Origin of the sequence: Pseudoalteromonas sp. L1 (genome assembly GCF_021728095.1) — a bacterium.
In the GTDB taxonomy this organism is placed as follows: domain Bacteria; phylum Pseudomonadota; class Gammaproteobacteria; order Enterobacterales; family Alteromonadaceae; genus Pseudoalteromonas.
On the sequence record NZ_JAKKCT010000003.1, the window covers coordinates 461,371 to 519,041 of the forward strand.

Annotated in this window: 44 protein-coding genes, 7 tRNA genes and 1 other RNA gene (2 of these 52 only partly in view); 14 read left to right on the plus strand and 38 right to left on the minus strand. The window is 40.8% G+C overall.

Features of this window, described 5'->3' with window-relative positions:
* The 6 genes from L3V38_RS12155 to L3V38_RS12180 form a co-directional block, all read right to left on the minus strand.
* Positions 1-319, minus strand: the 5' end (the start) of a protein-coding gene (locus L3V38_RS12155; RefSeq protein ID WP_237119574.1) for an MFS transporter. It extends 986 nt beyond the left edge of the window; 319 of the gene's 1,305 nt are visible here — the first part of the coding sequence; it begins with the start codon at positions 317-319; the stop codon falls past the left edge of the window.
* Positions 320-515: 196 nt separating this feature from the next.
* Positions 516-3,059 (minus strand): family 20 glycosylhydrolase, encoded by a 2,544-nt coding sequence (locus L3V38_RS12160; RefSeq protein WP_237119575.1) that lies wholly within the window; start codon positions 3,057-3,059, stop codon positions 516-518.
* Positions 3,056-3,931 carry an ROK family protein gene (locus L3V38_RS12165; protein ID WP_237119576.1) on the minus strand — a complete coding sequence of 292 codons (876 nt, stop codon included), beginning with the start codon at positions 3,929-3,931 and terminating at the stop codon, positions 3,056-3,058. The genes L3V38_RS12160 and L3V38_RS12165 overlap by 4 nt, the downstream gene beginning before the upstream one ends.
* 23 nt (positions 3,932-3,954) lie before the next feature.
* The gene (locus tag L3V38_RS12170) at positions 3,955-5,202 is read right to left on the minus strand and encodes an MFS transporter (RefSeq protein ID WP_237119577.1); all 1,248 of its coding nucleotides are present in this window, start codon (positions 5,200-5,202) and stop codon (positions 3,955-3,957) included.
* Between the two features lie 149 nt (positions 5,203-5,351).
* The gene (locus L3V38_RS12175; RefSeq protein WP_237119578.1) at positions 5,352-6,872 is read right to left on the minus strand and encodes a tryptophan halogenase family protein; all 1,521 of its coding nucleotides are present in this window, start codon (positions 6,870-6,872) and stop codon (positions 5,352-5,354) included.
* A 35-nt stretch (positions 6,873-6,907) separates the two neighbouring features.
* The gene (locus tag L3V38_RS12180) at positions 6,908-9,544 is read right to left on the minus strand and encodes a TonB-dependent receptor (RefSeq protein ID WP_237119579.1); all 2,637 of its coding nucleotides are present in this window, start codon (positions 9,542-9,544) and stop codon (positions 6,908-6,910) included.
* Between the two features lie 251 nt (positions 9,545-9,795).
* Between L3V38_RS12180 and L3V38_RS12185 the strand changes: the two genes are divergently transcribed.
* A complete protein-coding gene (locus tag L3V38_RS12185) occupies positions 9,796-10,665 on the plus strand; it encodes an AraC family transcriptional regulator (RefSeq protein ID WP_237119580.1) in 870 nt (289 codons plus the stop codon).
* On the opposite strand, the gene L3V38_RS12190 is transcribed toward L3V38_RS12185, so the two are convergent.
* From L3V38_RS12190 to L3V38_RS12205, 4 genes are read right to left on the minus strand one after another with little or no spacing between them, the layout of a single operon-like run.
* Positions 10,666-11,832, minus strand: coding sequence for an FAD-dependent monooxygenase (locus L3V38_RS12190; RefSeq protein ID WP_237119581.1), 1,167 nt, complete (start codon positions 11,830-11,832; stop codon positions 10,666-10,668).
* A complete protein-coding gene (ubiH, locus tag L3V38_RS12195) occupies positions 11,829-13,010 on the minus strand; it encodes a 2-octaprenyl-6-methoxyphenyl hydroxylase (protein WP_237119582.1) in 1,182 nt (393 codons plus the stop codon). The genes L3V38_RS12190 and ubiH overlap by 4 nt, the downstream gene beginning before the upstream one ends.
* 8 nt (positions 13,011-13,018) lie before the next feature.
* Positions 13,019-14,344 (minus strand): Xaa-Pro aminopeptidase, encoded by a 1,326-nt coding sequence (pepP, locus tag L3V38_RS12200; RefSeq protein ID WP_237119583.1) that lies wholly within the window; start codon positions 14,342-14,344, stop codon positions 13,019-13,021.
* A gap of 20 nt (positions 14,345-14,364) precedes the next feature.
* Positions 14,365-14,928 (minus strand): UPF0149 family protein, encoded by a 564-nt coding sequence (locus L3V38_RS12205; RefSeq protein WP_237119584.1) that lies wholly within the window; start codon positions 14,926-14,928, stop codon positions 14,365-14,367.
* 194 nt (positions 14,929-15,122) lie between these two features.
* Here L3V38_RS12205 and ssrS point away from each other — a divergent pair.
* A non-coding RNA gene (gene ssrS / locus L3V38_RS12210) (6S RNA) lies at positions 15,123-15,306 on the plus strand.
* 274 nt (positions 15,307-15,580) lie between these two features.
* On the opposite strand, the gene L3V38_RS12215 is transcribed toward ssrS, so the two are convergent.
* The 12 genes from L3V38_RS12215 to L3V38_RS12270 form a co-directional block, all read right to left on the minus strand.
* A complete protein-coding gene (locus L3V38_RS12215) occupies positions 15,581-18,661 on the minus strand; it encodes an efflux RND transporter permease subunit (protein ID WP_105181204.1) in 3,081 nt (1,026 codons plus the stop codon).
* Entirely contained in the window at positions 18,661-19,959 is a 1,299-nt protein-coding gene (locus L3V38_RS12220) for an efflux RND transporter periplasmic adaptor subunit (RefSeq protein WP_237119585.1), read from the minus strand. The genes L3V38_RS12215 and L3V38_RS12220 overlap by 1 nt, the downstream gene beginning before the upstream one ends.
* 2 nt (positions 19,960-19,961) lie before the next feature.
* Positions 19,962-21,368, minus strand: a complete 1,407-nt coding sequence (locus L3V38_RS12225) for a TolC family protein (protein WP_237119586.1) — start codon at positions 21,366-21,368, stop codon at positions 19,962-19,964.
* A 147-nt stretch (positions 21,369-21,515) separates the two neighbouring features.
* Positions 21,516-21,803, minus strand: a complete 288-nt coding sequence (locus L3V38_RS12230) for a hypothetical protein (RefSeq protein WP_237119587.1) — start codon at positions 21,801-21,803, stop codon at positions 21,516-21,518.
* A 19-nt stretch (positions 21,804-21,822) separates the two neighbouring features.
* Positions 21,823-24,645: a hypothetical protein gene (locus tag L3V38_RS12235; RefSeq protein ID WP_237119588.1), complete on the minus strand. Its 2,823-nt coding sequence runs from the start codon at positions 24,643-24,645 to the stop codon at positions 21,823-21,825.
* Positions 24,646-25,084: 439 nt separating this feature from the next.
* Positions 25,085-25,160, minus strand: a tRNA-Phe gene (locus tag L3V38_RS12240).
* A gap of 197 nt (positions 25,161-25,357) precedes the next feature.
* Positions 25,358-25,433 (minus strand) — tRNA-Thr (locus L3V38_RS12245).
* A 57-nt stretch (positions 25,434-25,490) separates the two neighbouring features.
* A tRNA-Phe gene (locus L3V38_RS12250) sits at positions 25,491-25,566 on the minus strand.
* A gap of 38 nt (positions 25,567-25,604) precedes the next feature.
* A tRNA-Thr gene (locus L3V38_RS12255) sits at positions 25,605-25,680 on the minus strand.
* A gap of 57 nt (positions 25,681-25,737) precedes the next feature.
* A tRNA-Phe gene (locus L3V38_RS12260) sits at positions 25,738-25,813 on the minus strand.
* A gap of 104 nt (positions 25,814-25,917) precedes the next feature.
* Positions 25,918-25,993: transfer RNA gene (locus L3V38_RS12265), tRNA-Thr, on the minus strand.
* A gap of 71 nt (positions 25,994-26,064) precedes the next feature.
* Positions 26,065-26,140, minus strand: a tRNA-Phe gene (locus L3V38_RS12270).
* 386 nt (positions 26,141-26,526) lie between these two features.
* On the opposite strand from L3V38_RS12270, the gene L3V38_RS12275 reads away from it, so the two are divergent.
* Complete coding sequence (locus L3V38_RS12275) at positions 26,527-29,295, plus strand: ATP-binding protein (RefSeq protein ID WP_237119589.1); 2,769 nt, start codon at positions 26,527-26,529, stop codon at positions 29,293-29,295.
* Between the two features lie 33 nt (positions 29,296-29,328).
* Here L3V38_RS12275 and L3V38_RS12280 read toward each other — a convergent pair whose 3' ends face one another.
* Both L3V38_RS12280 and mutY read right to left on the minus strand, forming a co-directional pair.
* On the minus strand, positions 29,329-29,601 hold the full coding sequence (locus tag L3V38_RS12280) for an oxidative damage protection protein (RefSeq protein WP_237119590.1): 273 nt from the start codon (positions 29,599-29,601) through the stop codon (positions 29,329-29,331).
* 15 nt (positions 29,602-29,616) lie between these two features.
* Positions 29,617-30,696: an A/G-specific adenine glycosylase gene (gene mutY, locus L3V38_RS12285; protein WP_130151085.1), complete on the minus strand. Its 1,080-nt coding sequence runs from the start codon at positions 30,694-30,696 to the stop codon at positions 29,617-29,619.
* A gap of 145 nt (positions 30,697-30,841) precedes the next feature.
* Here mutY and trmB point away from each other — a divergent pair, with 145 nt between their 5' ends.
* The 5 genes from trmB to arcA all read left to right on the plus strand — a co-directional run bounded on the left by trmB (position 30,842) and on the right by arcA (position 35,698).
* The gene (gene trmB, locus L3V38_RS12290; RefSeq protein ID WP_237119591.1) at positions 30,842-31,567 is read left to right on the plus strand and encodes a tRNA (guanosine(46)-N7)-methyltransferase TrmB; all 726 of its coding nucleotides are present in this window, start codon (positions 30,842-30,844) and stop codon (positions 31,565-31,567) included.
* 17 nt (positions 31,568-31,584) lie between these two features.
* Entirely contained in the window at positions 31,585-32,613 is a 1,029-nt protein-coding gene (locus tag L3V38_RS12295; RefSeq protein WP_130151083.1) for a methyltransferase, read from the plus strand.
* A gap of 122 nt (positions 32,614-32,735) precedes the next feature.
* On the plus strand, positions 32,736-34,361 hold the full coding sequence (locus tag L3V38_RS12300) for an ATP-binding protein (RefSeq protein WP_237119592.1): 1,626 nt from the start codon (positions 32,736-32,738) through the stop codon (positions 34,359-34,361).
* The gene (locus L3V38_RS12305; RefSeq protein WP_130151081.1) at positions 34,358-34,876 is read left to right on the plus strand and encodes a YfiR family protein; all 519 of its coding nucleotides are present in this window, start codon (positions 34,358-34,360) and stop codon (positions 34,874-34,876) included. Before L3V38_RS12300 ends, L3V38_RS12305 begins: the two co-directional genes overlap by 4 nt.
* Before the next feature lie 105 nt (positions 34,877-34,981).
* Complete coding sequence (gene arcA / locus L3V38_RS12310; RefSeq protein ID WP_062570337.1) at positions 34,982-35,698, plus strand: two-component system response regulator ArcA; 717 nt, start codon at positions 34,982-34,984, stop codon at positions 35,696-35,698.
* Positions 35,699-35,704: 6 nt separating this feature from the next.
* Here arcA and arcB read toward each other — a convergent pair whose 3' ends face one another.
* Positions 35,705-38,032, minus strand: a complete 2,328-nt coding sequence (arcB, locus tag L3V38_RS12315; protein ID WP_130151080.1) for an aerobic respiration two-component sensor histidine kinase ArcB — start codon at positions 38,030-38,032, stop codon at positions 35,705-35,707.
* A 174-nt stretch (positions 38,033-38,206) separates the two neighbouring features.
* Between arcB and folE2 the strand changes: the two genes are divergently transcribed.
* The 4 genes from folE2 (at position 38,207) to ampE (ending at position 41,585) form a co-directional block, all read left to right on the plus strand.
* Positions 38,207-39,127: a GTP cyclohydrolase FolE2 gene (gene folE2, locus L3V38_RS12320; protein ID WP_237119593.1), complete on the plus strand. Its 921-nt coding sequence runs from the start codon at positions 38,207-38,209 to the stop codon at positions 39,125-39,127.
* Between the two features lie 77 nt (positions 39,128-39,204).
* Positions 39,205-39,798 carry a DUF2726 domain-containing protein gene (locus L3V38_RS12325; RefSeq protein WP_130151078.1) on the plus strand — a complete coding sequence of 198 codons (594 nt, stop codon included), beginning with the start codon at positions 39,205-39,207 and terminating at the stop codon, positions 39,796-39,798.
* A gap of 124 nt (positions 39,799-39,922) precedes the next feature.
* Positions 39,923-40,630 (plus strand): 5'-methylthioadenosine/S-adenosylhomocysteine nucleosidase, encoded by a 708-nt coding sequence (mtnN, locus tag L3V38_RS12330; protein ID WP_237119594.1) that lies wholly within the window; start codon positions 39,923-39,925, stop codon positions 40,628-40,630.
* A 1-nt stretch (position 40,631) separates the two neighbouring features.
* Complete coding sequence (gene ampE, locus L3V38_RS12335; RefSeq protein ID WP_237119595.1) at positions 40,632-41,585, plus strand: regulatory signaling modulator protein AmpE; 954 nt, start codon at positions 40,632-40,634, stop codon at positions 41,583-41,585.
* Between the two features lie 53 nt (positions 41,586-41,638).
* On the opposite strand, the gene tyrS is transcribed toward ampE, so the two are convergent.
* Positions 41,639-42,838, minus strand: coding sequence for a tyrosine--tRNA ligase (gene tyrS, locus L3V38_RS12340; protein WP_237119596.1), 1,200 nt, complete (start codon positions 42,836-42,838; stop codon positions 41,639-41,641).
* 398 nt (positions 42,839-43,236) lie between these two features.
* Between tyrS and L3V38_RS12345 the strand changes: the two genes are divergently transcribed.
* Positions 43,237-44,553, plus strand: coding sequence for a peptidoglycan DD-metalloendopeptidase family protein (locus L3V38_RS12345; protein ID WP_237119597.1), 1,317 nt, complete (start codon positions 43,237-43,239; stop codon positions 44,551-44,553).
* A 100-nt stretch (positions 44,554-44,653) separates the two neighbouring features.
* Here L3V38_RS12345 and hrpB read toward each other — a convergent pair whose 3' ends face one another.
* Complete coding sequence (gene hrpB / locus L3V38_RS12350) at positions 44,654-47,074, minus strand: ATP-dependent helicase HrpB (RefSeq protein WP_237119665.1); 2,421 nt, start codon at positions 47,072-47,074, stop codon at positions 44,654-44,656.
* Between the two features lie 241 nt (positions 47,075-47,315).
* Here hrpB and L3V38_RS12355 point away from each other — a divergent pair, with 241 nt between their 5' ends.
* Positions 47,316-47,513, plus strand: coding sequence for a CsbD family protein (locus L3V38_RS12355; RefSeq protein WP_062570328.1), 198 nt, complete (start codon positions 47,316-47,318; stop codon positions 47,511-47,513).
* Between the two features lie 41 nt (positions 47,514-47,554).
* Here L3V38_RS12355 and L3V38_RS12360 read toward each other — a convergent pair whose 3' ends face one another.
* From L3V38_RS12360 to L3V38_RS12410, 11 genes are all read right to left on the minus strand, one after another.
* The gene (locus L3V38_RS12360; protein ID WP_237119598.1) at positions 47,555-48,697 is read right to left on the minus strand and encodes a lipase family protein; all 1,143 of its coding nucleotides are present in this window, start codon (positions 48,695-48,697) and stop codon (positions 47,555-47,557) included.
* 21 nt (positions 48,698-48,718) lie between these two features.
* On the minus strand, positions 48,719-49,255 hold the full coding sequence (locus L3V38_RS12365; RefSeq protein WP_237119599.1) for a DUF6795 domain-containing protein: 537 nt from the start codon (positions 49,253-49,255) through the stop codon (positions 48,719-48,721).
* A gap of 275 nt (positions 49,256-49,530) precedes the next feature.
* Complete coding sequence (locus L3V38_RS12370) at positions 49,531-50,073, minus strand: DUF6795 domain-containing protein (RefSeq protein WP_237119600.1); 543 nt, start codon at positions 50,071-50,073, stop codon at positions 49,531-49,533.
* A gap of 163 nt (positions 50,074-50,236) precedes the next feature.
* Positions 50,237-51,277 carry a GGDEF domain-containing protein gene (locus L3V38_RS20270; protein ID WP_237119601.1) on the minus strand — a complete coding sequence of 347 codons (1,041 nt, stop codon included), beginning with the start codon at positions 51,275-51,277 and terminating at the stop codon, positions 50,237-50,239.
* A gap of 264 nt (positions 51,278-51,541) precedes the next feature.
* The gene (locus tag L3V38_RS12380; protein ID WP_130151070.1) at positions 51,542-51,952 is read right to left on the minus strand and encodes a hypothetical protein; all 411 of its coding nucleotides are present in this window, start codon (positions 51,950-51,952) and stop codon (positions 51,542-51,544) included.
* Positions 51,942-53,297 carry a FliI/YscN family ATPase gene (locus L3V38_RS12385; protein ID WP_237119602.1) on the minus strand — a complete coding sequence of 452 codons (1,356 nt, stop codon included), beginning with the start codon at positions 53,295-53,297 and terminating at the stop codon, positions 51,942-51,944. The genes L3V38_RS12380 and L3V38_RS12385 overlap by 11 nt, the downstream gene beginning before the upstream one ends.
* Complete coding sequence (locus L3V38_RS12390) at positions 53,290-53,922, minus strand: FliH/SctL family protein (RefSeq protein ID WP_237119603.1); 633 nt, start codon at positions 53,920-53,922, stop codon at positions 53,290-53,292. The genes L3V38_RS12385 and L3V38_RS12390 overlap by 8 nt, the downstream gene beginning before the upstream one ends.
* 5 nt (positions 53,923-53,927) lie before the next feature.
* Positions 53,928-54,959: a FliG C-terminal domain-containing protein gene (locus L3V38_RS12395; protein ID WP_237119604.1), complete on the minus strand. Its 1,032-nt coding sequence runs from the start codon at positions 54,957-54,959 to the stop codon at positions 53,928-53,930.
* Positions 54,937-56,664, minus strand: a complete 1,728-nt coding sequence (fliF, locus tag L3V38_RS12400; RefSeq protein ID WP_130151067.1) for a flagellar basal-body MS-ring/collar protein FliF — start codon at positions 56,662-56,664, stop codon at positions 54,937-54,939. The genes L3V38_RS12395 and fliF overlap by 23 nt, the downstream gene beginning before the upstream one ends.
* Positions 56,665-56,672: 8 nt before the next feature.
* On the minus strand, positions 56,673-56,996 hold the full coding sequence (locus L3V38_RS12405; protein ID WP_237119605.1) for a flagellar hook-basal body complex protein FliE: 324 nt from the start codon (positions 56,994-56,996) through the stop codon (positions 56,673-56,675).
* 16 nt (positions 56,997-57,012) lie between these two features.
* Positions 57,013-57,671, minus strand: the 3' portion of a protein-coding gene (locus L3V38_RS12410; protein WP_237119606.1) for a sigma-54 dependent transcriptional regulator. Its footprint extends 652 nt past the window's final position; the window shows 659 of its 1,311 coding nt (coding positions 653-1,311); its start codon lies beyond the right edge, outside the window; the stop codon is at positions 57,013-57,015.

Here is a 57,671-nt window from a genome sequence, read left to right on the forward strand (position 1 = left end):
TTTGCAGTTTAGCAGCCGGAATATACATTAACGCCGACAAGGCCATAATAGCGCAACCAATCGCCATACCGTTTTTATAGCCAACTCGTTTTATAAGCATTGCAGATGGAATACCGGCAACGGTTACAGCAATATAAAATGAGGAGATAATAAACGAAGCTTGTAACGGCGATAGCTCAAGCATTTGTTGTAAAAATGGTGTAATTGCGCCATTAAGCCAGGTTATACACCCTAGAATAAAAAACATCGAGCCGGCCAATACCATTGGCAGCCAGATGCTTTGTTTTGTGTTGTTGTCACACTCAACCGTTGCTTCCATAATTGTTCTCTTGGTTAATTATTTTTATTTGGCGGGTCATAATAGCAGCTTTCTGCCGTTTAATTTCCATACCAATCACAAAAATTTAATCATACACTAACAAAAATGACAGCGCTATCATTTTGCTGTATACACAACATGAAAAAGCCGCAATCAGCAGGCTAATTGCGGCTTTAAAAATCGACAGTACTTTGATTTAATTAGTTAGTTTTAAAGCACGGCCAGCCCTGTCATTATTGATACTCTTCGCTCTTACTTTGACAGCTTGCAAAGGTTTATTATGGCTATCGTAACGATGCCAATTTCCTAACTTATCTTGATACTCGATAGCAATATTTGGATAGGGAACAAACGCATCAATGCCACTGTCCGTCTTTTTGGCTGCGACTGTGGGAATACGATAAAAGCGCCCTGCTTGCTCAAGCTTGGCAAGCTCTTTAAACCCAACAAGGGCTGCAAAGTGTTGCCAGTCTTGCTCTTTTTGTTGCTGCATGGCTAGAGTGAACTGTTGAGTTTTATGACTATAAATAGCGCCTTCCTTTTTATAATCAAGTTCCCACTCAGCTTTGTGCCATGCTCGCTCGGCAAGAGCAAACAAACGAGGGTACATCATGTACTCAGCTTGTTGATCGCTTCGTAATAGTTCAGACCATAAATGTCCTTGAATGCCGTATGCATCCGCCGTTCTTGCTGATTGGCTATCATCGGCGACGTAGGTTTGATGCTTCACAGAGCGCCAAATTTGCGCGTGTGCGGGTAAGTTATCCGGCATAAAAGAGAAGACTTTTTTACTGTCTATAGCACGACTTGCCCAATGATTTCCTCTTTCTTGTGGGTGTGACTGATAAGGAAAGTCAAAATAGGTAACATCAGGGCTGGTCACAACGACTTTCCAACCATTGTTTATGTGGTTATGCGCGACCTTGTGACCTTCGTCACTTAATGTTGCCCACGCGTAGGAATGCACATTACTGGGCATATTGTTTACATTCACATCACTTAAACCATCGCTCCACCCCGCCACATTTAAGCCTTTATCAGCAACGAGCTTAGCGATTCTTTCAATAAAGTAACCATTAAACGAGTGTATCTTGGTTTTTTGCTGTAATGCGATACAACTTGGGGATTGTAGCCAAGCTCCCGCTGTTTCATCGGCACCAATATGGTATGTATTTAAAGGCACACCCGCCTCTTTATGAAGTGTAATAACCTCGTCTAATATTTTATCGATAAAGTCATAAGTGGTATCAAGGCATACATTCAGCGTGTTGTCTTTGTAATGTTGGATAGAGCTATATACGGTAGTGTCTTCAGGCTCGGTAAGTCGATATTGCTTTGCAAGGGCTGGTTTATTTAATGCCATAAAATGATTAAAACGTGCCTCCATTGCAACAACTGCTGCTCGAGAGTGCCCAGGCATATCAAATGAGGGGATCACTTCAACAAAATGTTTTTTAGCGTGCTGTAAAATTTCAATATAGTCAGCGCGACTATAGTAGCCATTTATTCCAGAGTTAGCATTTATGCCAGCACCAAGCTGAGGTAGCAGGCAAGTTTGCTCTGTTAAATCAAAACACCTATTTGCTCCTACAGAGGTTAGTTCAGGAAGATCCGCAATCTGCAAACGCCAGCCTTCGTCATCAGCTAGATGTAAATGAAGCTTATTTAATTTATACGCAGCCATTTGCTCTATCGTATTTAAAATAAAAGCCTTTGATCTAAAATTACGGGCCACATCGATATGCATGCCTCTGTACTCATACCTAGCGCCGTCTGTAATTCTCAACTCAGGTAAGGTTAAATCATCTAAGCTTATTAAGGCTGCAAGACTTTGTAAGGCATAAAAAGCACCACTTGTATTGTTTGCATTTATAGTTATAGCGTTATTACGTAAGGTAAGTTCATACGCATCAGGTAACTGAGACGTTAATTGCTGCGATACATTAATCACAACCCCCTCTTTCGATTGTGGTACTCCTAACTTGGCTAATCGCTTTAATGCCGGTATGAGAGCAATATAATGCGACTTTTTAGCTACGACCTTTATGCCTTTGCTCAAATCAATACGCGAGCTTGAAAGCTGCTCAAGTTTTATAGGTGAAGGGATTAACCCTAACGGAGCTGTTTTAAATGTCGGTTTTGTGTAGCTATCATAAAGATAATTTGCGCCCATCCAAGGCGTTTCATCGTCATCGCTCACTTGTAGTTGTGCATCAGTGATGAAAGGTTGCAAGTACGGCTGTAGCTCAAGCTGTGTTTCATTATCGACAGATGTTTTAGTACTGGCAATAACCTTACTATCAAGCCCTGGTGCAGCGAGTATAAAGTTAGGTAAAAATTCTGAACGAGTAATTTGCGACTCTTGGCTATAAAACTGTACTGCAAATGCGGTATTTGCCGGCATATCTTTAAATGCTTGTTTAGCCGAAATACGATGAATATCACCATTGATATGTTCAATATCAAACCACTTCGAATCGACCTTATAAACAGGCATTAATTGGCTAAAGTAAATGTGCCACTGTTGTGGGTCAATATCAGTGCTAGAGGTAAATGTAAGCGCTGACAAATAACACTGCTTTTCATGTGGAGCTGGGCAGTTTACGGGGTTTGCATCTATCAACTGATAATTTACTTGTAGACTCTCTGCTAAATGATTTAACTCTGCTTGAGTCGCACTTTGGGCTGAATGAGTCAACAATAGCAACCCTGCTATAACCGATAAAATAACCTTGTTCATGATGCTTGTTCCAATAAATTCGTTTCAGATGCAGCAAGTTGAAATAACTCATAACCACCGAGTAATGGCGCATTGTCGCCAAGCTCACTAATGGTAATTTGCAGCGACTGCATAATAATGGGCTGCACCAGTAAGGCGAGTTCCGATTTAAGCGCAGGCATAAATAGCGCGTGGGATTGAGCAACAGACCCACCCAACACAACTTTATCTGGGTTAAAGGCAAGTATTACCTGATTAATGGCATGCGCAAGGTGCTGCCCTAGCTGCGTAAATAAACGCAATGATTGAGTGTCACCGTTAAGTGCGTTGTTATAAGCTGCCCGACCTGTGGTTTGTTGATTTTTAAAAAACTGCCCAGATGTGTAGTCTTCGATAATGCCATCTAAATAGGGAAAACTACCAAACTCGCCTGCCGCAGAATGCTTACCTGTGTATAGTTGCTCATTTAAAATAAGCCCTGCCCCCAGCCCTGTGCCAATGCAGACACCAACAAGATTATCGTCTGGGTTTACCTGAGAATATTTATACTCCCCCATCGCAAAGCAATTTGCATCGTTATGGATCAGAACTGGTAAGTTAAAACGATTCTCTAATAATGTTTTTAAAGGAACATCATACCAATGGGGAATATTGATCGTTTCAATAACCACACCTGTCGGCTGTAACACCATACTTGGCACGCCGACAACGATGCCTTTGCAATATTTATCTATCACGTGATCAATTATGCGATACAAAAATTGATTCATCTGCTGCTTCGTTAAGTGGCTATCAACGTCAAAGTAATGTTTTTCCTTGATCCCTTGCTCATCAACTTGAGCAACCAGTGCTTTAGTTCCACCTAAATCTACGCATAAAATGGTGTCTGACATCTCAGCCTCTACTCTAAATTTATTTAAATCGACGTTTGCGCGTTACGCTTAAAAATATTAATGGTGTGATTATTAACAAGTGGCTTGGCCCATATTCCCACACTGAATAAGTAAACCAGTGGAATAAGTACAACCAATAGAGCCAACTGCAAGCTATTAGTCAGGTCGCTAATCAAACCGATGGTTGGCGATGCAAGCGCTCCACCGATAATCCCTGTACATAAAACACCTGATACAGCTCCATGCCCATATGACACTGAGTTCAGGGCAAGAGAAAATATTACGGACCACATAATAGATAAGAAAAATCCAACCGCAGGAAAAGCCATCACTGCAACCTCTTTACTACCGAATATTGCAGCAATAAAGCAGGCACTGGCAGCAACACTAAAACCTTGTAATACACGCTTAGCGTTGAACAGTTTCAATAATACAATCCCCAATAAACAGCCTAATGTGAGTGCTAACCAAAAATGGCTGACGACTTGTGCGCCTTGAGTTTGTGGATCGATTTGATGATATCTTTCTAGAAAAACTGAAATTGAATTCGCAACGCCTTGTTCAATAGCCACATAAGCAGCAATAGCAAAAAAGAACTTAATCACAGTGCGGTCTTTTAAAAGCGCTAAGCTGTCTTTGAGATGTAACGTTTCGCTGTTGTCGTCGGCCTTTTTCGCCATAGGTACAAGTGATACAGCAACCAACATCACGGCACAAACCAATGCAAAGATTAAATACATACTGAGCCAACTCATATTCTCTGGTACCCACTGTAGTAACCAACTCTTCTCACCTCTGTTGGCAGAGCCCGCTATGTGGCTATACACTAATGGAGAAATGCTCGCAGCGAGGCCAAACATTAGTTGAGCGGCAACCGATAACACCGCAAAGTTATGTGCACCGCCACTGGCTCTGAGTAACGGGTTAATAGCAACTTGCAGCATCGCCATTGCACAACCAATCAAAAATAGCGCGAGCATAGCAACAAAAAAGGTCGGCATAGTTACAAAAATAACACTGCCAATCAGCGCTAATAAAAACGCTAGCTGCATGATTTTCTTTTCACCAAATTGCTGCACCAATAAGCCCGCGGGAATTGACATCACGCCGTACGCAATAAAAAAAGCAAATGCAAAGAAACCAGCTAGTGCCAAGCCTATGTCATAGCTTTCTATTAATGCCGGAAACAAAGGTGCCAGCAAGTTAGTGATAAAAGAGATAGTAAAAAATGTAAAAAGTAACAAAGTTACTAATAAGTAATTAATTTTCATTGTTATATACCTAAATTAAGCAGAGTGGTGATTGCATTTGCTTGTGGGCGGACAAACAAAATGATCCAAGGGGTGGTAATCACCACTCTTAATTCTTAGTGTGCTTAAAAAATTAAAGCCATGTGACATTTATCAAGCGATTACTAATACTATTCAAAGTTGTTTTGCTGCATTGCCTTAAGCTGCATTATGTGCGGTTCGAAGTGCTTGCTACATAACGACTCTAAATAGGCATGAGCGGCTAAATCGATCTCTTGTTGAGCGCTTTCAGTGGGGGCATTTAACGCGCTATCTCTATAGTCCATACCTGCCAGTAAGCTGTACCAACTCGGCCTTGAGTAAACGCTTTCTGGGTATTGATGATATAAATAAGCATCAAAATCATCGCCGTTTCGCCATGCTGCTAACAATGGCTCTAACCTAGTTGGTATCTCAGTAGCCTGTGTTACAGCACGCCAGTAAGCGCTATCACGACGCTTGGATGTCGCATAATGCGCACAAATATAATCTTTAATCCCATTCACTAAATAATGGAGTTGCTGATTGGTATGTAGTCTTAGCTTTTCAGTTTGTGTAGGACTTGTTTGAATTTTTGATATAGCCTTACTAAGCCACAAAATAGATTGCTGGGTGACCATCAGTGATGTCGCCTCGAGAGGTTCGATAAAGCTCTGTGCTAAGCCTATTGCCATGACATTTTTTTGCCATGCGGACGAGCGAGCCCCTACTTTCATGGACACATGTCTGAACTCAACGTCATTCACTGAAATATTAAGCGTTGCTGCAAGCTCTTGCTCTGCCTGTTGTTTTGAGAGAAAAGCCGAGCTATAAACATAGCCTGTGCCAACTCGTGAGGTTAAAGGTATTTGCCAAAGCCAACCTGCACTCAACGCAGTTGAATGTGTCGCAGCTTGTAGCGGCTGATTCATATTTTGTGGGCACGCTACAGTTACAGCGCTGTCATTTAATAGCTGATCTGTAAAAGGTTGAAACCTACAGCCGAGTGTTTCACCAATTAAGCGCGCGTTAAAACCACTTGCATCAATATAAAAATCAGCATTAACCGGTGCTGAGTGTTTTAGTTTCAGCTCGCTTATTTCACCTTGAGCATTTGTTATTGCTGCAACAAATTCATCATCAATATGTGTAACACCACGCTCGATTGCATAGCCCTTTAGAATATGAGCTAACTTTTTGGCATCAAAGTGATAACCATAGTGCTGCTCACGCACCATTGGGCTTTTGGCTTTCGGGCTTAACGCGTTTTTTGCAAGATGTCCTGTTAAAAAATAACTATCGGGGCCACACCACTGCTCATGACCGCGACGTCTTGCATTGGCATTTACAAAAAATACCTCCGCGGTGTTGATATCCATCTCACTATAAAAGGGATGAAAATAAGCACGGTGATCACCATTCCAATTTTTAAAGTAAATACCCGCTTTAAATGTCGCATCGCAATAAGGCATCCACTGCTGCTCAGCAATCCCCAACTGTTGCATAAACTGTTTTAAATGAGGTGTAGATCCTTCTCCTACACCGATAGCGCCGATTTTACTCGACTCAATCAGGGTAATATCCAGATCAGTGTGGAATTTGCTTAGGTAAGCAGCACACATCCAACCGGCTGTACCACCCCCTAAAATTGCTAACTTTTTAATTTCTTTCATAGGGTGTTTAGGCCGTATTACACGGCCTAACTCCATTAAAATTTATAGCTAACACTTAGATAGTAACGAGAACCAAATTCAATGGTATTTTGTGTAAGACCATAGTTGGTATCGTATGATTGGATAACCTCGTTGGTAAGGTTTACACCTTCAAGGCTGACATCAAGATTTTCCATCGCATGCCAAATGATTGAAGCATCAATTTGCTGATAATCATCGTTTTTCACAGCTTGGGCCGCACCAACACCAATCCACTCGCTGCGCCAGTTGTACGCAAGTCGAGTGCTGATGTAAGCATTTTCATAAAACAATGACGCATTGAAGCTATTTTCCGACACCCCTGGCACCATTTCTTTGGTGTTATCAGGGGTATTGGTTTCGCTATCAACGTAAGTGTAATTGGTTATAAAGCCAATCCCATTATCAAAGCTATGCTGAAGCTGTAGCTCTAAACCTGTTACTTCACCGTCACCATTACTACGCGGTCTGGTCACACGGCATTGATCATAAAGATCTGGGCTCGCACCACAGCCATCAACGGTTTCAACCGCTTCTGTTGAGAAAACAACATTCTCAATCTGCTTAGTAAATAACGCTGCTGAAAACATTGATGCATCAGTAAAGTAATACTCTATACCTAAATCAGCTTGATCAGCCTCATACGGTTTTAAATCTGGATTACCACCTGTTGCATTACCAAAGTTTTCATTAATAGCTAAACCAGGTTTTAAATCACTGTAGTTGGTACGCGCCATTACCTGCGATGCTGCCGCACGAATAATAATGTTATCTGTTAAATCATAGGCAAAGTTAATGCTTGGTAAGAAGTTATCGTAATCGATGGTTTCTTCAAACTGTTGACCTGCTGCAAAACCTTGTGATGTTTGCTCTGTTTCAACATAGCGCACGCCCATATTACCGCGATAGTTTTCACCACCGAAATCGGCTTTTACGTACACAGCAATCATATCTTCATCAACCGAGAAGGTATTACCTAGATTTGCAACTTCAGTGAGCGCACCGGCTTTGTACTTATCTGAAATAAACCCCCACCATTTGTCGGTATCAAGATAGGCATATGAATCAAGTGTGTGGCCTGAAGATTGTGAGTGTAGGCCTGTAAAAACACCGCCACTCCAGTTTGCAAAATTACTGTCTGGCACAAAACCAATTATTTCATCGGGATTACGATTAAACGCGACCCGAGAAAACTCACTGCGATTAAATTTAATACCGGTTTCAAGCGCAGTAAAAAATTGGCCGTCTAGGATAAATTCAAGATCTAATTGCGCATAGCTCACTTCATGCTCTTGAACTGTGGTTTCATAGTTAGCTTCTTGTGCATGCTTAAGCTGCGAAGCATCTGTCGCATCAAGTGATGTTAACCATACTTGGTAGGGTCCTGTTGCATCATAGGTAAAACCTCCATCGGTACTATTTTGTCCATCAGGAAATGCCGGATCACCAATTTTATCGCCTTCATCTGTTGCGGGGATCCACCAAGAAGATGCACCAAACTGAGTACCGCCATCGGATGTCGACTGACCAATAACTCCTGATAAAGTAAAGCTATCGCCTACATATTTACCCGATAGGTTTAATACATCAGCCTTCATGTTAACGGCATTACGCACCACAGGGTTGTATATAATAGATGCATACCCAGGCTCGATTGTTGCCTGCTCTGTTCCCCCTAATGAATTATTAACAACATTAGATGAGCCCATACCACGTGCACTGACTGTTAAAAAGTTATGGTTTACATGCGGGTTATCGAATTCAAAACGAAAATAATCAACGACAAACTCTGTATTATCGGTTGGTGTAAACTGTGCCGTGAGTTGCGCACTTGTTCTCTCACGCTCTGCTTTAAATGCTTGCGAGCCAATACTCCACGCACCTACCGTTGATTGTTGATTTGCACTTTGATCTTCTGCGAAGTACTCGTAGTAGCCACCTATGGACTCTAATACATGACGACCAGATGTTAACTGTTCATATGAATAGGCTGCTAGCACACCAAATTTTTCGTTATCGTCTTTCCAACTGAATAGCACAGAACCGCCAGGATCCGTTTCATCGTACAGCGAGCTTCTTGCCAGCTCAGCCGACACCATGAGCGTATTTGTATCAAGGTCTAAAGGCTTACGCGTTGTTAAGTTAACCGTGCCGCCTAGAGCACCTTCTTCAATATTTGCTTCCGGCGTTTTGAACACTTCAACAGCAGATACTTGCTCAGCCGATAATAGCTCCATATTGAAAGTACGTGTGGCAGGGCCTAAGTCATACCAAGATGTACTTGCCACTGTTTGTCCATTTAATAACACTCGTGACTGCTCTGGTGCTGTACCACGGATTGTCACGCCACTTACTTCGCCGTATTGACGGTCAACAGTTACCCCTGAAATACGTTGCAGTGCATCACCAATATTTTTATCAGGAAACTTACCAATATCTTCTGCGGTAATAGCATCGACAACACCGTCGGCAAATCGTTTGGTATTCATAGACGCTTCTAATGAGCGGCGAATGCCTCTTACTTCGATGGTTTCGATGTCGTCTTTAGCATCAATCTCTTGAGCATAACTTGTTGTTGGTGCGCTAAATAATGTTGAAGTACATATTGCCAATATGCTTAGTCGAAATGGTGCTTTGGTGTGTTTAATCTTCATTCCTAGTCCCTATTTATTGTTATAAAAGCGGCACTAGGTTATCCCGTTAACCTTACGTTAAGAGGTACAATTCTTACCTGTTCTAGTATTTTTCTATCAATTAATGCCTATTTATGACGAAAATTTAAACCATGATAATTAATAAGAATAAGCTTGGAGTAGGTTAATACCAAAAGGTAATAGAATAGTATCACTATCAATCTTAACATTTGCTCAAATAAGGAAATTAAAAATAATAATAGGCTGATTCAATGCGTGCAATGTGCGAAAAAGTGATCCCCAATACAAACTCATCGTGGCGATACTGTAAATATCAGCTTGATTACATTCCATTTAATTGGCATTACCATCCAGAATTTGAAGTCTGTTTAACACTGAATAGCCAAGGTGTATGTCATATTGGTGATTATATTGCGCCTTACGACGAGTTAGATTTAGTTTTACTCGGCCCTGATTTGCCCCACACATGGCAATCAACACCCAATCAGGATCAGAGCAACCAAGTTGTTCATGTTGCACAAATCCCCAAGCAATGGTTATTTCAACTGATTGATAGCCACCCAGAGCTACACTCCCTAGAAGGGTTACTCCTAGACTCTTATCAAGGACTCAAATTTTCAAAAGCATGTGCTCGACATGCTAAATCATACTTTGAAGAAATTGAACACAGTGAACCGTTTGAGCAATATTTAGGACTATTAAAATTACTAAGACTTATGAGCCAAGATAACAGTGCCTTGTCGTTATCAAGCTCTGGGTTTCGATATACCGACAGAACAGATCCTAGCAAAGATAAGTTTGATAAAGTAATTGAATATATTTACCAATGCTACACAGAGCCGCTATACGCAGAGCAACTCGCTAAAATGGCACATATGAGTACAAACCATTTTCATCGTTTTTTTAAAAAACGAATGGAGCGAACGCTCACTGAGTTTATTAATCAGCTTAGAATTGGTAAGGCATGCAAGTTACTGATTAATACAAATCGTTCTATCACAGCAATTAGCGATCAGTGCGGATTTAAAAACGCATCAAACTTTAATCGACGTTTTTTAACGTTAAAAGGCTCGACACCGAGCCAATTTAGAAAACGTTTGAAACAAAAATCGCTAATATAGCTATTTACCAATGGCCTCTTTGGCAAATAAGTGCTTAATTGGCCCAAGGTTGTCTACAAGGCTTAAGCCAACGCCACGTACAAGCTTTTTCAGTGGGTTAGCACCTGCAAATAGCTCTTTTAAGCCTTGCATCATGGCAATGTGTTTTTGTGCATCAAGCTTACGGGTACGTTCATAATCACGCAGCGTACGTGCACTTGCAAACTCGCCTTGCTCATTACTTAATAGCTCAATTAAATAAGCAGCGTCTTTTAGGCCAAGGTTCATGCCTAAACCAGCTAATGGATGAATGGTATGCGCTGCATCGCCCATTAATACCACGTTGCCCGACACCCACTGCTGGGCATAACGCATCTTAAGTGGAAACGCCATGCGCTCACTTTGCACTTCACATAAACCACATTGGCCATCGAGGGCTGCCATAACCGCTTTATTAAAGTTGCTATCATCAAGCGCTAAAAGTGTGTCGCAATGCTCTGGACTTGTTGACCAGACAATTGAGTGCGTATGTTTATCTGGCAAGGGTAAAAACGCCAGCGGCCCAGTTGGCAAAAACACTTGGCGTGCGGTGTTGTTATGCTCTTCAGCAGTTTTCACCGTAGCAACAATGGCGTGATGGTCATAGTCTTTAAAGGTAATTGGCATGTTGAACTGTTTGCGAATAGCCGAGTTAGCACCATCAGCCGCTACTAAAAGTTTAGCAATCACAGGCTCACCACTTTCAAGAGTAATAAACACATCAGAGTCGGTTTGATGAATTTGCTGATAGCGGGTTTCGAACAGTAAAGTGGCATTACTTTGCTTTTCAAGTTCGCTAATTAAAGCGTAGCGAATAATGTCGTTTTCAACGATATGACCGAGCTGCGGTAAGTCGAGATCGTTATGATCAAAATGAATTTTACCAAAGCTGTCTTGATCGCGTACATCCATCGACGTATAAGGTGTAGCACGTTGTTTAATGATCTCTGGCCATACATTTAAAGACTCGAATAAGCCCTGACTAGCCAGGCTCAATGCGCTCACGCGCAGTGCGTAATCATCACCCGGTAAGGTTTGATTTTTACTCGCATCAATCACCACCACGCTGATATCTGCTTTTGCTAAACCTAGTGCTAGCGTAAGGCCAACACAGCCACCACCGACAATACAAACTTGTGCTTGTTTCATATCCGTTTACCTTGCTTAACCTGACCCATAAGCTGTTTTGCCAGCGGGGTTTTTAACGAGGAGAATAAATCCATTGAGAAAAGGCCAATGCTGCGACCAAGCGCGAGCAATCGTGATGAGTTAGAGAACAAACGCACAAGGCTGTCTGTGAGTGTCATCACGGTCGTAATATCTTTACTGCGAGTTTGACTGTAATAACGGGTAAAGGCGTAATCACCAAGGTCACTTCTATTTGCCATATCACACAATAATTGCACATCACGCAGGCCTAAATTAAAGCCCTGCCCTGCAATTGGGTGAATAGCATGCCCTGCATTACCAATTAATACTGTACGGTGGCTACTCAGTGACTCGGCTTTACCGTACACAAGCGGATAACTTGCACGCATACCCACTTTGCTAAATGCGCCGCCGCAGTAACCAAATGCTTTTTGTAACACAGCTAAAAAGGCATCGTCTTCAAGCGCCATAATGTGCTCAATTTGCTCAGGCTCCATGCACCACACCAGTGAGTATCGGTTATTACTCATTGGCAACAACGCCATTGGGCCGTGCTCAGTAAAACGCTCAAAGGCATGATGATGATGACCACCAGCCACTTCGATGTTAGCGATAATCGCCGCTTGCTGATAAGCGCGAGTATTAAACTCTATATTGGCTAGTTTACGGCTTTGCGAATGAGCACCATCGGCAATCACCACAAGCTTTGCGCTCAACAGCTCACCGGAGCTCAGCGTGATATTGGCACAATCGCTTTGATATTCAAGCTTGGCAACCGTATCAGGACAAAACAAACTAACATCAGTACGCGTAAGTTGCTGATGAAGGCTGCGCCCAAATGGGTTCACTTCGACCACATAACCAAGGGCATCATGACCGTATTCTTGGCAATCAATATGCGTTTTACCAAAATGACCACGGTCAGATACAGTTACTTTTTTAATCGCTGCCGCAAATGGCGCTTGGCAATCAAACGCATTGATTGATTTTAAGTACTGAACAGACTGCTGAGCCAGCGCAATACTTCTATCATCAAAGCTAGGATGATAGTCTGCGCTTACTTCATTTGCTTCAATTACAGCGATTGATAACTGCTTATTGCTCTGTTTTAGGCCCAGTGCACAACTTGCACCCGCCATTCCACCGCCGATAATGACAACATCAAACTGCTTTGCCACGCTTGCTCCTAGCCTTTGTTTGCTTGCATCACTGCTTCAATGTCACGAATGGTTTTAGGAACCGAAATAGTCAGGTTTTCATGGCCATCTTGAGTGACAAGTAAGTTATCTTCAATACGAATACCAATGCCTTTATATTGCTCTGGTACTTTTGCATCTTCGCTAATATATAAACCTGGCTCGATGGTGAGCACCATTGCTGGCTCAAATACGCGCTCTTTTTCATCAAGCTTATATTCGCCAACATCGTGCACATCTAACCCTAACCAATGGCCAAGGCCATGCATGTAAAACGCTTTGCACGCTTGGTTTGCCATTAGCTCATCAAGCTCACCAGTTAAAATGCCTAAATCAATCAGCCCTTGCGTCAGTACCGTTGAGGCTAATTCATTCGCTTTCGATAAACTACCGCCCGGCTTTACTTGGCTAAATGCTGCTTCTTGAGCTGCTAATACAATATTGTAAAGCGCCGCTTGTGGTTCGCTAAACTTGCCATTGATTGGGAAAGTACGTGTGATATCTGCCGCATACCCTTCAAGTTCACAGCCAGAATCAATTAATACTAAATCGCCATCTTTTAGCTCAGCATCATTTTGTGTGTAGTGCAAAATGTTAGCGTTGTCGCCACTGCCGACAATCGTGCCATAAGCAGGATGACGTGCACCATTCATTGCATAATGGTGGTGAAGCTCTGCTTCTAATTGGTATTCAGTTGCGCCAGGTTTGGCAAACTGCATAGCGCGAATATGGCCTTGTGCACTAATTTCGCACGCTGCGCGCATAATGTTTAATTCTGCATCAGATTTAAACAAACGCATTTCATGCACTAAACCACGAATATCTTTAATGGTATGTGGGGCTTTATAGCCTTTTTTAGGTGCGCCGCGAAGTGTGCTTAATAAATCCCAAATTTTTGCATCAAAGTTTGCGTAAGTGCCTTGTGCATAAAATAAAATCTGCTGGCCGTTCACCAAATCTAATAATTGTTCATCTAGTTCAGTAAGTGGGCAAGTTGCGTCGAATAAGTACTCAGATTTAGCTTTTTCGAAGCCAATTCTACGGCCATGCCAAATTTCAGCTAGCTTGTCTTTGTTACGGCAAATTAGGGTACTTGGTGTATCGCTCGACGGGCAAAGCACTAAAACCGCATCTGGTTCGTTAAACCCAGTTAGATAGAAAAAGTCACTGTCTTGGCGAAATGCATATTCAGTATCACGGCTGCGCGTTACTTCTCCTGCCGCAGGAATAATAGCAACGCTATTTTTATCCATCATCGCAAGCAAGTGCTCACGACGGGCTTTAAATTCAGCTTTATCGATTGCAATAGACGACATGCTAAACCTCTGTAATTTGATTAGTGAAGGGTCTTCTTAGGGTTTTTATCTGCTGGCTCTTTACCTAGCTCAGCAAAACATAGCAGCGCAGAAACACGCACATACTCAATCACTTCGTGCAGTGCTTGGCTGTCTTCTTCGGTCTCTTCAAATAGGGTGTCTAGGCGGGTAATTTCACTAAAATCGCTGATCACTTCTTTCACATCAGCAGATAACTTGCCGTAATCTTTTTGCTTTAAACCAAAACCAAGCATAAAACCCGATACCCAAGATACTAGGCCATTAGCTAAATCGATCAGTGTTTCGTCGTCGCTTGGTAGGAATAGGTCAAATTGAAACTCTTCATCGCTAAAGCTGGCAACAACCTGAGAATACACATCAGCAAAAAATGCTTTTAAATCTTTATTAAAGGCTAAGCCATCGTTGAATACATCACTTAATAAACCTAAGTATTCGTCGGCTTCGATATTGATGCCACAGGCTAATAAACCACTGATCACACCATGAGCTTCGGCTGGTGCGACAAAAATTTCACTCTTTTCTAATAACAATTGGGCTTGTTGGTAATCAGGTAACGTGCTCATAACTTTTTCTTTGTTCGGCTAAGTAACACCATGCTACCACTCGATAAATCGCAACTCCAATTAATTGTATGATTGAGGTCAAAAAGCAATCTGAAAAGTAAATAAGCAGTTAAAGGTGGGGAAAAACTACCCGAACGATCCGCTTTTTTTACTTCTATGGTTTAAGGATTGAAACTTGTCTTATATACTGAAGGTGTTCCCTAGGGTGCAGGAGCTTGGTTAAGTCCCTGAGCCGATAAATTTTATGTTAGGGTTTCTGTTCGTCTACTATTGTGCAAGCTCGGCATGTACCGAGAAGCCTACGGTAAACCGCAGATTCCCGCCCTGAAACCTCAAGGTTTCAGGACTGACACCGGGCACCGCATACTTGGGGAACACCTTTTCTTTTTATCTATCAGATATCGAAATCTTCTCTGTAGTTTTTCGTTTTTACAATAACTGACTTATTCGTGCGAAATAAATTTCACGCCTACGGGTGAGCATTTCACTTTAACTGTGTGCAGGCACAATCTAACTTCTGACGACTGATATCTAGTAACTCTTATATTTTGCGGTGGGATAAATCCGCCGCCACATCGTTACCTGTAGCTGCGGGTTTACCCCGCATCCTAGCACCTAGCCTCAACCAAGCGCCAATTTTTAACTTCGCGCCTTATTTAAACCATCCCTGAAAGCGCTCCATTAATAGGTAATTAACTGGCACTAATAGTAAGGTGATAAGCGTTGCGAAGATGATTCCAAAGCCAAGGCTTACCGCCATTGGAATAAGGAATTGTGCTTGCGTTGCTTTTTCAAATAACAGCGGCATTAAACCAATAAAGGTGGTTAAACTGGTTAGCATTACTGGGCGAAAACGTGCAGCCCCTGCAAGCTTAACGGTTTCAAGTAAATCACCGCCCTCTTCACGCTTCTTATTGATAAAATCAACCAATACCAAAGAGTCATTCACTACAACACCTATCAAGGCTAACATGCCAAGTAAGCTCATAATGGTTAACTCCATGCCCATTACCCAGTGACCCATTACCGCACCTATCATGCCAAACGGAATAACACTCATCACAATTAATGGCTGCATATATGATTTAAACGGTATCGCTAATAACGCATAAATAATAAAGAATACAAACACCAGACCCCAAGCGAGTGAACCAAATGATTCACGCTGCTCTTTGGCTTCACCTTCGAGCGAGTAATCAACACCTGGGTATTGCACCATTAGCTCATCTAAGTAAGTTTTTAAGTCTGCTTGCAGTACCGTCATATTGGTATTTGATTTTTCAACATCGGCTGTTACATTCAACGTACGATAGCGATCAATACGATAAATAGACGATGGACTTTGCCCCGGTACTAAGGTCGCCACATGCGACAATGGTACTGTGCCACCCGTTGGGGTTTTAATTAAAATATCAGTTAAATCAGCAACTGAACGACGTTCTTCAATTGGCAAACGCACCATTACACGCACATCATCACGACCACGTTGAATACGTTGAACTTGCGCACCAAAGAACGAATTACGCACTTGCTGCGATACATCAACACGATTTAAACCAAGCGCCAAACCTTGCTCTGTTAGCTCAATTTGCAGCTCGTCTTTACCATCTGACATGCTATCAGCAATTTCGTACACAGTTGGGTAAGTTGCTAAACGCTCTTTAACTTTTTCTGCCACAGCTTCAAGGGTGTCGATTGAGCTGCCACTTAGCTGCACGTCAATAGGATCTGAACTGCGACCAAATTCAGCACGGAAAGTCACACTCTCAGCCCCAGGTATAATACCGATAAGGTCACGCCATTCACTGGCAAGCTCTCGAGAGCCAATATCTGATTCACGTTTTTCGGCTGGTGTGATTTCAAAGCGCACACTACCTGTATTTGACGAACCACCTCGGCCACCCGTGGTTGCCAAAATATTTAAAATCACGCTTTGGCCATCTTCATCACGATACTTGTCTTGTAGCTCTTTGGCCTTATCTGACATATCGATGATGTACTTGTTGGTCACTTCAAACGGTGTTCCAGCAGGGAATGTTAGCTCTGCACGAACGGTTTCACTTGGAATACGCGGGAAGAATATAAACTTCGTCCAACCGCTGGTGATCAGGGTCAAAATGATAAAGAAAATACCGACGAACAAGCTGACCGTTGCTAATTTATTCTTTAGCGCAACATTTAGTAGCGGCTGATAGTACTTCATTATGGCGTGTTCAAAGCCATCGGCAAAACGCTGCTGAAACTGCTGCAGTTTTGACGGATTTGCTTTTTCACTACGTAGCTTTAAGTACTTTAAGTGAGCCGGCAGAACAAATTTAGACTCAATTAAAGAGAACAGCAATACCGGAATAACGACAACAGGAATTTGCGCAAATAAGGCACCACGGTTACCTTCGATAAAAGCTAATGGTAAAAATGCGGCAACCGTTGTTAGTACACCAAAGGTAACGGGTGTCGCAACTTCTTGCGTACCACGAATAGCAGCTTGTTCACCATTTTCGGCTGTTTTTAGGTGGGTGTAGACGTTTTCACCGGTCACAATGGCATCATCAACAACAATACCGAGTACCAAAATAAAGCCGAATAAACTCATTACATTAAGCGTAATACCAAAAATTGGCATGGCTAAAAACGCGCCCATGAACGACACAGGAATACCAATAAACACCCAAAAGGCAATAGCAGGACGCAAGAACAAGGTCAGTAACGCAAGAACTAAAATACCACCCTGAATAGCATTGGTTGTTAGCGTCGCAATACGGCTTTTCACGATTTCAGAGTCGTCATCCCAAAAGCTTAACTCAAACCCTTCAGGCAGCTGACTTTGATGCTCGGTAATGTAATTTTTTACCGCATCAGCAACTTCAATCGCACTTTGTGGACCAATGCGATACACATCAATAAACGCCGCTTGCTTACCATTAAAGCGAGTACGAACTGGGGTTTCTTCAAAGTCATCGGTAATACGGGCAATGTCGCCTAAGCGAATAATGGTACCATCAGCTTGGTACTTCACCACAACTTGGGCAAACTCATCTTTACGATAGGCTTGGCCTTTTGAGCGAATGAGTACATCACCCCCTTCGGTTTTTAAGTTACCCGCTGAAACATCGGTACTTGAATTACTAATTGCTGAAGAAATGTCCGATAAGCGTAAATCGTATTGGCGTAATGTATCTTGACTTACTTCAATGGCAATTTCGTAATCACGCACCCCACTTAGCTCTACCTGAGTGATTTCCGGCAAGCGTAATAAGTCATCACGTACATGCTCGGCATATTCTAGGGTTTCTTTTTCGCCATATTCACTCGACACAGTTACCGCTATTACTTCACGAGTGCGCTGCGCGAGTGCCACAACTGGTTTTTCTGCATCGACCGGAAACGTGTTAATGGCATCAACCCGACTTTTAATATCGGCTAATAGCTCCCTTGGGTCATAGCCAGTATCGACTTCAATTGATACCGAGGCAGACCCTTCTGATGAGCGGCTAGTAATACGCTTTATGCCTTCAAGATCTTGCACCGCTTCCTCAATACGGATAGCGACACCTTTTTCAACATCTTCAGGTGTTGAGCCACGTAGGGTCACGCTAACACTGATACGGTCTGCTTCAAATGAAGGGAACACTTCAAGTGGTATTTGCGTCGAAACGCTAAATAGCCCCGCTAATAAAATGCTGATCAGCAATAAGTTTGCTGCAACATGATTCTTTGTAAACCAAGCTATCATTATTGCGCTCCTTGCTCACGAGCAGCGCGGCGTTGTTCAATTAGTTTTTCAACTGTAATACCTTGCTCTTTTGCTTGCTTTTCAAGCTCTTCACGGCTTGGACGCTGTGCTTTACCACGTGTAGCTTGATACGCTTCGCTACCCATTACCGTCACTTGTGTACCTGAGCTTACTTGACCAAGCGGTGTAATCACTAAATGTTCTCCTGCCGATAAGCCTTCGGCAACCATAGCTTGAGTCGCGTTTTGCCAAGCTAGTGAGATGTTTTTGCGACGCAGTACACCTTGCTCTTCAACATATACATAAGTGCCTTGGTAAATTGCACTGTTTGGGATCACAATGGCATTTTCAACCGCCTTGCCGGTAATTTGTGCTTTGATGTACTGACCAATTTTAATTGGGTATTGATTCGCAGAAGTGGCTTTGTAAGGGTCATTAATTTGTGCAACCACGTAAAGCTGCTGCGCGCTTTCATCAATGGCCCCTTCGGTGCGAATAACTTGACCTTGCCATTGCTGCTTACCTACGAGATCTGAGCTGAAGTTAACGAGTGAACCGGCGCTATTTTTAGCACCATCACGAAATTGTTCTGGTAAATTAATGAACGGTAAGTCTTTATTTTTGATTGGTAAGCGAATTTCAACACGATCAATGGCATAAATGCTAGCAAGTTCCATGTTATTACTCACCACTTGACCTAAATCTACGCTGCGGCTTAAAACTCGCCCTGCGTATGGAGCAGTGATTTTTGTACGCTCTAAATCAAGCTTCGCTTTTTCAAGCGTCGCTTGGGCAGACAATACACTTGCTTCGGCTGCTGCAAGTTGTGGCTTACGCAGTACCAGGCTACTTGCTTGTTCGCCCTTGCCTAAGCGCTCCCAATCGGTAACTGCTTGGCGACCACGCGCTTGCTCTTCGAGTAGGCTTTGCTCAGCGGTTAATAAAGCCGCTTGTGCTGATTTTACTTCGGCGCGGTGATCTCTATCATCTAGTTGCAACAACACATCGCCTTTTTCAAAAAAGCCACCTTCACGAAATTGCTCACTAATTTCAATAATTTGTCCTGAAGCCTGCGCCACTAGCATACTTTGCGTACGTGGTTTTACGGTGCCAAAGCTATCAATCATCACTTGATAAGTTTCTGGTGTAAGGGTTTTAACAGCCACATTCACTTTTGCTTTTGGCGGTGAAGAAAAGCGGTTAGCCTTTGGCGGGTTGCCTTTTATAAACATGACAAGCAGCACCGTTACAACGATCACTACCAATGGAATTAAAATTTTACGTGTCTTGCTATTCATGATTATTGCTCTGCTACTTCGCTGTTTGCTTCACTAAAATCACCACCAAGGGCAATATGTAAGTTGATTCTGTTGATAATTAACTGGTTTTTAATTTCGATTACCGAACTTTGCGCATTGAACGAACGGTCTTGCGCATCAAGTACCGTGGTGTAGGTAACCAAACCACTTTGATATTGTTCAAAAGACAAACGCTCTGCAGCAATAGCGTTTTCCTGCGCTTCTAAGGTTTTTTCGTAGCGTACTTTAAGCGCTTGTTCTTGGCTAATCGCTGTTTCAACATCGTTAAAGGCATCATAAAGTGTGGCAAGATAAGCCTGTTCTTGGCGCTTAACGTTTAACCTTGCTTGTTCTTCATTGGCTTTTAAGCGGCCACCTTCAAAAAGCGGCATCGAAATACTACCAATCAACGACCACGCTAAGCTTGAAGGCGAAAATAAGTCGCTCACTCTATCTGTGCTATCACTGATTGATGCAGAAAGGTTTAAGCTCGGAAAACGCTGTTTATGCGCATAAGCAAGCCCAGCATCGGTACTAAGTAATTGATACCAGCTTGCCATTAACTCAGGTTTGCGAGTAATAAGCTCTGAAGGTAAACCAAGTGGAATGGCACTATCGAGTAGTGGTAAATCTGCGCTAACGCTTAACGCGCCAGTTGGGTATTGGCCTGTTAAACGCTCTAAATCACGGATCGATTTAATTAAAGTTGCTTGCTGCGCGGCAATGTTCGAGCGCTCAGTATTTAGCTCATTACGAGCAAGATAGACGTCGAGCGCTTCATTTAAACCTTGGCGATAACCCGACTCAATGATCGATAGATTCTGTTCGGCATTTTGTTCGCGCTGTTTATAAAGTTCGAGCAGTTTTTGATTTGTGATTACATCAAACCAACCTGATACTACATCAGCCACTAATTGTTGTTTGCTTTGCGCAAAGGTGGCTTTTGCAGCTAGGTATTCAAGGTTTGCTTGTCGTTCTGAAGCCGATAATTTACCCCATAAATCAACTTCGTAGCTTAACTCTAATGATGCTGAGCTGGCGTTGTTGTAGCTAACAGGACGATTATCTTTACTTCGGCTTGCACGTGTTGATAAATCAAGGCTGGGCCATAAATCAGCCCCAGCAGCAATAAGCTGCTGCTCTTTAATCGCGACATCGTACCCCGCTTGTAAAATCGCTTGGTTATGGGCTAATGCTTGCTCAACTAAAGTAAAAACTTGAGGGTCGTGTAATTGCTGCAACCAGTTATCTTCAACTGCAAGCACCTTGCCGCCAGAAGGAAGTTGCTGCCATGCACTTGGCACAGTCTCAAGCTCAGCAACTCGCTCATTGTGAGTCGGCTGGCTCGCACATGCACTTAGCAAAATTACACTTAAAGCCAATAAACTCGGCTTATATTGCCAATTCATTCTAAAAACCTGAAAAACATCAATTTATGAATGTTATTCAAGCACCACGTTAAGTTTTGCTCAACTGACTTTACATAAAATTACACTGCCTGACATAGGCATACGATAAGAGGCTAAACTCTAGAGATAAAAAACGAAAACATTAAACTATAAAATCTGATAACCAGACGTATCTGCTAACTCAAGAAGCTCTGTATCGCCAGAGCTATCGCCATAAGCATAAATATGTTCAAATTCAGAGAGAGTATAAGCAGTTTTAATTCTCGAAACTTTTTCAGGTCCAAAGCAATTTTTTGTTGCACACTCTCCTGAAACTATCACTACACGGTGACCTTGCTCCTTATGCCAAGTGAGCGCTAAAGCTTTAGTGGTAATGTTTAAAAAGGATAACCTAATACTTGAAGCACTCTCCCTAGTTACAGGGAGAGTACGCATTTTAACATCTAGTAAAAACTCAATCTAAAATTAACATGTCTTCATATGAATTAAAAAAGCTGGTATTACCTATTAATATCGAAATTTGATATTCACCTTTACTAATAGGAGTGTTCCACAAGACTTTAGCACTGTTATTTTGTGTATCGAGAGCCACTTCACATTCCCCTCCACTCACAATACAATCCAGCTTTATTTTACCGTCAAAATCCCAAGTTACATCATAAGTTAAATTCGAATCTGCAGTTGCTCTTGCTTTACCACCAGTCACGTTGAGTAACTTATCAAAATCAAAAACAGAGTATCCATTCTTAGGCAAAGAGTAGTTGTAATAATAAGCAGTCGGATCCCTACTCCACTCCATATTAAAGATCTTATCTCCTTGAATCGCTATATCTGTAACATAATCACTTGTTATGTAACTACTTAACAATTTTGGACTGCTGGGTGCTTTTATAGAGTACTTTGAAATGCCAGTTTCTGGATCAACCACATACAGCTCATTACCAATTAACTTTAAACTCGTTCCAGAAATATTCAGTAGGCGTGCTTCTTCAATAATGTTTTCGGGTTCTGAAATGTTCAGTATCCTTAGTCCATAATATTTACTCAACAAATATACGTAATCTTTATAGGAAACAATTGAGACATAGTGCCAGCTATCATCTCCAAACCAATCTTTAAAAAAATACCCTTGTTTGTTGAGCTCATTATTTTCATTAATATTGATAATCGCAGCTTCATTTTCAGCAGCAACGTGAACTGTATTTCCAGAGATGGATATATCAGAAATTGCCCCACCTCTAGATGCTAAACCATGTAATACTGACTTATCTACTGGTTCACTAGGTTCACTTATATCATATAAAACTAGGTTTGAATTAGCTGTATTAATTAGAAGTTTATCACCCTTCACAGCCAAAGCATTTACTGGGTTAGCCGATGGGATATTACCCACTGAAAAAGGAGCTCTCTTATCACTAACATTAAGGATATGTAAACCTTCGCTCTGGGTACCAACAAACAATAAATCTTCACTAATTAGAAGTTTATTCGCTTTAGAAACTGTAACTTCACTTAATACTTCTGGCTGTTCATAATTAGAGGCATCTTTAATAATTAATCTATTATCTTTGCTAGATAAGTATAAAACCTCATCTTCAACGACCAGTGAATTTAACTGAAAATTTTGATCAACTTGATATTCTTTTGTTAGAGGAGCTGAAAGAGAAGAAATGTCAAAACTTTCTAGGCTTGAACTAAAATAGTCTACTAAAAGCAAAGTGTCTTCATGAAAAGTTAGCCATTTTGAGGCTATAGTGTTTGGTAACTTACCTATCCATTTAGGAAAATTAGGATCAGATATATCTAAAAAACGGACACTTTCGGAGCTATCACCAACCGCAATAACGTTTTTAGCAAAAGCCATAGCAATATTCTGGGATGATACGCTTGTTTCTGAAATGACGCTCAATTGTGTAGGTAATGAAATATCAACGAGCAGCAAGCTTTGTTTTGAACCAGTTAATGCTGCTATATTCTCATTTATTTCGATTTGTTTGAAAGAGCAATCACAAGGTAACTCAGCCACTAAAATAGACTCAAGTGGCGTTGATACATTAAATACCTTCAACCCCTCACTTTCAGTTGCAACATATAAAAAATCTCCTTTAATTTTTAAGTCATTTACTCCAGAAAGACTCTCATTTAAGGTATTACTATCTATATAGCGAGGCGATGTTAAATTAGAAATATCAATCGCTTCAATCCCAAATTCGCTTGAAGATACATAAACTATATTTTTATACTTAGCAAATTTTTTGTTTTGGAAAGCATTTTCAATAGAACTTACAAGATTTATATTTGAAATGTCGCTTATATCATAGAACCAAAGTCCAGTTCTTCCCTCAGCAATCAATAGATCATCAAAAATGACACTCGCCTGATAACCATTTTGAGCACTCTCCCAACCGAACGCTCGAATATTGTAAGGGTCAGATATATCTAAAGCTTTTAATCGACTGTTATCCGAGGTAAAAGCGATGCCTTTTTCTACACTTGCAGAAAAAGAGTAGGTTGAGTCACTAGAGTACTCATCACGAAAAATTAAACTTTCTTTATTAAAGCTATTTACTGTACCCGAATACTCCTTACCAACAATGCTCACTAAGTCAGAAGAGGTGGTTTTATCCTCATCTTCTACTGTTAACTTAAAACTTAGCTGACTTGCCCCTTGAGGCAATTCAAATGAGGGGTTACAGGTATCTGCACTAAGTACTTTAACCTGAGGTCCCTCTACTTGTTCCCAGCTATAGCTTATAGCAGAACCATCTGGATCGTAGCTTTCATCACAACTTAAGCTTACTAATTCATTTTCTAGGAAAGTCTTGTTATCTCCAGCTTCAGCAACAGGAACGTTGTTACTAGGGATAACTTTAACATTCACTTCTGCTTCAGCGGATGCAGCTTGATCATCCGTAACAACTAACTTAAAAGTAAACGACTTTTCAACTTCATAAGCTAAGACTTTTGGTGATGTGAACGAAAGTATCAACTTATCAGTATCACTTAAAGAGACTGGCTCTCCTGAAATTTGTTCCCACTTTATTGAAGTAATTGTTCCATCGGAATCTGTTGCCTCTGCATTAATTATAACCTCAGTTAATTCATTAACTTCTACTTCGGGACTCAAACTTAAAGTGGGTAAAGTATTCGCCACTGGGTTATCAGTAGGCGCTTCTGGAATGCTTTGTGGAGGGTTGTCTTCACCACTACTACCACCACAACCGACTAAAAATAAAAAACTAAATGTGATAGATAGTGCGATATTTTTAATATCCATATTAAATATTCCTTTCCATTTAAATATGCTGACCATAACGTTTAACTATATGACTATTTAATTTAAAATCATATAACTAAACCAATATAAAATTTAGGCCTAACCTTCTTAGTTAAGTGCGTTGTTTTGAAAACAACCTTTGTTATTTAGGCACTTTCGACAATTTTGCTATATCTTTTCTTTTCGCATAATTTGATCATGGCAATAACTCTTTTGATAAGTAGCACCTAATCAAGTTCCTAAAAATAACAAAATACTATCACATGTTGCCATAACTCAACTAAAAAGCATAATCTTTGAGCAATTATTTATTGAATAAAACTCTAAGACTTTGAATTGGGAAAACAAACACTTAAAAAACTGGTAGTTATTATTTAAAACTAAATTAATTAGGAATTTTTAATATAAATATAGGGAAATAGTTTGAAGTAACAAAGGATGGTGCCCAGAGGCGGAATCGAACCACCGACACGAGGATTTTCAATCCTCTGCTCTACCGACTGAGCTATCTGGGCAATATTCGGTTTTTGTGCTGAATATCCACAAGGATTTTCAATGCAATTCCCGATGGCTCTACCGACTGAGCTATCTGGGCAATATTTAGTTTTATGCAGAATATCCAGAAGGATTTTCAATGCAACTCCCAATGGCTCTACTAACTGAGCTATCTGGGCTAAATTCCTGACTGCAATTTGCTGCCTAGGATAATAAATGGTGCCGACTATCCGAGTTGAACGGATGACCTACTGATTACAAGTCAGTTGCTCTACCAACTGAGCTAAGTCGGCACACTAAATTTGTGTGCGCTGTGCACTATAATCACTTTAAAAGAGATTATCAAATAATGGTGCCCAGAGGCGGAATCGAACCACCGACACGAGGATTTTCAATCCTCTGCTCTACCGACTGAGCTATCTGGGCTAAGTTCCTAACTGCAATTTGCTGCCTAGGATAATAAATGGTGCCGACTATCCGAGTTGAACGGATGACCTACTGATTACAAGTCAGTTGCTCTACCAACTGAGCTAAGTCGGCACACTAAATTTTTGTGCGCTGTGCACTATAATCACTTTAAAAGAGATTATCAAATAATGGTGCCCAGAGGCGGAATCGAACCACCGACACGAGGATTTTCAATCCTCTGCTCTACCGACTGAGCTATCTGGGCAATATTTAGTTTTATGCAGAATATCAACAAGGATTTTCAATGCAATTCCCGATGGCTCTACCGATTGAGCTACCTGGCATTCTAAACTTTCGTTTAAAAATAAATGGTGCCGACTATCCGAGTTGAACGGATGACCTACTGATTACAAGTCAGTTGCTCTACCAACTGAGCTAAGTCGGCACACTAAATTTGTGTGCTTTGCACAATACTGATGTTCTAACTATTAGATACAACACCAATATATTAAATAATGGTGCCCAGAGGCGGAATCGAACCACCGACACGAGGATTTTCAATCCTCTGCTCTACCGACTGAGCTATCTGGGCAATATTCGGCTTTATGTTGAACATCCAAAGAGGATTTTCAATGCAATTCCAAATGGCTCTACCGACTGAGCTATCTGGGCACTAACCTTTAGGCAACAAACCTAGTTGTCGCTGTCTGGGCGTGCGGCGTATTAAACGGGTTTTGCCCTCTCAAGTCAACTTTTTTTTAAGGATTCTGACTGTTTGAACAGTTTTCAATCAAGATTGCTGTTTTTCGTACTTTTACGGTTACTTATGCAGCAAAAATTCCTATTCTAATAGTTTCCTCCAACGATTATTACTTTGGTTAAGGAAAAACGTGGTGAATTTTTCTTCGTTGATGGTAGGATTGTGTTAATCAATCAAGTAACTACTTCTTACTGCTGTAAAATTGTTGGATAAAAGCCATGTCGAGTAAATCAACATCTCCTGTAAAAGGGCTATTACCGTTATTTATTATAACAAACCTTGTTATTACACTTTTTGCGGTTGTAGCTTACTCTTTTTACCCAACAAAGGATTCTAAAACTCAAGTTACATACCCAAGCCTAAATGCTGCGCAAGTAGTGGAACAATTATCACCCCCCTTAGTAAGTGCACTCACAATGCCGGGCCAAGATAAGGTCAAAGAAGTACTGGATCTTAGCCTTTTACTCAATGCTGGGTTTGATTACTACTTATATAGGTACGAGGTGAATGGTGATGTGTCTTTGGTATTTGCAAACAATAAAGAAGAACTCATCGCTGTAACGAAAGTAAATCAGCAATTAGAACAAGCCAGCATAATTCACAAAGTGCTTGAATTTAACGACCAACCCGTTGGCGAGTTAATCGTAAAGCAGCATTCACAAGAACAGCCAATTGTTGAATCAGCTATAATGTCATATGTATTAGCTGCTGTCGCTCTGATTGCACTTATTTTTCTGTCTGTATTATTAAATGTGTATATTAATAAACGTTTTATGAAAAGTAGTGAACTACTTAGCGATGAACTATTAGCTATTACAGAAAACCAAAATTACCACACTCATGTTACTGAAACCCTTGACTTTGGTTTAGATATTGTAGCTAAAAACATTAACCATTTACTTAGTAAAGTTCAGTCTGCAATTACTGAAAATAAAGCAGCACAACAAGATCTACAAAAACTACAAAGTAGCCTTGAAACTGAAGTACAAAACAGAACACTGGCACTTGAACAAGCAACATTAAAAGCAGAGCAAGCCAACGAAACTAAAACAACCTTCTTAGCAACAATGAGTCACGAAATAAGAACACCAATGAATGGGGTGATTGGGACTATTGATTTACTGCGTCAAACAGAGCTCGATGGTGCACAACATAGACTTAGTACAATAATTCGTGACTCTGCCTTTTCCTTGCTTGGCATTTTAGACGACATTCTCGACTTCTCTAAAATCGAAGCTGGAAAACTCAATATCGATAACATTCCTTTTTCGGTCTCAGATACTATCGAAGAAGTAGCCCGTGTGCTGTCTTCTGTCGCTAAAAAGCGTAACTTAGATCTTGAACTTGCCATAGCACCCGATATTCCGACCAACTTAATTGGCGATACAGTCCGCGTACGCCAAGTGCTTTATAACCTATGTAGTAACGCGATTAAATTTACAACCACAGACGATAACCGAAAAGGTCATGTAAAAATATCTGTCGAAGTCGCGCAAAACACAACCGATCATTACACCTTGCGTTTTAGCGTTTCCGACAACGGTAAAGGCATGACCAAGACACAGCTTCGTGAAATATTTAACCCATTTATTCAAGCCGAAAGCTCTATTACACGCGAGTATGGAGGCACAGGTCTTGGGCTTTCGATCTGTAAGAGCCTTACCGAGTTGATGCTAGGTACGATTACTGTAAACAGTGATTTGGGGATCGGTAGTGAATTTATCGTTGAGCTGCCGTTTAGCACGCAAGGAAAAGTTAACTTTGCTCACAAACAGGTGATGAAAAACCAGCGAGTGGTTGTTGTAACCCAGCACGAAAGCAGACAAAGCTTATTAACTCGTTATCTTTCATTTATGGGCGCTACGACAATCATTGCCAATAGCAATGAAAAAATAGAAGCAGAGCAAGATAAAAAAGACATAATTTGGATTCTCGATGGCATCGAAAGCATGGAGGATATTAACTACATACTACGCCGTTTGCTTTACACCTTAGAAGACAACCATCAACAAGTGATTGTATTAAGTAAGCTAGATGAAGCCGCAGTTAATCATAAAAATATTTTTTATTTAAATGCAGCACCACTATGTAAGTCTAACTTTATGGTGTCGTTATTAGTTGCTGCAGGCCTTCATCAGCCAAAACAAATTTCCTCTGCAAAAACACTCAATAACTATTTGAGCGTGGATCAAGCCCGTGAAGAAAATAAATTAATCCTTTTGGTTGAAGACAATGTTCTGAATCAGCAAGTGCTGACAGATCAATTACATTTATTAGGTTATGGTGTCGAGCTGGCCGAAAACGGTGAGCAAGGATTAGAAATGTGGCGTGAAAACCACTACTCGATCATTTTGACCGACTTACACATGCCAAAAATGTCAGGCTATGACATGGTTGAAAAAATTCGCAGCGAAGCCTCTTTGCTTCCTGACATCAACGCCCAACCCTATATTGTTGCTATTACCGCTAATGCACTGAAAGGGGAAAAAGAACGTTGTTTAAGTATTGGCATGAACGACTACATTACAAAACCTGTCGAACTCAACGTACTTGAGGCAACATTGCTAAAGTGGTCGCATAAAGTCGACCCAGAGCGTACTCCTCTTGAAATAAAACAACCTGCCATGCCAATTGATATGAGCATGCTTGGTAAATACATAAATAACGATGAAGCTAAAAAACTGCGTTTCTTTAAAATGTACCTTGAACAAAGTAATCAACTAACTAAAGAGGTAAATGCAGGGGTGATCGATCATGATTTAGAAACCATCATTTCGTCATGCCATCAATTAAAGTCAATTTCCAAAACAATTGGGGCAATGAAAATTGCCGAACTTGCAGCAGCATTTGAACAACGCTGTAAAGAAGAAGAGCTAACAAGTGACGATCTAATTGAGCTGCGCGACGAGTTCGAAATCGAATACTCTAAAGTAGCACAGTTCTTAAAAGAACAAATCAAAAAAGCCGACCAAGAAAGTGAAAATTAAAAAGGGCCAATCGGCCCTTTTTAATTTCTGTGCTTATTTTTCAGGTGGACGATAACCTTCAATTTCAACGTCTTTACCTTCAAATAAAAAGCCAACCATCTGCTCTTCTAAAAAAGTGCGATGTTCTGGGTTCATCATGTTTAGATGCTTTTCGTTGATCAACATCGTTTGTTTGTGTTGCCATTGGCCCCACGCTTCTTTACTGATGTTGTTGAAAATCTTTTCACCAAGCTCACCTGGATATAGTTGGAAGCCTAAGCCTTCAGCTTCTTTTTGTAACTTTTGACAAAATACTGTGCGTGCCATAATTGCTCTCTACTCTTATTGCGTGATGTTATTGTAATCTATTGCTCGTAATTGTTTAACCAGCTTTTTCGTAGGGGCTGCAAGGCCGACTTCAACAGACTCATCAAGCGGATACCAAACCAATTGACGCTCATTAATAAGATCTGGAATGCTTGGCAATGATAAAACATGTGGATTAATGGTCAGCTCAAAATGCGAAAACACATGAGTAAACGCTTCAAGTTCCTGTGTATTAGCCGTTAAACCATGCTGGGCTAAAAATGTTTCTAGCTCGCTTAACTCACTAAACTCGAAAAAGCCAAATAAGCCTCCCCAAATTCCTGAGTTAGGCCGTTTTTCCATAAGTACTTTATCGTCACAGGCTAAAATAAGCTGATGACATGACTTTTTCGGTACAGCCTTTTTAGGCTTTGAATGCGGAAACTCTTTAACTTTACCTTCATTAAAAGCAAGGCACTTACTGTTTAAAGGACAAGGCTCACAGTCAAACTTGCTACGTGAACACAGACTTGCCCCTAAATCCATCATTGCTTGATTAAACTCGGTAACCGACTCTTTAGGCGTTAATTGTGATGATAATGACCACAGTTGGTTTTCAACTTTTTTAACTCCATACCAGCCTTCGATCATAAAAAAGCGCGCGAGTACACGTTTAACGTTACCGTCCAAAATTGGGTGATGCTGACCAAGCGATAACGATAAGATAGCCCCCGCTGTTGAGCGACCAATACCAGGCAAATCCATTACTTCTTCAAGCGTGGTTGGAAACTCACCTTGGTATTTATCACGGACTATTTTTGCCGTTTTATGTAAGTTACGTGCGCGAGCATAATAACCAAGGCCAGTCCAGTGATGCAGCACTTGATCTTCATCGGCATCGGCCAGTGCAATAATATCAGGAAAGCTCTGCATGAACTTTTCAAAATACGGAATGACAGTGACGACCTGAGTTTGCTGAAGCATAACCTCAGAGATCCACACTTTATAAGGGGTTTTATTTAACTGCCATGGAAGAGTTTTACGGCCGTGAAGGTGATACCAGTCAACCACTTGGCTAGCGAACCAAGTTGACTCCTTATTGCTTAAATTCAAAATAACATCTTTACTTGCTGAAGCTCATTGCGGCTCAGTCTATTGCAGTTAGTTAGGCCAAGCAAGCTAAAAGCTTGTACTCAAGGCGCAGGTCAGGGATAATACGCAACCTTTTTCTATAGTCAGTGTTTTTATCAGGCCAAAATATATGAGTGACTCAAGTAACCCAAACCTCGAGCAAGCAAAGCAAGAGGGTAAATATATCCGCACAATTCGTAGTTTCGTTAAGCGCGAAGGTCGCCTAACAAAAGGCCAAGCAGCCGCCATCGAAAAGTGTTGGCCAACAATGGGCCTTGAGCACAAAAATGGCATGCTCGACTTTAAAGATGTCTTTGGTAACGATAATGACGTCGTACTAGAAATCGGCTTTGGTATGGGTAAGTCACTGGTTGAAATGGCTAAAAACGCTCCAGAGCTTAACTTCATCGGTATTGAAGTACACCGTCCAGGTGTTGGCGCTTGTTTAATGGATGCCGACGAAGCCGGAGTTACTAATTTACGCGTATTCGAGCACGATGCGGTTGAAGTATTGGCCGATTGTATCGCTGATGAAAGCTTAGCTAAGTTGCAGCTATTCTTCCCTGATCCATGGCACAAAAAACGTCACCACAAGCGTCGTATCGTACAGGCTGAATTTGCACAAAAATTACGTAGCAAATTAAAAATTGGTGGTGTTTTTCACATGGCAACTGACTGGGAAAACTATGCTGAACATATGCTTGAAGTAATGCAAGTTGCTGAAGGTTACAAAAACCAATCAGACACGAATGATTATGTTCCTCGCCCAGATTCTCGTCCATTGACGAAATTTGAGCAACGCGGTCACCGTTTAGGTCACGGCGTGTGGGATCTAATGTTTGAGCGTACAAAGTAATATAAGGTAAAAGCAGCATGAGCAAGTTAACCAACCCAAGTTTATTATTGCTTCGAAATGAAGACGAGCTTGTTGGAAAGTCCATTTTAGTGGTTAACTTCGAGCAAGATGGCTTTTTACGCGAACTTACAGCGCTAAACCCTGACGCCAAAATTACTGCGTTCAGTTATAATCACGCTAATGCCATGTATGCCAGCAAAATTGCCGGTGTACATGCCGTGGTTGATCACACTATTCCTAATGGTAACTATGATTTAGTTATCTACTATTATCCAAAGGCGAAGCCTGAAGCACTAATGTGCCTTGATAACATTCGTGCTGTATGTCACCAAGATGCCCAGTTGTTTGTGGTAGGTGAAAATAAAAGCGGCGTTAAATCAGCAGAAAAGCAATTAAAAGACTACTCTGGCTTTAGTAACAAAATCGACAGTGCCAAACACTGCATTTTGTATCTATTTTCTGAGCTTACGCTAAACAATAGCTTTGATATCAGCCGGTATCACAAACAATTTCAAGTCAAAACAAACGATCTAGAATTTACAGCTATTAGCGTGCCTGGGGTATTTAACCACGGTGCACTTGATGTGGGTACAGCAGTACTTCTTAATAATGCGCCTCATATTAACACGGGTAAAGTGCTCGACTTTGCGTGTGGTGCAGGTGTTATTGCTACTTACTTAGGACTCAAGCAGCCTGAACTTGAATTTGTGTGTAGCGATGTAAGTGCGCTGGCAACTTATGCCACTGAGCAAACGCTTGCGCTAAATAACCTCAAAGGTGAAGCTTTATTAAGTGATGGCCTTGAAAATATTAGTGGCAAATTTGATTTAATCATCAGCAACCCGCCATTCCATACAGGTATCGCCACAGATTACAGTATTGCCGAAGCATTTTTAGCTAATGCTAAACAACACCTAACCAAGCAAGGTTCATTAACGATTGTTGCTAATAGCTTTTTAAAATACCCGCCCATCCTCGAGGCGCAGTTTGCTAGTTTCAACACAGATTTTAAGAATACCAAATTTGCCGTTTACTCTGCTAAGTAGCAAAAATGCCTAATAGCCTATTCCGTGACTAAATATTTTTCCTAATATTTAGTTACTTTCTATTGTCTTTGCTAGACTAAACAGTTACTAATAATATAAAAAAGATTGGCTTAATAAGGCATATGTCAATATTCAAAAGACAAACAAGTATTCGTAAAGCATTGACTAATGCCGTTATGTTAGTCACAGCATTATGCTTGTCATTGTCGATCTCAATTTCGACTTACCTTGATGTTAAAGAACAAAAAAGCCTTATTATTGATAAAATAACGATCCTCTCGAAGATTGTCTCTTATAATGCCCAAGTGACTGTGTTATTTGACGATAATGACACAGAAACTGAACGCTTAAAGTCATTTGAGTCTGTTCCATTAATCAAAAATATTCATATTTACTCTATTGATGAGTTATCTAACGAGCCCGTCTTCTTTAGTAGCTTTAATGCCAGCAAAACGCCGCCAGTGCCCATTAAAGTCGGCAGCATAAATGAACTATTAGAGCCTCATATAAAAGATAAGGTCATTGAGCTTATCACCCCCATCGTTTACGAAGGCAACACCATAGGCTACGTGTATGTTCGAGGTGGGTTAGACAGATTAAACCAATACATCAACAGAAAAATCATTATTGATATTTTTCTGATACTTTTTGTCTTAGTGTTGGTGTACTTTGTCGCGCGCCAGATTCAAAGACGTATTGCTAACCCAATCGACGAGCTCAGTGTGTTACTGCAAGATGTGTCAAAGAACCATAATTACGAAACACGGGCGAAAAAGACAAATATCGATGAAATAAATCAACTTGCTGCTAGCTTAAATATCATGCTTGCGCGCACACAAAAGCAAATTGAACGTCATGAAAAAGATAAGCAAGAAATAAAGCAGCTCAACCAAAGCCTCGAAGAAAAAGTTAACCAACGAACAATAGCCCTACGCGAGGCAAATCAAGAGCTTCTTAATACCCTAGAAAGAATGCACCAGTATCAAAACCAAATTGTTGAAAATGAAAAAATGGCTTCGCTTGGGCAAATGGTTGCGGGTGTTGCCCATGAGGTAAATACCCCTATTGGACTAGGTATAACCGGTTCCACCCTATTACGCGATAAACTTGCAGAAATTTGTACACAGTTTGAACAAAAAACCTTAACCTCAACTCACTTAAAGCGTTTTATTGACGATGGCATTGAAAACCTCGATCTCATTTATCGAAACCTGAATCGAGCAGCAGAACTTGTTTCAAGCTTTAAAAAGGTCGCAGTGAATCAAGATAGTGAGAGTACCTCACAAGTTAATCTTAATAACTTATTAAGTGATGTGGTGCTTTCTATGCGTTCAGAAATACAGTACCGCAACCCTAACATAACAATAAACTGTGACAAAGACCTGAATATAGAAACCAAATCAGGGCCCTTACAGCAAGTTTTACAGCAACTCCTAAGTAACTCTGTGATTCACGCATTTAATGATGATAAAGACAACGAAATCACCTTTAACGTACAAAAGAATGAATCAAACTTCACTATTCATTATTTTGATAATGGTATCGGTGTTGAAAAGTCAGTAAAAAAACGTATTTTCGATCCATTTGTTACCACTAAGCGTGGTGAAGGTGGCAGTGGGTTAGGCATGCATTTAGTTTACAATTTAGTCACTCAAGCGCTTGGTGGCAGTATTGTGTATGACGAGTTAGCGCAAGATGGGGCACACTTCATTATCACCTTACCAATGAATGAAGGTGGAATACGATGAGAAGTATTGTTTTTATATTGCTGCTGTTTTCATCGTGGTCGGTTTTTGCTAAATCTCCAGATCAAGTTAAATCTGCTTTTTTGTTTCAGATTGCAAAGTTTGTCGAGTTTACCCACGATGACATAACCCGCCCTATTTCATTTTGTTTTTATGACTTAGAGTACGGACCAGGTGCGTTCCTAAAAGATAGAAATGAACTGCAAATTAACAAAAAACCAATCAAGGTTATTTTAGTGAAAAAAAGTCAGCAAATTTCTGAACTTTCTCAGGTTTGTGATATCACATACGTTGATGAAACATTAGAAAATGATATACTTCCACTTTGGACCGATACAATTTCATTGGATACTTTAACCATAGGTGAAAGTATCAGTTTTTTAGAAAACGGCGGTATAGCCTCTCTGGTTCAAGAAGGAAATAAAATCCGACTGTATATCAATAAGCAGCACGTATTGCAGCAAAACTTTAAAGTGCAATCTCGATTGTTAGCTATGGCTAAGTTTTATCCAAATTGATTTTACTTGTTAACAATTGGATCTAATCCTATAATCTCTAGTATTCGGTTTTGCTTGGTAATACCGAATTTTTGTAAATAAAATTTCCGAAAAGGTTAATATACAATGCAAACGCCAGTCATTCTGATCGTAGAGGATGAAGACGTAACTCGACTAAACCTCGTTAGTTTATTTGAAGCTGAAGGTTACAAAGTTATTGAAGCCATTGATGGCGATGATATGCATGACAAGCTTACAAATAATGATGATGTGAACCTTGTAGTTATGGACATCAATCTGCCAGGTAAAAACGGGCTAATTTTAGCACGTGAGCTACGCCAAAAACGCAACGTTGGTCTAATTTTCTTAACTGGTCGTGACAACGACGTTGACCGCATCTTAGGTCTTGAGATTGGTGCTGATGATTACATCACAAAACCATTCAACCCACGCGAATTAACAATTCGTGCGCGTAACCTTATTACACGTACAGCGCTTGGTGGTGAAGAAACAAACCTTGAAACAAATGGTGTGATTACATTTAACGGTTGGGAACTTGATGAAAACAGCCGTTGTTTAACATCGCCAAGTGGTGATGCTAAACGTTTACCTAAAGGTGAATACCGTGCACTGCGTCTAATGCTTGACTCTCCTGGTCGTATCTTCAGCCGTGAGCAACTTATTAAGCACATGACAGGTCGTGAGCTGCGTGCTAATGACCGTACTGTAGACGTTACTATTCGTCGTATCAGAAAACACTTTGAAAGCGATAACAGCACATCTGAGCTTATTAGCACCATCCATGGTGAAGGCTATCGCTTCATTGGTAAAATCGACAGCTAATTAGAATTAACTTTCTAACTGTTGTAAAAATGATTGGAGGGCGTCACGCCCTTCATTTATTTTAGCTGCTAAAACATCCAGCCACTGTTGTAACTCTTCACTACTTTGTTCAAGCGCGCCGTGCTCCATCTTCTTCGCGTGTAACTGCACATCATTTAAGCCCACAGAGCCAGCCGCACCTTTTAGTTTATGGGCAACAGACTTATACTCTTCTCTATCATCTGATGCCAAAGCATCTGCAAGCTCTGTTTGATACTGCGGGTTCAACTTATTGAATAACTCACAGCTACGATTAAAGATAACTAAACCCATTGAACCAACAAAGTCCTCAATGGTTTCTATATCGAGAAGCTCAACGCGAATACCCGATAAGTCTTTTTTAGTCACGGCTTTGATTGGCTCAGGCTGACAGTTTTGTTGCTGCTTAATATCAAATAGCTCACCGAGCATTTTATCAAGTTTAGTGGTGTTGATAGGCTTAGCGAGTGCCCCTTGAATGTTAATCCCTGCAAGCTCTTCTTCAGCACTACGAACGTTTGCAGTCAACGCGACTATAGGCAGGCCATCAAAATGTTCATCCTCACGGATTTGGCGAGCTACTTCGTCACCATTAATGTCTGGTAACTGCATATCAAGTAACACGAGATCTAAATCATCTTCGGTATAAACGAACGACAATGCATCTTCACCGGTTTCCGCCCAAATAACCTCATGCCCTCGTTGCTCAAGTAAGTTAGTGGCAATTTCAGCATTAAGAGGAACATCCTCAACCAATAAAATATTTAAACTACGCACAGCATAGCTTTTCTCTGTCGGTGCAATACAAAGCTTAAGCGGTATTTCCACAACAAATACACTTCCCTCGCCCTCTGTACTACTCACGTGAATTTCCCCTTTCATTGCAGTTACAAGTGCTTTCGTTACCGCTAGCCCAATGCCAGAGCCAATTGCATTGGTACCATTCACATCTGGTGCTTTATAATACATATCAAAAATACGATGTAGTTGCTCTCGTGGGATCCCTTGCCCAGTATCAGTGACTCGCATAACAAGCCAAGGACCATCAGGGCGGTTTTCACGGCGGCACTCAAGCTCAACATGACCTTGCTGAGTAAACTTCACAGCGTTATTAATTAAATTCCAAACAACCTGGCGTAAGCGAGTTGGGTCGAGCGACGCATAAACATCCAGCGTGCCTTTACGTTTAATATTAAACTCAAGCCCTTTTTGCTCAGCAATAAGGCCTGCAAAATTCACTACATCGTTGATAAAGTCAGCGACATTCACAGAGTCCGTGACAATATCTAATTGCTCACGATCAATTTTGTCTAAGTCAATAATATCATTAAAGATATTGCCAAGCGTTTCGGCACTAGAAAAAACTGTATTACACCAGCTACGCTGCTGCTTATCGAGCTCAGTATCAAGTAACATACGGGTTAAACCAACGATACCGTTTAAGGGAGTTCTTAGCTCATGACTTAAGGTGGCAATAAATTTCCCTTTATCTTTATATGCCGCTTCAAGTGCTTGAGCAGCCTCTTTACGGCTAGTAATATCACGGCCGAAAGCGAGCAAACCAATGTACTCCCCCTTTTCATTGATAAACGGTAACTTACGCATCTCAAACCAGCGTTTTTCACCATCCACAGGGTATTCAACATCCAAGGTAAGTGCTTGGTGAGTTTGTGCTACCTTTTTATCTGTACACAGCACTTCAGGAAGGTAATCACTAGGGTAGATTTCTTCAACGCTCTTCCCTATTAACTCTTCACTACTTTTACCCATCACTTGTTCAAACATTTTATTACAACCTGCAAAAACACCATTGTTGTCGCGGTAATAAAATAAATCGGGAGAGGAGTCGACGATTGAGCGTAGTAACATCCCTTGCTGTGCCAGCTCTTGCTGTGTTTTTTTACGTTCTGCGATTTCACGCCTTAGCTCTTCAATTGCTCTGTGCTTTGCATGAAAAGCCATTTTACGTTCATCAATCTCTTCATTTAAGCGACTGATATTGTCTTTTAGTGTTTGGTTTAACAGCTTTTCTTGCTTAGTTGCACTATCCAAATAACTGTAAGAGGCTTCTAACTGACGAATTGAGTTTAATAATACAGAAATTAAAAGTGGCGATACGACTGCGGTAAAAAACATCACCGCAAGAACATCAACCAAGGTAACTGTGCCCACAGCCACATAATAAAACATACATGACAGAATTAATGACATGACTAACAATAAGGCATAACAAACTGCGGCAGTTTTAAACTCACCATATTTGGAGATCAAGCTTGAGAGTGTGCGAGCCCACGGACTCAAAGACGAATCAATCATAGATAAAGCTTAGGCACATAATTGAAAAAAAACAGCATAGTTAATTTTACCACTATTCCTTTAGAAATATTCATATTGTGCGATAAACACAGAATTTTTTCATCAACGCCGATTTTTTATATTTTTTCATGTAAACTACCGCGCTTTAATAACTGCAAAGAAATGAGTATAACCATGCAAACCACAATGCCTGACATTGCTGATACAGCACCTGCTTTACAAACTGGTAAATTAGACTGGGTTGGCATGGGTGAAATTGAGCTCCCTTTTATTTTTGAATCTCACAATATTGCCCCTGTAAATGTGATTGCCAAGGCACGTGCTTTTGTAAACTTATACAAAGAAGATGCCAAAGGCATCCATATGTCGCGATTATTTTTGGCGCTTGATACCTTATCGACTGAGCAACACGTTAACCCGCAGACATTAGCACAAGCACTCGATGCTTTTATTACTAGCCATGATGATTTGAGCGACCGTGCACAAATTGAGTTTAAGTTTGAACTGCCGCTGCGTCGAAAATCACTGTTAAGTGGTAAAGTAGGCTGGAAAAACTACCCTATTCATCTTATAGCAAAAATAAACCAAGGCACCTTAAGCTTTGAATTAATGGTTGATGTTACTTACTCATCAACTTGCCCATGCTCTGCTGCACTTGCTCGTCAGTTAATTCAAAATGCCTTTGCTGAAAAATTTACTGACAGTCAACTTGATAAACAAGCTGTCCATGAGTGGCTTGGCAGCACAGAGGGAATAGTAGCAACACCACACTCACAACGTTCGATTGCCAATGTAAAGGTGAAGCTTGATAACAGCATTGAGAGCTTTGATGTTGTTGGTTTAATAGATGCCATTGAAAGCGAACTGAAAACCCCAGTACAAGCAGCCGTAAAACGTGAAGATGAGCAAGAATTTGCTCGCTTAAATGGTCAAAACCTGATGTTTTGTGAAGACGCTGCCCGCAAAATTAAAGCCCTGCTCGAGGCACAAAGCTACGCTGATTATTGGTTGCAAATTAATCACTATGAATCTTTGCATGCGCACGACGCCGTTGCCATTGCGGTAAAAGGTGTTGCTAACGGATATACCGCTTAATTCAGTAACTCCTCACAACTTAGGCACATAAATTGCTAATACAATTCAGTGTCAATTTGTTGTTGTGGAGTTACCAGATGGAATTCGCTTTATTATCAATTTTAGTTTTAGTCGTAGGGGCTTCTGTTGTTGCGTCAAAGTATACAGATGATGGCGGAAACCCATACCCTTTCACTCGTAAACAAAGTGTATTTACACAAGTAGAGAGTGCGTTTTTAAACCTTCTTGAACGTGCAGTAGGCGATCAATATAAGATTGTAAGTCGTGTTAAACTCATCGACTTAATTGACTGCAAACAAGGGCTTTCGCCTAAAGCTAAACGTGCTGCAATTACTAAAGCCAAAAACAAGCAATTAGACTATGTCTTAATTGATAAAGATAAGCTCACCATTGTTGCCGCAGTTGACCTTGTTAATAACACGAACAAGGATGGACACAAAGCGCAGCGTGATTGGTTTGTAAGTGGTGCACTTGAAGCAGCAGGTATTCCACATATCCGCATGAAAGTAAAAGCGGGCTACCAACCTAAAGAAGTGCGTGATGCGATTATGTTTAAACTCGGTAAACCTAGTGCAGCGCCACTAAGACCAACTCGCAACCGCGTAACAAAACCGGCCGTGTTGTCGCCTTCTCAGGCAAAAGCTCACTCAACAGCCTTGGCAGAAATATAGGGTGTCATAATTTTGGCAAAAGCAGACTTTAAGTCTGCTTTTTTGTTTTTACACTTGCTGAATTCTCGAAACTACTTAAGGTTGGGTATATAATCACCCTATTCAACCTAAGGAAACAAATATTATGCATGTTGGTATTATTGGCGCGATGGAGCCAGAAGTAAAAATTTTACGCGAAACCATGGTTAACCCAAGTGTAATGACAAAAGCTGGATTCACATTTTACACAGGTGAGTTAGCAGGTCATACTGTAACACTTGTTCAATCAGGCATTGGTAAGGTTGCTTCTGCAGTTGCTACTACGCTTTTAATTGACAACTTCACTCCAGATTGTGTGATTAACACAGGTTCAGCTGGCGGCTTTGAGGCTTCTCTTAACGTGGGTGATGTCGTTATTTCATCTGAAGTTCGTCACCACGATGTTGATGTAACAGCCTTTGGTTACGAAATTGGCCAAGTACCACAAATGCCAGCAGGTTTTGCTGCACATCCTAAATTAATTGAAGCTGCTGAACAAAGCGTAAGCCAAATCAGCGATGTAAAAACCATGATTGGTCTAATTTGCACAGGCGATTCATTTATGTGTGATCCGGTGCGAATCGATAAAGCACGTGCAGACTTCCCAACCATGCTTGCAGTAGAAATGGAAGGCGCAGCAATTGCTCAAGCCTGTCACTCACTAGACACTCCTTTTGTGGTTATCCGCTCTATGTCTGATATTGCTGGTAAAGAGTCTCCACAATCATTTGAAGAGTACATCGAAACAGCCTCTATTAATTCATCTAAAATGGTTGTTGCTCTACTAGAGAAACTGACGTCGGTGAGTTTATAAGGTGATTGCAAGTTTTGTTCAAACCCATTTGGACATTATTGTATTTTTTATAGCGCTCCTTGCTGAGCGCTTTTTCCCTTTAGTAAGCTGGTATCACCCCAATACACTACTGAGTGTTATTTTTTCTTCACTTGGCGATCGCCTTTACGATCAACATAATCCAAGAAGCTATCAGTATTTATCGTCAATACTTGCATTTACGCTTACAACTTTGCTGATTGTAGTACTGGTCATGTTATTTTTAGAGTTTGCCTTTTATCCTGAGCTGCTCAACGGGCTAATTCTTTACCTATTACTCAATAGCCGTGGACAAGAAAAGAAGACACTTCGAATTGCGCGCTTAGTTAAAAAAAATCAGAAAGCGGCTGCCAGAGAATTACTCGCGGGTTTAGTTGCACGAGATGTATCTCGTCTATCAGCCCCAGGGATTTGCAAAGCATGTATGGAGTCTTTACTGCTACAAAGCGCACGGCAGTATTTTGCCGTAATCTTTTTTTACTTGGTCGGCGGCGCAATAATATGCCTGACTTACCGTTTATTAACCCTTATTCACCAAGCATGGCGCGAAAAACAATTACCTAACAGCCCTTTTTTAATACCTATTGCTAAGCTGTTATTTGTACTTGAATGGATACCTATTCGACTCCTTGCCATTACACTTGCAGCAACAAACGCGAGTAAACAAAGCCTGCATTACATTAAACATTATGGACGCCATTTTTACCAAACCAATACTGGCTGGCTGCTTAGCGTAAGTGCGGCATCACTGGGTGTGCAACTAGGGGGGCCAGCTTTATACAAAGGTGTGCGCTTTAACAAAATGCGTGTGGGTACGGAGCGATTACCCTGTGCAGATGACATTCCTATTCTGATAAGCCGACTAAATCAGGCTAAAGCATTTTGGCTACTATTTATCATCTGTATTGAGATAATCACATTTCTGGCCTTTGCTTAACAAATACAAAAAAACCAGCCGAGGCTGGTTTTTATAATACGTCTAATTAACGCTTAAGCGACGGTGATTTTAGCAAACTTACGTTTACCTACTTGGTAAATTTCAGTACTGCCTTTAGCAACTTCAAGCTTAGTATCTGTTACTTTTTCTTCACCATTTATTTTTACAGCACCTTGTTTGATCATACGCATAGCCTCAGACGTACTTGCAACAAGATTAGCTTCTTTTAGTAAATTAGTGATAAATACAGTGTCTTCAGCAATCGTTACTGTTAATTCTGGGATCTCATCGGGTAAAGCATTTTTTTGGAAACGCTTAATAAAATCTTGATGAGCACCTTCTGCCGCTTCTTCACTGTGGAAACGTGCAATCATTTCTTTCGCAAGCTCAATCTTAATGTCGCGCGGGTTTGCACCGTCAGCAACACGCTGTTTAAGAGCTGCAATTTCTTCGATAGATAATGCACTTAATAAGTCATAGTAGCGCCACATTAGTTCATCGCTAATAGACATTACTTTACCAAACATATCATTAGGCTCATCAGTAATACCAATGTAGTTACCTAATGACTTAGACATTTTCTGAACGCCGTCAGTACCTTCAAGCAGTGGCATCATTAACACTGTTTGCGGTTTTTGACCTTCATCTTTTTGTAGCTCTCGGCCCATTAGTAGGTTGAAACGTTGATCTGTACCACCAAGCTCAACATCTGCTTCTAATGCAACTGAATCCCACCCTTGTACTAGTGGGTATAAAAATTCGTGGATAGCAATTGATTGACCACCGGCATAACGCTTTTTGAAGTCATCACGTTCTAGCATACGTGCTACTGTTTGACGCGCAGCCAGTTTGATCATACCTGCTGCACCTAAGTTTTCCATCCAAGTAGAATTAAATGCAACAGTTGTTTTTGCAGGATCTAGAATCTTAAATACTTGCTCTTTATATGTTTCTGCATTAGCAAGTACATCTTCACGAGTTAACGGCTTACGCGTCACATTTTTACCCGTTGGGTCGCCGATCATGCCGGTAAAGTCACCAATAAGGAAAATAACCTCATGACCTAAGTCTTGAAAGGTTTTCATTTTATTAATTAAAACCGTATGACCTAAATGCAGATCAGGCGCCGTTGGATCGAAACCCGCTTTAATTTTAAGCTTTTTACCAGACTTTAGTTTTTCAACTAATTCGTCTTCAATTAATATCTCTTCTGCACCGCGTTTTATCTCAGCTAGAGCGGTTTGTAAATCCACTGTGTATTACTCCAAAAATTCAGCTTACCGGGCGTGGTGGCCTATCAGGGTTAAAAATAGAGCTAAAAATGATTAAATTTAGCAAGTTAGCTCCAGAAAAACTGCACCAAGAGCAAGCCAACTTAAGTATTTTAAGCATCAGCCTAGTGGAGCAGCGCGCGTGATTGTTCTTTATACCGCGTTATTGCATTTTTATGAAGGTACTTTAGTTAACTAATGCATATTTAGCTTAACATCAGACATATGCTGCAAATTTAACCAAAAAAGATTAACACGCTGAGCAATTCTAGCGTAAAATAGCGCTAGTTTAAATCTACAAAACACTGGTATTTGCTCTATTTTAGGTATATCCTGCAATATTAGTAATTAATTTTCTTGACAGCAGAAAAAGGCACGTTATGGTTCACGTAGTGCATAAACTCCCCAAAAAACACAAACTGCTTATTCTCGGTTTGGTTTCTGCTATTATCGGCTTAGCATTATTACCGTCAGAAAAAGCCACCGCTTCAAAGGATAACAGTGCCGACGCACTTGAAATTGGCAAACGCTACGAATTACAAGTTAAAGTTGATGATAACGAAAAACTAACTGAACTAAATTCAGAGCAAGCAGCTGCTAAATTACCAGAATACGACCTTGTCGATCATCAAGTACGTAACGGCGATAATCTAGCACTTATTTTCAAACGCGCGGGCTTTTCGGCGCAAACATTACATAAACTAATCAACACAAATGCTGAAACGCGTAAATTAACCAAAATTCACCCTGGTGAAATTTTGAGTTTTGCTACAGCTGATGACGGTTCTCTTGCACAGCTTCGTTATGTAATTTCAAAAACCGATACTCTGTACGTTACTTTAAATGATGAAGGTCACTACGACACAGCAATCGATAGTAAAGAAATCGAAACCTTGAGTAAATCGGCCGGTGGCGAAATCAGCAATAGCTTTTGGACCTCAGGTATCGCCGCAGGGTTAAGTGAACGCCAAATAATGAATTTTGCTGACATCTTTGGTTGGGATGTTGACTTTGCAAACGACATTCGTAAAGGCGACCAGTTTGGTCTTATTTACGAAGCGCATTATGTTGATGGCGAGTACATAGGCGACGGCAAAATAATTGCCGCTGAATTTATCAACCAAGGCGAACGCTATTCTGCAATTCGTCATACTGATGGAAACTTCTACACACCTGAAGGCCGTAGTATGAAAAAAGCATTCTTGCGTGCCCCTGTTAACTTTAAATATATAAGCTCAAGCTTCAACCCACGTCGCTTACACCCAGTAACGAAGACTGTAAAGCCGCATAATGGTATTGACTACGCTGCTCGTACGGGGACACCGGTGGTTTCTGCTGGTAATGGTAAAGTGGTTAAAGCTGGCTACAGTAAGTATAACGGTAACTATGTATTTATTAGCCACGGCACTCAATACGTGACTAAATACTTACACTTGAACAAAAAGCTTGTTAAAACAGGTCAAAAAGTAAAACAAGGTCAAAAGATTGGTACCGTTGGTGCAACAGGTCGTGTTACAGGCCCTCATTTACATTATGAGTTTTTAGTAAATGGCGTTCACCGCAATCCTAAAACAGTTAAACTGCCTAAGTCAGAGCCACTACCACGTGATGAGTTAGCTAAGTTTAAACCAATTGCAGACAACTTCTTAGCGCAGCTTGAACGCAATCGTGAGCTACAACTGGCACTTAACAAGTAATCGCTAAAGTTGAATAATTAAAAACCCCAGTAACTAAGTTACTGGGGTTTTGCTTTATAACCACACTGTATCTCTGAACTAACACATAGTGCGAGTTAGATTACATCTTGCTTTTTACTTTGTTAGTTGCCTGACTTAAAGCTGGTTTATCTGGCCAGAAATGTTTGGGGTAACGACCTTTCATCTCTTTCTGTACTTCTTTATAACTAGTTTGCCAGAAATTCTCTAAATCTTGAGTGAGTTGTAGTGGCCGCCTTGCTGGCGACAATAGCTCCATTAGAAGGGGTAACTTGCCCTGTGCAAGCAAGGGTGTGCTAGTCATGCCGTAAACTTCTTGCATGCGTACACTCAGCTTTGCAGGTCCATCTAGCTGGTATGTAATTCTCACATTTGAGCCACTGGGGACGGTTAAACGCAGCGGCAACAACTCATTTAGTAAACTCTGCTGGTGCCAATCAAAACAATTTTTTAAAGCTTCACTGTAATTAAGCTTTTTTAATTGCTCTACGTTTTTTATCTCATCAAGGAAAGGTGCAAGCCACTGATTATTAGTCGTCAATTCGTCACTACTAATAACTGGAAATGACTGCGGCAATAATTTACTCGCTAAGCTCATTCTAATTAGTAATTGCTCACTTTCGCTTTGCTCATTAAATAGTGAAAAGCCTTTTTTGTTGAACAAATTTAGCCATGCTTTAGTGCGCTCGGCCTTATCAAGAGGCAGTTTACTTGGCTGGATTGCTACTGTAATTGCCCCTAGCTTTAGTTCCTCTTGATGAATAAAACGTCCAGATTTTTCATCGTATTCACAGCGGGTTTGCTCTGAAAATAAATGCCCTAGCTGATCTTCAAGTTCATTTGGTAAAAATGCGACTGCCGCAAATATTCGACCCCCTTTGTGGCCGCCCATACTGGCAATAGCGAGATAGTCATCGTTATGCCAAAACTCATCACTTAAGTCGGCCCCCGCGCCATTAGTGAGCAAATAGCCGTTGCCACGCTTTTTCGCTAAGCGATCTGGGAATGCAAAAGCCACCAGCAAAGCAAGGGGCTGCATATTTAGCTCACGCACTGCCTTCAAATTTAAACGTGATAGCCAATAGTTTAATTGTTGCTTAAACAGTGGATGAGGCTTTGTATGCATGCTGTGAAGTGCAAGCTTAAGATCAGCAGGTATACTCACACGACTCTCAAGCAGCGCCACTAAGTATGCAGCGAGTTCATAAATTCCCGGCATACTTGCTTGAAGTTGCTTAGCCTTAATAAGCATATGTGATAAACGAATATCCGCTCCAAAACTAAGCATTTGGCTACCGATTTTTGTTAGTTTTTCATTTTCATCAAGCGCTTCAAGCATTTTTAAAAGTGCTGTTGCGTGTTTAATTTGCTGTGGGCTTGGTGCATCAAGAAGGTTTAGTTCAGTAACAGCTGCGCCCCACTGCTTAGTTTCAAGCAGTAGTTGGCTAATATCACTTGTTAGGATTTCTGGGGCGTCATGGCTGTTACGACGTTCAAACGTTTGCTTACTACCTAGACGATATACCACACCAGCTTCTAAACGCCCTGCACGGCCTGCGCGTTGTACCGCAGAGGAACGAGAGATGCTTTGGGTTACAAGTTCAGTTACCCCAGTTTTTAAGTTGAAGCTGGCTGCACGGCGCTTACCGCTGTCGACAACAATACGGATCCCTTCAATCGTTAAGCTGGTTTCGGCTACATTTGTTGTCAGCACGACTTTTCGCTTACCTTGTTGTGCAGGAGCTATAGCAGCTTGTTGCTCTCCTTTGCTTTGTTCACCAAATAAAGTAAACACTTCGCAATCATCAGCAAGATCGTTCAATGCCTGTTTTACACGTAAAATTTCTCGCTGACCTGGTAAAAACACCAAAGCACTACCAGTTTGCTCATTGAGTGCTTGCTTAATAACCGCAGGTATATCCTCTAACCATCGGCTTTCATCTTTAAGTGGAACATAAATTTCATCAATTGGGTAACTTCGCCCTTCAGATGATATTATTGGGCAGTCAAAAAACTCACTGTACCGTTCACCGTCTAAGGTGGCCGACATGAGTAAGATTTTTAAATCGTCTCTAAGGGCTGCTTGTGTTTCAAGCGCAAAAGCGAGGGCTGTGTCTGCGGCAATCGAGCGTTCATGAAATTCATCAAAAATAAGTAAATCGACACCGGTTAACTCAGGGTCATTTTGTAGCATCCGTGTCAGCATCCCTTCTGTCACAATTTCCAGCTTGGTTGCATTACTAATTTTTGATTCACCCCTAATGCGCAAACCAACACTTTCACCAACGGCCTCATTTTGTAAAGACGCCAAGTATTGAGCAATATTACGTGCAGCCAAACGCCTAGGTTCAAGCATAACAATCCGCTTGAAGTGGCCTGCTTGCATCAGCGTTAATGGCAGCCATGTTGATTTACCTGCCCCTGGTGGTGCTTGCAGCAAAGCCATAGGGTTATTTTGTATCGTTGTTAACAATGATTGGTAAATATCTTGTACGGGCAGCACGTTTCTTTCTCTTACTTTATTTTTAGCTATTGTAACAAAAACAGTCGACGACAATGACTCTCCCTTGCAAGAAAAAGTTACAGGGTTTTATAAATAACTAAGAACAAATTGCAGTAAAAAATAAACGCCTTATAGTTAAAGCTCATTACCTACAATAATTTCAATAACTTAACTGATTAAATTGAATGGCATATCAATTGCTTCTATTAAAGTGAATGTTTAACAAAGTAAGGAGATAATGATGAACAGCGATCGTTTAGAAGGCAATTGGAAAGAGTTAAAAGGTAAAGTGCAACGTAAATGGGGCGACCTTACCAATGATGATTTAGATAGAATCGAAGGTAGCCGTACAGAGCTTGTTGGTAAAATCCAGCAAAAATACGGCAAATCGAAAGAAGAAGCAGAGCGTGAAGTTAATGACTTTGAGAAAAGCCATTAATTTTGCAACCTAACAAAAGCCGCCATCGGCGGCTTTTGTACTTATTTTGTTAGTGCTATTGCTTGGCCTGCAAGAGAAAACACATTTTTAAGCATTAACTTTAAAATATGCCTGATGGATGCATACGTAAATGAGATTGCTTTAAATGGATAGCCGCAAAAAGCCAGCATGTAACCTAAAATCCCCTTCACATCACTCGTATAATTTTTAGAGAGATCGATACTGTCGGTTAATGCTTTAGCAATTTGGTCATAGACGGTAAGCGTATTCGTGTAGTGGTTTTGTATCGCATATAACTTGCCTGTATCACGTAAATATGTGATTAATGCAGCGCCTATTTTTCTTGCCCATCTTGAAGTACGGCTGCACTCTAATCGCTTATCATAATCAAGCCTGACTTCTTCTTGAATCCGTTTTTCCATACCTTTATTGATTGCAGCATAACTTTTAAAATTACTCGCAGTATGTAAGTAGCCTGGCGTCTGGTCTGTCATACTATGGGCTTTTGGAGTAATTGTTGCAGCACCATTTAAAATATATTCTTGCTCCGTATGCATAAATGGCCAGACAGGCACTAAAGGTACGGGGTCAGCGGCATGCACACAGCGATAAATATGGTTATTTGTTGCAGCTTCTGTCTGTATAGCAAAGCTATGATAACCAACTCGTGGAGCACCAAAAGTATAAAGCTTCACATTTGCACCAAAGTGATTTTTTAACCAATTCGCAGCTAAATTAGCCAAAGCACCGCCTAAGCTATGACCCACAACATGTATATTTAGCTTTTTGCTCGCTTTTTTACTAAAAAATTGTTCTAACTGCTTTCTAAATGAGTTAAAAGTGTGATTAAACCCCGCATGCACAGGCTGACTATTGCTACAGGTACTCAAACCACAATTAAGGTCAGTAATCACATCTCGCATTTTTGCCGTGCCGCGTAGTGCTAAGACATAATCACCTTCAAACAGTCCCTTTTTGCCTTTTGCAATGCAACCAAAGTTGGTCGAATGAGTAAAAACGCGTTCAAGAATAGAGCCACTGACACCTTTGATAGAGCCAGCTTCCATTGAAAAAGTATGTTCTAATCGGCCATAATATTCAGTAGACTCTAATGGGGCCCTTTCCAACGTTTCATAGGCCAATGCGGCAAAATCAGCAGCAAAAGCTGGCGTTAATGTTTTCATATTTATTTCCCTATATTAGAATTAATGGTCTTCATCATCAGATTCAATTTCCGATAATCCATAGTATGAGTCTAGATCTATAACTTCAAAGTCTTCATCCCAACGAGCTATACCACCAGCACTTAGTTTATAACCTTCGACTTCATCATTTCTGAAAAAGAAAGATACTTTTTCATCAGATATATCTGCTTTCAAACAACTTAATTTTTTAGCATATTCATGACGATACTTTGTACCTGATAACCTTGATGTCCATAAGATATATTTAGTGCCTTCATAAAAAAGCGTTATAATTTGAGATGTGAAAAGCTCTGCAAATGGCACAGCTGGTTGGTTAGAGCGAATATTGGCTTCTGGAAAAGAAAAGCCGCCTTTGTCATCGGTAAATACATAGTTTTCTACATATTTTCCGTCAGAGAAACAAAGTAGCCTTTCTATTTTTGCGTTAATTAAAGGTTTGCCATTTTCACTAACTTGGCCTTTGACTTCGGGGCATAGGTGTACCTTGTATGCACCAAAATAGTTACCCAACTTCTTAAATGATTCTAAGAGTGACATTAAAAATGAGCCTCAAAACAGGCTGTGAACTTAACGGGAAGAAGATGTTGATGATATTCCTTATCTTGACTCACTATTCACATGCCCTTGTAAATAATGAGCACATAGTACACAACTCAGCGATAAAAAAAAATAGTATCATTGTAAATAATTGTGCCTCAAAACTATGCCAAGCAGATTAGTCTTTAGGTATTTTGCTTTTTAAAACTTGCTTGAAAATTGATATTGAAAGTTATTTAAAGGAAAGAAGTTAACGCTATGACGAGGCTTAAGTGTTATGACTGACACTCTTGATCATCAGATTCAGTATCCGATATACCAAGATAAGAATCTACATCTATAACTTCAAAGTCTTCATCCCAACGCGCTATACTCGCAGCTCGAAATTTATAACCCAGAACTTGATTATTTTTAAAATGAAAAAAGACCTCCTCATCAGATATATCTGCTTTCAAACAACTTAATTTTTTAGCATATTCATGACGATACTTTGTACCTGATAACCTTGATGTCCATAAAATATATTTAGTGCCTTCATGAATAAGCGTTATGATTTGAGATGTGAAAAGCTCTGCAAATGGCACAGCTGGTTGGTTAGAGCGAATATTGGCTTCTGGAAAAGAAAAGCCGCCTTTGTCATCAGTATATACATAGCTTTCTACATATTTTCCGTCAGAGAAACAAAGTAACCTTTCTATTTTTACGTTAATTAAAGGTTCACCATTTTCACTCACTTGGCCTTTAACTTCGGGGCATAGGTGTACCTTGTATGCACCAAAGTAGTTACCTAACTTCTTAAATGATTCTAAGAGTGACATTAAAAGTGAGCCTCAAGACAGGCGGTGAACTTAAGAAGAAGATGTTGATGATATTCCTTATCTTGACTCACTATTCACATGCCCTTGTAAATAATGAGCACATAATACACAAGTTAGTGATAAAAAGTAGCATCAGTAAAAATAATTGAGTCGGCGGGGCTTATTAGGCTGGCTCGTGTTTGGCCAAATCTGGCTCAGCAACTGTTTGGTTTTTACCTTGAGATTTTGCTTTGTATAATCGCTTATCAGCGATATTTAAGCACTGATCAATACTGTCCATATGGGTTCGCTGATACAAACCAATACTTAAACTCACATTGAAGGAATGCTCACCACTTTTAAATGTATTATTTGCTAGGTGTGTGTGTATTTCATCAGCAACGTTTCGTGCGCGAAGTTCATGCCCTTTTGGGATTACAATTAAAAACTCTTCACCACCCCAACGCGAATTAATGTCTTCATCGGTACACACTTTCTTAAAGATATCGGCAATAAAGATAAGCACTTCGTCACCCACTTGGTGACCATAGGTGTCATTCACTTGTTTAAAGTTATCAACATCAATTAAAAGAAACACGGCCCCCTCTTCAAAGCAACGACTTTGCATACACTCTGTCGCATAATGTCGGTTTGATAAATCGGTCATGGCGTCGGTGCGGGCCAGCTTTTTGTTTATTTTAAGTTGCGCTATGAGCTCACGACTATACTTATTTCGGTAATACTCATAGAACGCACCAAGAATGCATAAAATTGAGAAACACAGCATAACTCGTGTAGGAAAGTAATGACTTGGATAACTGTAATAACCCAATTTGTCCGTGTAATAAAAGAGAGTTGAAATCACACAAGCAAGTACGATTAAATCTATCGCTCCGCGCTTTAAGCCACGAATGAAAAAGGTTACAGGCGAGGCAATAAATAACCATAAAGGACCTGTACCATGATTACCGCCAGACACTATCAAAAAGCACATAATCGCATACAAGGTGTAAAGCATCAGTATAGCAATTGTATGGTCACGATTTTTAATAATAAACGGACTGGCAAATACACCCACTGCAACCACTAGCATAGCACTAAGAACGGTGTAGCCATCTAAGTAACTAGTAATAGACATAAAAAAAGAGGTAACAGCCCCAATGAATGCAAATACACGTAAAAACCGTGCTTTATCTTGCTGACTTGCATTGACTGTATCGATCACACTTTTGCCTTGCGTTTATTATTGCTTATTCCTAAATAACTTTAACACAAATATCTAATAATGAAGGCGTAATACAGCTTTTCACATGCTAAATGCTTAACAAAAAGAATAAAGTATTAAAAATACCGGCCTTTTTGTTCATTAAGGCTAGGTTGTTTTTACCTTAAACAGGAGCAAAGCTTCTATAAATTAATTACTTATAGCACTATCAAAACTGAGTGCTAGGCACGTGAGAGGTTAGCCCTCTTTATAGGGCAGGTTACTTTAACTACGACGAACGGCTGCATGCGCGACTAACTCATCAAGTTGATTCTGATGCTGACGAGCCTGTTTTTGCTTGATCTGATGTGCTTTTTTAGCAATGACGCCCTCTAACCCCTTCGTGAATGAAAGTTGTTGGATACAGGCATGTTGTTGACGTGATTGATCGCCTTGTAGCTGCGTTACTCGTTCGGCCTGCTGCTGCGATAACCCATGTAGAATGTGTTTCATGCCTGCTAAATTTTGCAAACCAATTGCATTACCCATCTGGTTGTTTGTTTGCATATCGTCGATAAATTGCTTTAATTGGGCTAATCGCTGTTGTTCTAACTCGGTTTGCTGTTTTAAAACAGCCTGCTCAGAGAGCATGCTATCAAGCTTTTCTTGCTGCATATTTTTAAACTTATCTAGCATCATGTTTTCCTATTAACTGCGAAAGCTGTTGATTTGTAGTCGCAAAGTCTGCTTTTTCATTTAATGATTGGCATAAGAATGCTTCTATTTGTGGATACAAGTGTACAGCTAAATCCAATTCAGTATCTTTCCCTGCTTGGTAGGCACCAAGCGGTATTAATTCATGTACTTGTAGGTATCGACTGTAGAGCTTTTTAAGCTTATAACAAAAGGCAAGCTGCTCAGAGGAGACAATGTTAGGCATAACACGACTTATAGATGCGCCAATATTAATAGCTGGATAATGACCTTTTTCTGCAAGCGTTCGGTCCAATACAATGTGGCCATCTAAAATAGCCCGCGCATTGTCCGCAATCGGATCTTGCTGGTCGTCCCCTTCTGCTAATACCGTGTAGATAGCGGTCATTGAACCTTTACTTTTTTCACTGTTTCCAGAGCTTTCAACTAACTGAGTCAACTTACTAAATACCGATGGCGGATACCCCTTAGCGACAGGCAACTCGCCAACCGCAAGGCCTATTTCTCGCTGTGCTTGCGCATAGCGAGTTAAAGAGTCCATCAATAACAGAACATTTAAATCTTGGTCGCGATAAAAAGCAGCCAATTGATGACTTAACTCCGCCGCTTTTGCTCGCAAAAGCGGTGAATCATCAGCAGGGGAAGCAATTACGATGGCCTTTTTGAGCCCTTCTGGGCCAAGACTTTGCTCTATAAATTCTTTCACTTCCCAGCCACGCTCACCAACTAAAGACACGATTACAACGTCTGCACTGGTAAAGCGAGTCATCATGGCCAGTAGCTTACTTTTACCGACACCAGAGCCTGCAAAAAGCCCTAAACGCTGCCCTTTTCCAACGGTAAAAAGACCGTTTATTGAGCGGACTCCCACATCCAAGGGCTCGCTCACCCCTTTACGCTGCAACGGGTTCAAAGAGGGTTGTTTTTTTAGAACGCAATCAGCTCCTAAATCAACACGACTTAAGTTACCTAAATCGTCTATCGGTTGCATTTGTGCATCAATTACTCTTCCGAGTAAAGACATATCAATCTTTATCGCTTGTGTATCAGCAACAGCTCTGACTCTCGCACCAGCGTATAAACCATCTGCTTTATTTAGTAGCATCAAGAACGCTTTGGTATCATCAAAACCAATCACTTGAGCATCATTCCACGTACCATCAATGCTCTCGACTTGGTATTTTTTTGCCATTAAAAACTGCCCGCCGACAGCTGTTAATGTCATACCATTGACTCTTACAAGACGACCGTAACTTTGAATTAAAGGCGGGGCTGTCAGCTGTTTTGTCGCAGTACTAAGAACATGAGATAACACAGTATTACTCATGAATAACTTGACCGTTAAGAAGGGCTGGCGTTATATCAGTAAGTACAGCATCTAAACGCTCTGAAAGAGATAAGCTATGGCTTTGCTCACTAGAAATAAGCTTTACGCTGCCACTTGCAAGTTGAGGTTCAAAACTCACTGTTAGGGGTATTTTATCAAAGCTTGAATCGTCAAAAAGAGCCGCATCAGCGCTAGAAAAAACAATTTCGTTAACATCATCTCGCCCTGCTAATAAATTGAGGGCCTGTTCGACTAAATCAATTAAGCAATTAGGCTGCAAAGTTAACTCACAGGCAATTACCTGCTCCGCGACCTTCGCAACTAACACACTAAGATCTTTTAGTACTTCATTAGACAGCAGATTAAGTTGTTGCTTTGTTTGCTGTGTTAGCACATCGAATTGTGCCAGCATTTGCTGCTTTAATTCTAGTTCACGCTCTTGCAATAATAGTTCAGCTTGCTGCGAGACCCGCTTTTCTATATCAGCTTGTAGCGCCGCTTGACCTTGCTTTAATCCCTCATCAAAGCCTTTTTGCCAAGCAGCCTGTTCAGCTGCATCAATACGCTGCTGAACACTCTGGTGCTGCTGTTCTTTTGTTAACGTTGGAAACTGATAAGCTTGCATAGCACTTAACCCGCGGTCTCTTCTTCGTATAGCTGATAAGTGATTTCTTCTCGCTTGCTCATATCACGTACAATACTCATGATTTCACGACGTGCAGCATCCACTTTACTCACCGGCTGTGATGTTGTTGCTTCTAACTGCTGTTGATAAACTTGCGCTAAGCGTTTTGGTAATGCCCCCAAAAGGCGTGCAACAATTTTTTCATCTGCACCTTTTAATGCCATCAACCAAAGCTCGTCAGGTACATCGTTCATTAATTGAGAAAGGGTCTCATCACTTTGCAGTAATAAACTGGCAAAGTCATACATACGTTCTTGTACTGCGTCTGCCACTTGTAAATCATGCTTTTTAATAACTTCAATAATTTGGCTTTTATTGCCGTTATATCGGCTCATAATATCTGCAACTTTATCAACTCCATTTACCTGAGAGCCGACTTGCTTGCCAACAAATTCAATACAAGCTTCAATGGTTAATCGAATATCATCCATCACATGCTCACTGACTTCTCGTAAGCTGGCAATACGGTATAACAGGTCTTCGTGCTTTGCTTCAGGAAACAATGCAATGACAGCAGCGGCTTGATCGGCTGGTAAAAACGCTAAAAACAGTGCTTGCATTTGCACATGTTCATGCTCTAAGAAACGTACAATTAGCTCAGGTGGGATCCACTCTAAACGACGCAGATCATCACTCATCGCGCCACCATAAATATCATCTAACATGCCACGTGCAAGCTTACGTCCAACGGCTTTATCAAGTGCTCTTTCAAGGTACAGCCTTGATGCGCCATTAACCCCACTTTCGTTACGGTAACAATCGAAAAAACTGGTGAGCGTGTCAGCTACATCATTTTTTGTAATGTTAGAAATACTGGCCATTCGCTCTGAGATTGCCTGTACCTCACGGCGACCGAGTTTACGGATCACACTTGCTGCATTTTCTTCGCCCATACTGAGCAGTAAAATAGCAGCTCTATCGAGTGACGCACGAGCAGGTGCTGACATTGTCACATTATCTTGATTTACTTGACTCAACTTCAACTCCTTGCTCTACCCAATATTTAATCACAGAGGTTACACGCTCGGTTTCTCGGCTTGCTAATAACTGCATGTGTGCTATTTGCTCTTCAAAATCACTGCCTATCTTAGGCAATGCAATATTTTCACCTTCCTGCTCAGGCTGTTCATTTTTGCTATCTCGCTCAAGTGCGCCATCCAGAGGTGTACTTTGTCTTTCATAGGCATCGCTTTTAGCAGCAGCTAATTTTTCTTGCTCATTTTCGCTTGGTGGTGAAGCTGTTGTTTTGCCTTTAATCAAATGATTTACCAGCGGTCTTACCGCAAAGAAAATAAGCATTAAGCTAATAAAAGTACCGAAAATGTAACGAGCATACTCTCGAATTTCAGGCATTTGCCACCATTGTAATCCGTCAGACGGTACAAAAGGTTTTGCTTCAACAAATGCAAAACTGGTGATATTGAACTGATCGCCACGCTGCTCATTAAAACCGGTGGCTGTTTTAACCATTTCGCCTAAAGAATTTAGGCCTTCTTGGCTCCAACCTTCAGCTGTGGCAGCGGCTTGTTCATTAACAAGTACAGATACGCTCATTGAGCTTAAGCGTCCAACTTCAAAACGAGTATGGGTAACAGAGCGGCCATTTTCATATTCACGGCTACTTTCACTGCGTTCAGACACTCGCTCATTTTCAGCCTCTTCACCTTCTTGATCTGGCAGTGGAGGTTGATTAGCCAGTGAACCTGGAATACCACCGGCAAATTGGTCTTGTCGAGAATCTGATTTAACCAATTCTTGCTTTAACACCCCTTGTGGGTCTACCGCTTCACGTGTTTCTTCAACAACGCTAAAATCAACATCTGTTGAAACCTGAATTCGAAAATTTCCTTCACCTAAAATAGGCAGTAACATAATTTCAGCGCGTTGCTCTATGTTACGTTCAACCTTTTCGATAAAAGCGAGCTTCTTATCACTTTCTTTACCAACGGGAGTGGTATCAAATAAATCACCCGACAGTAACTTGCCGCGCTGATCGACTACTGATACATCTCGCGGGTTTAAACCAGGTACTGAGCCAATGATGAGTGAAATAATAGCTTCTACTTGTTCAGGTTTTAGTTCATGCCCTGGCGCTAAATCAACCATCACAGATGCAGCTGATTTTTGCTCTTCCCTGCCTATAAATAAGCTACGCTTTGGTATTGCTAAATGTACTCGCGCATTGCGAACACCTTGCATATTAATAATGGTGCGGGCAAGTTCTCCCTCCAAAGCATGTTGATATTGCATCGATTCCATAAACTGGCTTGTGCCCATCGATACTTTAGCACTGAGGTTATCAACGCCCTCAGGCATTGAAGCTTTAATACCACGTGCCGCTAGAGTGATCCGTGCGTCTGCTAGTTTTTCTTGAGGAACTAAAATATTGCCTGTGTCGTTATCAATGCGAAATACAATTTGTTCTTTATCCAATATTTCTAAAATATTGGCTTTATCGTAACTTTCTTGGTTCCCATAGAGCGGCACGTAGTTCTTTGCTGATGTCCACAAAATAACAACGATAGTTGCAGCTACTAACGTCGCTAACAAAGCGATTGTCGCGACATTTCTATCATGGCTTTTATTTGAAAAGTTTATTTTATTTGAGAAGTTTACGACTTTTTCACGTAGGTTTGTCTCCCCAGACATCGGCGGTACAGCTTTAGTTAATTCGCCTTTCATAACAACCTCTACAGTGACATACGCATGACATCATCAATGCCATTAAGTAGTTTATTGCGTACTTCCATTAACATTGAGAAGCTTAGGCTCGCTTTTTGACTGGCGACCATCGCCCCAACAACATCATCTGTTTGCCCCGTATCTACCGCATGCATCATTTGCGATGAGATATTTTGTTGCTCATTAACCGCGCGAACAACTGTTTTGAATTCGGTACTAATTGCTGCGTCTTGGTATTTACTTGCTGCAGGCGCAATGGTCTCTGCCGCAGCTAGTTGCTGCATACCAGTCATTTTTCCAAGCAGAAGGCGTTGACTTTCAATAGGTGACATTACTCTGTTCCTTAAATTAAGCGATTGCGTCTATATCCATGCCATACTCACGCATGGCGGCTATTTTGTATCGAAGAGCTCGGGTACTCACACCGAGTGCCTCTGCGGTTTGGGTTCTGTGTCCTTTGAAACGGCTAAGTAAATCATAAATATAATCAAATTCAGCTTGTTTCTTGCTATGTTTTAACTGTGACGCACTGGTTGTCGTTAGTGCTTTAACGTTTTCGGGTAGGTTTAGATCTGCCGCTTGAATTTCAACACCGCGAGCCATCACTAATGCCCTTTGCACTACATTTTCCAGCTCACGAACATTACCTGGCCAGTGATAGCTATGCATTAACTGCTCTGCCTGTTGACTAAAGTGAAACTTCTCATCTCCGTATTTAGCAATAAAATACTTTGCTAATGGTAAAATATCGTCACTTCGGTCACGTAATGCTGGCCACATTAACGGCAATACATCTAAGCGGTAAAATAAGTCTTCGCGAAAAAGGCCTTTCTCTACTTGCTCACGCAGCGGCTTATTGCACGCTGCAATCACACGAATGTCGAGTTTAATGCGTTGATGACTGCCTAATCGCTCAACCTCTCGCTCCTGTAGGACACGAAGTAATTTGGCTTGTAGCTCTAAAGGCAGTTCGGTTATCTCATCCAGTAAAATAGTGCCGCCATTTG

Bases quoted from the DNA above. Each gene is read 5' to 3' on its own strand.
- arcB (WP_130151080.1), bottom strand. From the start codon at position 38,032: ATGATTGATTCGTCTTTGAGTCCGTGGGCTCGCACACTCTCAAGCTTG.
- L3V38_RS12175 (WP_237119578.1), bottom strand. From the start codon at position 6,872: ATGAAAGAAATTAAAAAGTTAGCAATTTTAGGGGGTGGTACAGCCGGT.
- trmB (WP_237119591.1), top strand. From the start codon at position 30,842: ATGAGTGACTCAAGTAACCCAAACCTCGAGCAAGCAAAGCAAGAGGGT.
- L3V38_RS12355 (WP_062570328.1), top strand. From the start codon at position 47,316: ATGAACAGCGATCGTTTAGAAGGCAATTGGAAAGAGTTAAAAGGTAAA.
- L3V38_RS12190 (WP_237119581.1), bottom strand. From the start codon at position 11,832: ATGAAACAAGCACAAGTTTGTATTGTCGGTGGTGGCTGTGTTGGCCTT.
- L3V38_RS12295 (WP_130151083.1), top strand. From the start codon at position 31,585: ATGAGCAAGTTAACCAACCCAAGTTTATTATTGCTTCGAAATGAAGAC.
- L3V38_RS12165 (WP_237119576.1), bottom strand. From the start codon at position 3,931: ATGTCAGACACCATTTTATGCGTAGATTTAGGTGGAACTAAAGCACTG.
- arcA (WP_062570337.1), top strand. From the start codon at position 34,982: ATGCAAACGCCAGTCATTCTGATCGTAGAGGATGAAGACGTAACTCGA.
- L3V38_RS12360 (WP_237119598.1), bottom strand. From the start codon at position 48,697: ATGAAAACATTAACGCCAGCTTTTGCTGCTGATTTTGCCGCATTGGCC.
- L3V38_RS12405 (WP_237119605.1), bottom strand. From the start codon at position 56,996: ATGTCACCTATTGAAAGTCAACGCCTTCTGCTTGGAAAAATGACTGGT.
- L3V38_RS12225 (WP_237119586.1), bottom strand. From the start codon at position 21,368: ATGAATTGGCAATATAAGCCGAGTTTATTGGCTTTAAGTGTAATTTTG.
- L3V38_RS12275 (WP_237119589.1), top strand. From the start codon at position 26,527: ATGTCGAGTAAATCAACATCTCCTGTAAAAGGGCTATTACCGTTATTT.
- L3V38_RS12365 (WP_237119599.1), bottom strand. From the start codon at position 49,255: ATGTCACTCTTAGAATCATTTAAGAAGTTGGGTAACTATTTTGGTGCA.
- L3V38_RS12305 (WP_130151081.1), top strand. From the start codon at position 34,358: ATGAGAAGTATTGTTTTTATATTGCTGCTGTTTTCATCGTGGTCGGTT.
- L3V38_RS12345 (WP_237119597.1), top strand. From the start codon at position 43,237: ATGGTTCACGTAGTGCATAAACTCCCCAAAAAACACAAACTGCTTATT.
- L3V38_RS12370 (WP_237119600.1), bottom strand. From the start codon at position 50,073: ATGTCACTCTTAGAATCATTTAAGAAGTTAGGTAACTACTTTGGTGCA.
- L3V38_RS12185 (WP_237119580.1), top strand. From the start codon at position 9,796: ATGCGTGCAATGTGCGAAAAAGTGATCCCCAATACAAACTCATCGTGG.
- L3V38_RS12170 (WP_237119577.1), bottom strand. From the start codon at position 5,202: ATGAAAATTAATTACTTATTAGTAACTTTGTTACTTTTTACATTTTTT.
- L3V38_RS12380 (WP_130151070.1), bottom strand. From the start codon at position 51,952: ATGCTAGATAAGTTTAAAAATATGCAGCAAGAAAAGCTTGATAGCATG.
- L3V38_RS12235 (WP_237119588.1), bottom strand. From the start codon at position 24,645: ATGGATATTAAAAATATCGCACTATCTATCACATTTAGTTTTTTATTT.
- L3V38_RS12180 (WP_237119579.1), bottom strand. From the start codon at position 9,544: ATGAAGATTAAACACACCAAAGCACCATTTCGACTAAGCATATTGGCA.
- L3V38_RS12325 (WP_130151078.1), top strand. From the start codon at position 39,205: ATGGAATTCGCTTTATTATCAATTTTAGTTTTAGTCGTAGGGGCTTCT.
- L3V38_RS12160 (WP_237119575.1), bottom strand. From the start codon at position 3,059: ATGAACAAGGTTATTTTATCGGTTATAGCAGGGTTGCTATTGTTGACT.
- L3V38_RS12390 (WP_237119603.1), bottom strand. From the start codon at position 53,922: ATGCAAGCTTATCAGTTTCCAACGTTAACAAAAGAACAGCAGCACCAG.
- L3V38_RS12300 (WP_237119592.1), top strand. From the start codon at position 32,736: ATGTCAATATTCAAAAGACAAACAAGTATTCGTAAAGCATTGACTAAT.
- fliF (WP_130151067.1), bottom strand. From the start codon at position 56,664: ATGAAAGGCGAATTAACTAAAGCTGTACCGCCGATGTCTGGGGAGACA.
- L3V38_RS12280 (WP_237119590.1), bottom strand. From the start codon at position 29,601: ATGGCACGCACAGTATTTTGTCAAAAGTTACAAAAAGAAGCTGAAGGC.
- folE2 (WP_237119593.1), top strand. From the start codon at position 38,207: ATGCAAACCACAATGCCTGACATTGCTGATACAGCACCTGCTTTACAA.
- L3V38_RS12205 (WP_237119584.1), bottom strand. From the start codon at position 14,928: ATGAGCACGTTACCTGATTACCAACAAGCCCAATTGTTATTAGAAAAG.
- mtnN (WP_237119594.1), top strand. From the start codon at position 39,923: ATGCATGTTGGTATTATTGGCGCGATGGAGCCAGAAGTAAAAATTTTA.
- L3V38_RS12385 (WP_237119602.1), bottom strand. From the start codon at position 53,297: ATGAGTAATACTGTGTTATCTCATGTTCTTAGTACTGCGACAAAACAG.
- L3V38_RS12220 (WP_237119585.1), bottom strand. From the start codon at position 19,959: ATGAATAGCAAGACACGTAAAATTTTAATTCCATTGGTAGTGATCGTT.
- L3V38_RS12215 (WP_105181204.1), bottom strand. From the start codon at position 18,661: ATGATAGCTTGGTTTACAAAGAATCATGTTGCAGCAAACTTATTGCTG.
- L3V38_RS12230 (WP_237119587.1), bottom strand. From the start codon at position 21,803: ATGCGTACTCTCCCTGTAACTAGGGAGAGTGCTTCAAGTATTAGGTTA.
- pepP (WP_237119583.1), bottom strand. From the start codon at position 14,344: ATGTCGTCTATTGCAATCGATAAAGCTGAATTTAAAGCCCGTCGTGAG.